Origin of the sequence: Pseudomonas sp. MWU16-30317, from assembly GCF_020515695.1 — a bacterium.
GTDB lineage: Bacteria > Pseudomonadota > Gammaproteobacteria > Pseudomonadales > Pseudomonadaceae > Aquipseudomonas.
This window is the reverse complement of record NZ_JAIWJA010000013.1, coordinates 1-57,671: the sequence shown is the minus strand read 5'-3', so window position 1 is coordinate 57,671 and position 57,671 is coordinate 1. Positions and strand designations below refer to the sequence as shown.

At 61.3% G+C, this 57,671-nt stretch carries 46 protein-coding genes and 2 tRNA genes (1 of these 48 running past the window's edge); 26 read left to right on the top strand and 22 right to left on the bottom strand.

All coding sequences use genetic code 11. From position 1 onward, the window contains the following. The 14 genes from ftsH to pnp form a co-directional block, all read left to right on the top strand. Nucleotides 1-1,692 carry the 3' portion of an ATP-dependent zinc metalloprotease FtsH gene (gene ftsH, locus LIX93_RS26915; RefSeq protein ID WP_226507093.1) on the top strand. The gene continues 219 nt to the left of window position 1, outside the view, so 1,692 of the gene's 1,911 nt are visible here — the last part of the coding sequence; the start codon falls outside the window, past its left edge; it ends in the stop codon at nt 1,690-1,692. A 23-nt stretch (nt 1,693-1,715) separates the two neighbouring features. Further along, nucleotides 1,716-2,567: a dihydropteroate synthase gene (folP, locus tag LIX93_RS26910; RefSeq protein WP_226507092.1), complete on the top strand. Its 852-nt coding sequence runs from the start codon at nt 1,716-1,718 to the stop codon at nt 2,565-2,567. A gap of 53 nt (nt 2,568-2,620) precedes the next feature. Continuing rightward, entirely contained in the window at nt 2,621-3,961 is a 1,341-nt protein-coding gene (gene glmM, locus LIX93_RS26905; RefSeq protein WP_226507091.1) for a phosphoglucosamine mutase, read from the top strand. Between the two features lie 66 nt (nt 3,962-4,027). Next, nucleotides 4,028-4,783 carry a triose-phosphate isomerase gene (tpiA, locus tag LIX93_RS26900; RefSeq protein ID WP_226507090.1) on the top strand — a complete coding sequence of 252 codons (756 nt, stop codon included), beginning with the start codon at nt 4,028-4,030 and terminating at the stop codon, nt 4,781-4,783. A gap of 4 nt (nt 4,784-4,787) precedes the next feature. Beyond that, nucleotides 4,788-5,168: a preprotein translocase subunit SecG gene (secG, locus tag LIX93_RS26895; protein ID WP_226507089.1), complete on the top strand. Its 381-nt coding sequence runs from the start codon at nt 4,788-4,790 to the stop codon at nt 5,166-5,168. Nucleotides 5,169-5,213: 45 nt separating this feature from the next. Continuing rightward, nucleotides 5,214-5,299 (top strand) — tRNA-Leu (locus LIX93_RS26890). A 98-nt stretch (nt 5,300-5,397) separates the two neighbouring features. Then, nucleotides 5,398-5,474, top strand: a tRNA-Met gene (locus LIX93_RS26885). Between the two features lie 139 nt (nt 5,475-5,613). Then, nucleotides 5,614-6,072 (top strand): ribosome maturation factor RimP, encoded by a 459-nt coding sequence (rimP, locus tag LIX93_RS26880; protein ID WP_226507174.1) that lies wholly within the window; start codon nt 5,614-5,616, stop codon nt 6,070-6,072. Between the two features lie 48 nt (nt 6,073-6,120). Then, complete coding sequence (gene nusA / locus LIX93_RS26875; protein ID WP_226507088.1) at nt 6,121-7,602, top strand: transcription termination factor NusA; 1,482 nt, start codon at nt 6,121-6,123, stop codon at nt 7,600-7,602. A gap of 27 nt (nt 7,603-7,629) precedes the next feature. After that, the gene (gene infB / locus LIX93_RS26870; protein WP_226507087.1) at nt 7,630-10,152 is read left to right on the top strand and encodes a translation initiation factor IF-2; all 2,523 of its coding nucleotides are present in this window, start codon (nt 7,630-7,632) and stop codon (nt 10,150-10,152) included. A 110-nt stretch (nt 10,153-10,262) separates the two neighbouring features. Further along, nucleotides 10,263-10,664: a 30S ribosome-binding factor RbfA gene (gene rbfA / locus LIX93_RS26865; RefSeq protein WP_226507086.1), complete on the top strand. Its 402-nt coding sequence runs from the start codon at nt 10,263-10,265 to the stop codon at nt 10,662-10,664. A 3-nt stretch (nt 10,665-10,667) separates the two neighbouring features. Continuing rightward, a complete protein-coding gene (truB, locus tag LIX93_RS26860) occupies nt 10,668-11,585 on the top strand; it encodes a tRNA pseudouridine(55) synthase TruB (protein ID WP_226507085.1) in 918 nt (305 codons plus the stop codon). A 143-nt stretch (nt 11,586-11,728) separates the two neighbouring features. After that, nucleotides 11,729-11,998, top strand: a complete 270-nt coding sequence (rpsO, locus tag LIX93_RS26855) for a 30S ribosomal protein S15 (protein WP_192176367.1) — start codon at nt 11,729-11,731, stop codon at nt 11,996-11,998. A 250-nt stretch (nt 11,999-12,248) separates the two neighbouring features. Next, the gene (pnp, locus tag LIX93_RS26850; RefSeq protein ID WP_226507084.1) at nt 12,249-14,351 is read left to right on the top strand and encodes a polyribonucleotide nucleotidyltransferase; all 2,103 of its coding nucleotides are present in this window, start codon (nt 12,249-12,251) and stop codon (nt 14,349-14,351) included. Between the two features lie 85 nt (nt 14,352-14,436). Here the strand turns inward: pnp and LIX93_RS26845 are convergent, their stop codons facing one another. After that, nucleotides 14,437-19,506 carry a DUF6543 domain-containing protein gene (locus LIX93_RS26845; protein ID WP_226507083.1) on the bottom strand — a complete coding sequence of 1,690 codons (5,070 nt, stop codon included), beginning with the start codon at nt 19,504-19,506 and terminating at the stop codon, nt 14,437-14,439. A gap of 314 nt (nt 19,507-19,820) precedes the next feature. Between LIX93_RS26845 and LIX93_RS26840 the strand changes: the two genes are divergently transcribed. After that, a complete protein-coding gene (locus LIX93_RS26840; protein ID WP_226507082.1) occupies nt 19,821-20,174 on the top strand; it encodes a BON domain-containing protein in 354 nt (117 codons plus the stop codon). A 194-nt stretch (nt 20,175-20,368) separates the two neighbouring features. On the opposite strand, the gene LIX93_RS26835 is transcribed toward LIX93_RS26840, so the two are convergent. The 15 genes from LIX93_RS26835 to dksA form a co-directional block, all read right to left on the bottom strand. Continuing rightward, on the bottom strand, nt 20,369-20,674 hold the full coding sequence (locus LIX93_RS26835) for a DUF2845 domain-containing protein (RefSeq protein WP_226507081.1): 306 nt from the start codon (nt 20,672-20,674) through the stop codon (nt 20,369-20,371). Continuing rightward, nucleotides 20,671-23,607, bottom strand: coding sequence for a DUF748 domain-containing protein (locus tag LIX93_RS26830; RefSeq protein ID WP_226507080.1), 2,937 nt, complete (start codon nt 23,605-23,607; stop codon nt 20,671-20,673). Before LIX93_RS26830 ends, LIX93_RS26835 begins: the two co-directional genes overlap by 4 nt. A 153-nt stretch (nt 23,608-23,760) precedes the next feature. After that, complete coding sequence (locus LIX93_RS26825; RefSeq protein WP_226507079.1) at nt 23,761-24,777, bottom strand: class I SAM-dependent methyltransferase; 1,017 nt, start codon at nt 24,775-24,777, stop codon at nt 23,761-23,763. 206 nt (nt 24,778-24,983) lie between these two features. Continuing rightward, nucleotides 24,984-26,162, bottom strand: coding sequence for an acetyl-CoA C-acetyltransferase (locus tag LIX93_RS26820; protein WP_226507078.1), 1,179 nt, complete (start codon nt 26,160-26,162; stop codon nt 24,984-24,986). A 103-nt stretch (nt 26,163-26,265) separates the two neighbouring features. Then, nucleotides 26,266-28,203, bottom strand: a complete 1,938-nt coding sequence (gene acs / locus LIX93_RS26815) for an acetate--CoA ligase (RefSeq protein ID WP_226507077.1) — start codon at nt 28,201-28,203, stop codon at nt 26,266-26,268. Nucleotides 28,204-28,359: 156 nt separating this feature from the next. Continuing rightward, nucleotides 28,360-30,024 carry a glucose-6-phosphate isomerase gene (pgi, locus tag LIX93_RS26810; protein WP_226507076.1) on the bottom strand — a complete coding sequence of 555 codons (1,665 nt, stop codon included), beginning with the start codon at nt 30,022-30,024 and terminating at the stop codon, nt 28,360-28,362. 374 nt (nt 30,025-30,398) lie between these two features. Then, nucleotides 30,399-31,259 (bottom strand): pantoate--beta-alanine ligase, encoded by an 861-nt coding sequence (gene panC, locus LIX93_RS26805; protein ID WP_226507075.1) that lies wholly within the window; start codon nt 31,257-31,259, stop codon nt 30,399-30,401. Further along, nucleotides 31,256-32,056, bottom strand: a complete 801-nt coding sequence (panB, locus tag LIX93_RS26800) for a 3-methyl-2-oxobutanoate hydroxymethyltransferase (protein ID WP_226507074.1) — start codon at nt 32,054-32,056, stop codon at nt 31,256-31,258. Before panB ends, panC begins: the two co-directional genes overlap by 4 nt. A 326-nt stretch (nt 32,057-32,382) precedes the next feature. Then, nucleotides 32,383-32,859, bottom strand: coding sequence for a 2-amino-4-hydroxy-6-hydroxymethyldihydropteridine diphosphokinase (folK, locus tag LIX93_RS26795; RefSeq protein ID WP_226507073.1), 477 nt, complete (start codon nt 32,857-32,859; stop codon nt 32,383-32,385). A gap of 4 nt (nt 32,860-32,863) precedes the next feature. Continuing rightward, nucleotides 32,864-34,249 (bottom strand): polynucleotide adenylyltransferase PcnB, encoded by a 1,386-nt coding sequence (locus tag LIX93_RS26790; RefSeq protein ID WP_226507072.1) that lies wholly within the window; start codon nt 34,247-34,249, stop codon nt 32,864-32,866. Between the two features lie 738 nt (nt 34,250-34,987). Further along, nucleotides 34,988-36,433, bottom strand: a complete 1,446-nt coding sequence (locus LIX93_RS26785; RefSeq protein ID WP_226507071.1) for a sigma-54 dependent transcriptional regulator — start codon at nt 36,431-36,433, stop codon at nt 34,988-34,990. Nucleotides 36,434-36,455: 22 nt separating this feature from the next. After that, entirely contained in the window at nt 36,456-39,410 is a 2,955-nt protein-coding gene (locus tag LIX93_RS26780) for a sensor histidine kinase (protein WP_226507070.1), read from the bottom strand. After that, nucleotides 39,394-39,570 (bottom strand): hypothetical protein, encoded by a 177-nt coding sequence (locus tag LIX93_RS26775; RefSeq protein WP_226507069.1) that lies wholly within the window; start codon nt 39,568-39,570, stop codon nt 39,394-39,396. Before LIX93_RS26775 ends, LIX93_RS26780 begins: the two co-directional genes overlap by 17 nt. A gap of 204 nt (nt 39,571-39,774) precedes the next feature. Beyond that, nucleotides 39,775-40,662, bottom strand: coding sequence for a tRNA glutamyl-Q(34) synthetase GluQRS (gene gluQRS / locus LIX93_RS26770; RefSeq protein ID WP_226507068.1), 888 nt, complete (start codon nt 40,660-40,662; stop codon nt 39,775-39,777). 90 nt (nt 40,663-40,752) lie between these two features. Then, nucleotides 40,753-41,193: an RNA polymerase-binding protein DksA gene (dksA, locus tag LIX93_RS26765; protein ID WP_226507067.1), complete on the bottom strand. Its 441-nt coding sequence runs from the start codon at nt 41,191-41,193 to the stop codon at nt 40,753-40,755. Nucleotides 41,194-41,390: 197 nt separating this feature from the next. Between dksA and LIX93_RS26760 the strand changes: the two genes are divergently transcribed. Next, complete coding sequence (locus LIX93_RS26760; protein WP_226507066.1) at nt 41,391-42,563, top strand: pyridoxal phosphate-dependent aminotransferase; 1,173 nt, start codon at nt 41,391-41,393, stop codon at nt 42,561-42,563. Beyond that, the gene (sfsA, locus tag LIX93_RS26755; protein ID WP_226507065.1) at nt 42,563-43,276 is read left to right on the top strand and encodes a DNA/RNA nuclease SfsA; all 714 of its coding nucleotides are present in this window, start codon (nt 42,563-42,565) and stop codon (nt 43,274-43,276) included. The genes LIX93_RS26760 and sfsA overlap by 1 nt, the downstream gene beginning before the upstream one ends. On the opposite strand, the gene LIX93_RS26750 is transcribed toward sfsA, so the two are convergent. The 5 genes from LIX93_RS26750 to LIX93_RS26730 form a co-directional block, all read right to left on the bottom strand. Next, nucleotides 43,237-43,596, bottom strand: coding sequence for a Rieske (2Fe-2S) protein (locus LIX93_RS26750; RefSeq protein WP_226507064.1), 360 nt, complete (start codon nt 43,594-43,596; stop codon nt 43,237-43,239). The two genes, sfsA and LIX93_RS26750, sit on opposite strands and share 40 nt — an antisense overlap. Nucleotides 43,597-43,825: 229 nt before the next feature. After that, nucleotides 43,826-44,629, bottom strand: a complete 804-nt coding sequence (locus LIX93_RS26745) for a cyclic nucleotide-binding domain-containing protein (protein ID WP_226507063.1) — start codon at nt 44,627-44,629, stop codon at nt 43,826-43,828. A 58-nt stretch (nt 44,630-44,687) separates the two neighbouring features. After that, a complete protein-coding gene (locus LIX93_RS26740) occupies nt 44,688-44,960 on the bottom strand; it encodes a TfoX/Sxy family protein (protein WP_226507062.1) in 273 nt (90 codons plus the stop codon). A 161-nt stretch (nt 44,961-45,121) separates the two neighbouring features. After that, nucleotides 45,122-45,466 carry a pentapeptide repeat-containing protein gene (locus tag LIX93_RS26735; protein ID WP_226507061.1) on the bottom strand — a complete coding sequence of 115 codons (345 nt, stop codon included), beginning with the start codon at nt 45,464-45,466 and terminating at the stop codon, nt 45,122-45,124. Between the two features lie 100 nt (nt 45,467-45,566). Beyond that, nucleotides 45,567-47,129 carry a bifunctional aminoglycoside phosphotransferase/ATP-binding protein gene (locus LIX93_RS26730; RefSeq protein ID WP_226507060.1) on the bottom strand — a complete coding sequence of 521 codons (1,563 nt, stop codon included), beginning with the start codon at nt 47,127-47,129 and terminating at the stop codon, nt 45,567-45,569. A 118-nt stretch (nt 47,130-47,247) separates the two neighbouring features. Here LIX93_RS26730 and mrcB point away from each other — a divergent pair, with 118 nt between their 5' ends. The 3 genes from mrcB to LIX93_RS26715 are packed head-to-tail and all read left to right on the top strand — an operon-like array spanning nt 47,248 to nt 50,694. After that, nucleotides 47,248-49,572: a penicillin-binding protein 1B gene (gene mrcB / locus LIX93_RS26725; RefSeq protein WP_226507059.1), complete on the top strand. Its 2,325-nt coding sequence runs from the start codon at nt 47,248-47,250 to the stop codon at nt 49,570-49,572. 16 nt (nt 49,573-49,588) lie between these two features. After that, the gene (locus tag LIX93_RS26720) at nt 49,589-50,365 is read left to right on the top strand and encodes a tetratricopeptide repeat protein (protein WP_226507058.1); all 777 of its coding nucleotides are present in this window, start codon (nt 49,589-49,591) and stop codon (nt 50,363-50,365) included. Then, nucleotides 50,365-50,694, top strand: coding sequence for a YqcC family protein (locus tag LIX93_RS26715; RefSeq protein ID WP_226507057.1), 330 nt, complete (start codon nt 50,365-50,367; stop codon nt 50,692-50,694). Before LIX93_RS26720 ends, LIX93_RS26715 begins: the two co-directional genes overlap by 1 nt. A gap of 15 nt (nt 50,695-50,709) precedes the next feature. Here the strand turns inward: LIX93_RS26715 and LIX93_RS26710 are convergent, their stop codons facing one another. Next, the gene (locus LIX93_RS26710; protein ID WP_226507056.1) at nt 50,710-51,144 is read right to left on the bottom strand and encodes a DUF4124 domain-containing protein; all 435 of its coding nucleotides are present in this window, start codon (nt 51,142-51,144) and stop codon (nt 50,710-50,712) included. A 396-nt stretch (nt 51,145-51,540) separates the two neighbouring features. Here LIX93_RS26710 and LIX93_RS26705 point away from each other — a divergent pair, with 396 nt between their 5' ends. From LIX93_RS26705 to msrQ, 6 genes are all read left to right on the top strand, one after another. Continuing rightward, on the top strand, nt 51,541-53,265 hold the full coding sequence (locus LIX93_RS26705; RefSeq protein WP_226507055.1) for an acetolactate synthase 3 large subunit: 1,725 nt from the start codon (nt 51,541-51,543) through the stop codon (nt 53,263-53,265). Between the two features lie 2 nt (nt 53,266-53,267). Continuing rightward, nucleotides 53,268-53,759 (top strand): acetolactate synthase small subunit, encoded by a 492-nt coding sequence (gene ilvN / locus LIX93_RS26700; protein WP_226507054.1) that lies wholly within the window; start codon nt 53,268-53,270, stop codon nt 53,757-53,759. A 45-nt stretch (nt 53,760-53,804) separates the two neighbouring features. Beyond that, nucleotides 53,805-54,821, top strand: coding sequence for a ketol-acid reductoisomerase (gene ilvC / locus LIX93_RS26695; protein ID WP_226507053.1), 1,017 nt, complete (start codon nt 53,805-53,807; stop codon nt 54,819-54,821). A gap of 148 nt (nt 54,822-54,969) precedes the next feature. Beyond that, nucleotides 54,970-55,824: a CDP-diacylglycerol--serine O-phosphatidyltransferase gene (gene pssA, locus LIX93_RS26690; protein ID WP_226507052.1), complete on the top strand. Its 855-nt coding sequence runs from the start codon at nt 54,970-54,972 to the stop codon at nt 55,822-55,824. Nucleotides 55,825-55,887: 63 nt separating this feature from the next. Continuing rightward, a complete protein-coding gene (gene msrP, locus LIX93_RS26685) occupies nt 55,888-56,901 on the top strand; it encodes a protein-methionine-sulfoxide reductase catalytic subunit MsrP (RefSeq protein ID WP_226507051.1) in 1,014 nt (337 codons plus the stop codon). Then, nucleotides 56,901-57,521, top strand: a complete 621-nt coding sequence (gene msrQ / locus LIX93_RS26680; RefSeq protein WP_226507050.1) for a protein-methionine-sulfoxide reductase heme-binding subunit MsrQ — start codon at nt 56,901-56,903, stop codon at nt 57,519-57,521. The genes msrP and msrQ overlap by 1 nt, the downstream gene beginning before the upstream one ends. Nucleotides 57,522-57,671: the final 150 nt, after the last annotated feature.

The following is a 57,671-nucleotide window of genomic DNA, read 5'->3' as shown; positions in this document are numbered from 1 at the left end:
GACAACGGCCTGATCGGTGACCTGGTCGACAACCATGTGGTGGTCGAAGGCAAGCAGCCCGAGCAGCAGAGCATCTGGACCCAACTGCTGGTGGCGAGCTTCCCGATCCTGGTGATCATTGCCGTGTTCATGTTCTTCATGCGCCAGATGCAAGGCGGTGCGGGAGGCAAGGGCGGGCCGATGAGTTTCGGCAAGAGCAAGGCGAGGCTACTCTCCGAGGATCAGGTCAAGACCACCTTGGGTGACGTCGCCGGTTGCGACGAGGCCAAGGAGGAAGTCGGCGAACTGGTCGAGTTCCTGCGCGATCCGGGCAAGTTTCAGCGCCTCGGCGGTCGTATCCCGCGCGGCGTATTGATGGTCGGTCCTCCGGGTACCGGCAAGACCTTGCTGGCCAAGGCCATCGCTGGCGAAGCCAAGGTGCCGTTCTTCACCATCTCCGGTTCCGACTTCGTCGAGATGTTCGTGGGTGTCGGTGCGAGCCGCGTGCGTGACATGTTCGAACAAGCGAAAAAACACGCGCCCTGCATCATCTTCATCGACGAGATCGATGCAGTGGGTCGTCATCGTGGCGGCGGCATGGGCGGCGGTCACGACGAGCGCGAACAGACCCTCAACCAGTTGCTGGTCGAGATGGATGGTTTTGAAATGAATGACGGCATCATCGTCATTGCTGCAACCAACCGTCCGGACGTACTTGACCCAGCACTGCTGCGTCCAGGTCGTTTCGACCGTCAGGTGGTGGTCGGCTTGCCGGACATCCGAGGTCGCGAGCAGATTCTCAAAGTGCACATGAAAAAAGCGCCGCTGGGCGATGACGTCAACCCGGGTGTGATCGCTCGTGGGACGCCAGGCTTCTCCGGTGCCGATCTGGCCAACCTGGTCAACGAGGCGTCGCTGTTCGCTGCCCGCAACGGCAAGCGTATCGTCGAGATGAAAGAGTTCGAGCTGGCCAAAGACAAGATCATGATGGGCGCAGAGCGCAAGACCATGGTCATGTCCGAGAAAGAAAAACGTAACACCGCTTACCATGAGGCGGGTCACGCCATTGTTGGTCGCGTCGTGCCTGAGCATGATCCGGTCTACAAGGTGTCGATCATCCCCCGCGGTCGGGCGTTGGGTGTGACCATGTTCCTGCCTGAAGAGGATCGCTACAGCCTCTCCAAGCGTGCGCTGATCAGCCAGATCTGCTCGCTGTACGGTGGCCGTATCGCCGAAGAGATGACCCTGGGCTTCGACGGTGTCACCACTGGCGCCTCCAACGACATCATGCGTGCCAGTCAGATTGCGCGGAACATGGTGACCAAGTGGGGCCTCTCGGAAAAACTCGGCCCGCTGCTCTATGCCGAGGACGACGACCAGCCGTTCCTGCGTGGCGGTGGTGGTTCGGGCAACGCCAGCGTGTCGGGCGAAACCGCGAAGCTGATCGACTCCGAAGTGCGTTCGATCATCGACAACTGCTACAGCACGGCGCAGCAAATCCTCACGGACAAGCGTGCCCAACTAGATGCGATGGCCGATGCGCTGATGAAGTACGAGACTATCGATGCTGACCAGATCGACGATATCATGGCTGGACGTACCCCTCGCGAGCCGCGCGACTGGTCCGGTGGCGGTTCGGGTTCTGCGGGTACGCCTGTTAAAGAGGGTGAGCTGCCATCCAGTCCGATCGGCGGTCCAGCAGCTCAACACTAAGGTCTCCGGCCCCAAGGTTTGACATGATATCCACGCTACACCCGACCCGGTTGCCTTGTGGCAACCGGGTTCTTGATTTGTCCCGTACCCATGTCATGGGTATCCTCAATATCACTCCCGATTCGTTCTCCGATGGTGGCCGCTTCGCTCAGCGCGACTTGGCCATTCGGCATGCCGTTGCGATGGTCGAAGCCGGCGCGACACTGATCGATGTCGGTGGCGAGTCAACTCGCCCTGGTGCGAAAGTGGTGGGCGTCGCCGAGGAGCTTGACCGTGTGGCGCCGGTGGTCGATGCCATCGCGCGGGAGCTGGACGTCATCATCTCGGTCGACACCTCCACGCCGCAGGTCATCAGCGAAACCGCGCGCCTGGGCGCCGGCTTGATCAACGATGTGCGCTCCCTGCGTCGCCCTGGCGCCTTGCAAGCGGCAGCCGACACTGGCTTGCCCGTGTGTCTGATGCACATGCTCGGCGAACCGGGTGACATGCAGGACTCGCCTCATTACGATGACCTGGTGGGTGAGGTCAGTGCTTTTCTGGATGAGCGCATGCAGGCCTGTGTGGCGGCGGGTATACCAGTCGAGCGTGTCGTCCTGGACCCGGGTTTTGGCTTTGCCAAGACCCATGAGCACAACTTGAGCCTGTTCCGTCACATGGAAGCCCTGCACGCCCTCGGGCGCCCGCTGCTGGTCGGCGTGTCGCGCAAGAGTATGGTGGGACGCGCCTTGAACCGCACGGTCGATCAGCGCCTGAGCGGCAGCCTGGCCTTGGCAGCCATGGCCATGTTCAAGGGTGCGCGCATCTTGCGTGTGCATGACGTGGCTGAAACGGTCGATGTAGTGCGTATGATTGCAGCGGTCGAAGCCGCCGAATAGGCGCCCGAGCACAACGCCGAACGGCGTTGCCGAACAAGACAGGATTGAAATTGATGAGCAGAAAGTATTTTGGCACCGACGGTATTCGTGGGCGTGTTGGCGAGTATCCGATCACTCCCGACTTCATGCTCAAACTGGGCTGGGCGGCTGGCATGGCGTTCCGCAAGATGGGCGCCTGCCGGGTGCTGGTGGGCAAGGACACGCGGATCTCCGGATACATGTTCGAATCCGCCCTGGAGGCCGGTCTTTCTGCCGCGGGTGCCGATGTCATGCTGCTGGGGCCGATGCCGACCCCGGCGATCGCTTATCTGACGCGCACCTTTCATGCCGAGGCGGGCATCGTCATCAGCGCTTCGCATAACCCGCACGACGACAACGGCATCAAGTTTTTCTCGGGGCAGGGCACCAAGCTGCCCGACGAGATCGAATCGATGATCGAAGAGTTGATGGACGCACCGATGACCGTGGCCGAGTCCAGCAAGCTGGGCAAGGTATCGCGGATCAACGACGCGGCGGGCCGTTACATCGAATTCTGCAAGAGCAGCGTGCCCAGCAGCACCGACTTCGCCGGCCTCAAGCTGGTGGTCGACTGTGCTCATGGCGCCACCTACAAAGTTGCCCCCAATGTGTTCCGTGAGCTCGGCGCGAACGTGACCGTGCTGTCCGCAGCGCCTGATGGCCTGAACATCAATGACAATTGCGGTTCGACCCACATGGAGGCCCTCCAGGCCGCTGTACTGATCGGTCACGCCGATCTGGGCATCGCCTTCGACGGCGATGGCGATCGCGTGCTTATGGTCGATCACACGGGCGCTATCGTCGACGGTGACGAGTTGCTGTTCATCATTGCCCGCGACCTGCAAGAGCGCGGCCGTCTCAATGGTGGCGTGGTCGGCACCTTGATGAGCAATCTCGGCCTGGAACTGGCGTTGCAGGATCTGGCGATTCCGTTTGTGCGCGCCAAGGTCGGCGATCGCTACGTGATGGCCGAGCTCAAGGAGCGTGACTGGCAGTTGGGCGGCGAAAATTCCGGCCATGTGGTGTGCTGCCAGCACACCACTACCGGGGATGCGATCATCGCTGCGCTGCAGGTGCTGTTGGCGCTCAGGCGCCGTGACGAGAGCCTTGCTCACGCCCGTCAGGGGGTGCGCAAGTGCCCGCAGGTGTTGGTCAATGTGCGTTTTGCCGGGGGGGATGTCGACCCTTGCGAGCACCCTGCGGTCAAGGAGGCCTGTGAGCGCGTGACCGCTGCAATGGGCGGTCGTGGTCGAGTGCTGCTGCGCAAGTCCGGCACCGAGCCACTGGTGCGTGTCATGGTCGAAGGCGACGATGAAAAGCAGGTTCGTGGCTACGCCGACGAGCTGGCAAAACTGGTAAGTGAAGTTTGCGCCTGAATACGGCTTGCCAGTGATGATCTGGTTGGGTAACATCTGCGCCCACTTTGACCGACGAGGTACAGCATGCGTCGCACGATGGTAGCAGGTAACTGGAAAATGCACGGTACCGGCAACAGCGTCGCTGAGCTGATCAAGGGACTGAGCAATCTGTCTCTGCCGGGTTCGGTCGACGTGGCGGTGTTCCCGCCGGCGTTGTATATCGATCGCGTCGTCGCTGGCCTGCAAGGACAGTCGATTGTGGTCGGTGGGCAGAACAGTGCCCAGCAAGCCGAGCAGGGTGCGTTGACCGGCGAGATCTCGCCGGCGCAGTTGGCGGAAGCCGGTTGCAAGCTGGTGCTGGTAGGGCACTCGGAGCGTCGGCAGATCTTTGCCGAATCCGATGAGCTGCTGGTGCGAAAGTTTGCAGCAGCCCAGGCCAGTGGCTTGACTCCGGTGCTCTGTGTAGGGGAAACCCTGGAAGAGCGCGAGGCGGACAAGACCCTTGCAGTAGTCGGTCGGCAGATCGATAGCGTGATTGATGCCCTGGGTATCGACGCTTTCGTCAACGCGATCATCGCTTATGAGCCTGTATGGGCCATCGGCACGGGCCTCACGGCCTCGCCGCAGCAAGCGCAGGATGTGCACGCAGCCATCCGCGCGCAGCTGGCGGCAAAGAATTCTGAAGTGGCGGGTAATACGCGACTTCTATACGGCGGCAGCGTGAAGGCGGCCAATGCGGCTGAGCTGTTCGGCATGCCGGATATCGATGGGGGGCTCATTGGTGGAGCTTCCCTGAATGCAGATGAGTTCGGTGCGATCATTCGCGCCGCGGGAAACTGAGAAAATGCTGGAAACAGTCGTAGTCGTTTTTCATCTGCTGGGTGCCCTGGGCGTAGTTGCTCTGGTTTTGCTGCAGCAGGGTAAAGGTGCGGACGCTGGCGCGTCGTTCGGAGCAGGTGCATCAAATACTGTCTTCGGAGGCCAAGGTTCCTCTACCTTTCTTAGTAAGTTTACTGCTATACTAGCTGCATGTTTTTTCATAACCAGCCTGGGGTTAGGTTACTTTGCTAAAGAGAAAGCTCACCAGCTGACTCAAGTAGGTCTCCCTCAAGTTCCAGCGGTTGTGGTTCCAAAGCAAAAGCCGGTTTCAGATGATGTTCCGGTGCTTCAAGAGCAAAAGAGTGATGTGAAATCTGACGTCCCTCCTGCTCAAGAGCAAAAGTGATACTCGCAAGGGCATCATGGTTGTACGGGTAGTAAAAGTTGTATTGCCGAGGTGGTGGAATTGGTAGACACGCAACCTTGAGGTGGTTGTGCCCATAGGGTGTAGGGGTTCGAGTCCCCTTCTCGGTACCAATTAATCAGGGGAGCCCGCAGATGCGGGCTTTCTTGTCGGTGAAAGGCTGGATTGACCCCGACAGGGGTTCGGTCTTATACTTTCGCCCCAGCTTTGTCGCGGGATGGAGCAGTCTGGTAGCTCGTCGGGCTCATAACCCGAAGGTCGTTGGTTCAAATCCAGCTCCCGCAACCAGTTTTAGCAGAGCCCCTTTTTAGGGGCTTTTTGTTGGCTGGACAGTCTTTGCGTCGGTATTCAACGGCGTATCCGGGATGGGCGCTTCGCCCATTTTTTATTTGCATTAGCATGCATGAACATGCACGAGGGGGTTCAGGTGTCGAGCAAGCTAGAACAGTTGCAGGCCTTGTTGGCCCCGGTGGTCGTGGCCCTTGGCTATGAATGCTGGGGGATCGAATTTTCCGCTCAAGGTCGCCATTCTTTGTTGCGTGTCTATATCGACAAGGAAGGCGGCGTGCTGGTGGATGACTGTGCAATCGTCAGCCGCCAGATCAGCGGCGTACTGGACGTTGAAGATCCTATCTCCGTCGAGTACACCCTTGAAGTTTCTTCTCCCGGCATGGAGCGCCCGCTGTTCACTCTTGAACAGTTTGCCCAATTTGTCGGCGAACAAGTGAAGATCAAGCTGCGTTCGCCCTTCGAAGGGCGACGCAACTTTCAGGGTTTTCTCCGCGGGGTGGAGGAACAGGATGTGGTAGTCCAGGTAGACGATCACGAGTTCCTGTTGCCGATCGATATGGTCGACAAGGCCAACATTATTCCCAGTTTTGACTGAGACGCGGATCCCGCGGATCCAAATGGCTTGCGAAAGGCGAGGCGTACGATGAGCAAAGAAGTACTGCTGGTTGTTGAGTCGGTATCCAATGAAAAGGGCGTACCGGCGGGCGTTATTTTTGAGGCGCTGGAAATAGCGCTGGCTACGGCCACCAAAAAGCGTTTTGAAGACGAAGTTGACCTGCGTGTGGAAATCAACCGCCACACCGGTGCCTATGAGACGTTCCGTCGCTGGACTGTGGTCGAGGAGGCTGATCTTGACGATCCGGCCATCGAGACCTGGCCAAGCAAGGTGGAAATCTCGCACCCTGGCGCTCAGGTCGGTGAAGTAGTCGAAGAAAAGATCGATTCGATCGAATTCGGCCGTATCGCTGCCCAGACCGCCAAACAGGTCATCGTGCAGAAAGTTCGCGAAGCCGAACGTGCTCAAGTGGTCGATGCCTATCGCGAGCGTCTCGGCGAGATCATCTCCGGGACCGTCAAGAAGGTCACCCGTGACAATGTCATCGTCGACCTGGGCAACAACGCGGAAGCGTTGCTGGCCCGTGAAGACATTATTTCCCGGGAAACTTTCCGGGTGGGCGTGCGCTTGCGTGCACTGCTCAAGGAAATCCGCACCGAGAATCGCGGTCCGCAGCTGATTCTGTCGCGTACTGCGCCAGAAATGCTGATCGAACTGTTCCGCATCGAAGTGCCGGAAATCGCCGAAGGGCTGATCGAAGTCATGGCTGCGTCTCGTGATCCTGGCTCCCGAGCCAAGATCGCCGTACGTTCCAAGGACAAGCGTATCGATCCTCAGGGCGCCTGCATCGGTATGCGCGGTTCCCGCGTACAGGCCGTTTCGGGTGAACTGGGCGGCGAGCGTGTCGACATCGTTCTCTGGGACGATAACCCTGCGCAATTCGTGATCAACGCGATGTCGCCTGCCGAAGTGGCCGCCATCATCGTTGATGAAGATGCCCATGCCATGGACATCGCGGTCGGCGCAGACAACCTGGCTCAAGCGATTGGTCGTGGTGGACAGAACGTCCGCCTGGCCAGCCAACTGACCGGTTGGACCCTGAACGTGATGACCGAATCGGACATCCAGGCCAAGCAGCAAGCAGAAACCGGCGACATCCTGCGCAACTTCATCGACGAGCTGGAAGTCGACGAAGAGCTGGCGCAGGTGCTGGTTGATGAAGGCTTCACCAGCCTGGAAGAGATTGCCTACGTACCGTTGGAAGAAATGCTCAACATCGACGGCTTTGACGAAGATATCGTCAACGAGCTTCGCGCTCGTGCCAAGGATCGTTTGTTGACCAAAGCCATCGCTACAGAGGAAAAGCTGGCAGACGCCCATCCGGCCGAAGACCTGCTCTCGCTTGAGGGTATGGACAAGGATTTGGCGATGGAACTGGCGGTGCGCGGCGTAATTACCCGCGAAGACCTGGCCGAGCAGTCTATTGACGATCTGCTCGACATCGACGGCATTGACCAAGATCGTGCCGGCAAGTTGATCATGGCCGCCCGAGCCCACTGGTTCGAGTAAGTAGGCGCGGCCTGAGGAGAGAAGTGCATGACGCAAGTCACGGTGAATGAACTGGCCAAAGAGGTCGCTGCACCGGTAGAGCGCCTGTTACAGCAGATGCGTGAGGCAGGTCTGCCGCACACCGACGCCGGACAAGTTGTGACCGATAATGAGAAGCAGGCTCTGCTGGCTCATTTGAAAAGCAGCCACAAGGTAAAAGTGGAAGAACCGCGCAAGATCACCTTGCAGCGCAAAACCACGAGCACCCTGCGTGTAGCAGGTAGCAAAAGCATCAGCGTAGAAGTACGCAAGAAGAAAGTTTTCGTTCAGCGCAGCCCGGAAGAAATCCAGGCCGAGCAGAAGCGCGAGCTCGAAGAGCGCCGTGCGGCCGAAGCCGCTGTGCGCCAGAAGGCAGAGGCAGAAGCACGCTCGAAGGCTCCTCAGGAAGCCTCGAACGCGCCGCAAGGCGCCGCCGCTGCTCCAGCAGCCCCGGCACCTGCAGCAGCTCCGGCCGCTGCACCGGCCCCTGTGGCTTCCGACGCTTTCGTCGCACAAGCCCCGGCGCCTGCCCCGGCTGGCGAGCGCAAGCGTGAAGAACCGCCACGTCGCCCGGACAAGGCCAAAGGTGAAGACGACCGCCGTGCCGGCGAGCGCAAGAACCAGCCGCACCGTGCCACCGTCAAGGAGAAGGCGCCGACTCCGCGTGCCGCTCCGCGCACCACCGAAGAAGAAAGCGACAGCTTCCGTCGCGGTGGCCGTGGCAAGGGCAAGCTGAAAAAGCGCAACGCTCATGGTTTCCAGAGCCCGACCGGCCCTGTCGTGCGTGACGTACAGATCGGCGAGACCATCTCGGTCGGCGATCTGGCCGCACAGATGTCGGTGAAAGCTGCCGAAGTCATCAAGTTCATGTTCAAGCTGGGTACTCCAGCCACCATCAACCAGGTACTGGATCAGGAAACTGCCCAACTGGTTGCTGAAGAACTGGGCCACAAAGTGACTCTGGTCAGCGACACCGCCCTGGAAGACTCCCTGGCCGAATCGTTGAAGTTCGAAGGCGAAGCCTTTGCACGTGCGCCGGTGGTGACCGTCATGGGTCACGTCGACCACGGTAAAACGTCGCTGCTCGACTACATCCGTCGTGCCAAGGTTGCCGCTGGCGAAGCCGGTGGTATCACCCAGCACATCGGTGCCTACCACGTCGAAACCGACCGTGGCATGGTCACCTTCCTCGACACCCCGGGTCACGCCGCGTTTACCGCTATGCGTGCCCGTGGTGCCAAGGCGACCGACATCGTCATCCTCGTGGTGGCAGCGGACGACGGCGTGATGCCGCAAACCATCGAAGCCGTTCAGCATGCCAAGGCAGCTGGCGTCCCGTTGGTCGTGGCGGTCAACAAGATCGACAAGCCGGGTGCAGACCTGGATCGCATCCGCAGCGAACTGTCGGTGCACGGCGTGACCTCCGAAGAGTGGGGTGGCGACACTCCATTCGTACCGGTTTCGGCCAAAGCGGGTACTGGCGTCGACGAACTGCTCGAAGCCGTATTGCTGCAAGCCGAAGTGCTGGAACTGACCGCAACCCCTTCGGCCCCTGGCCGTGGTGTGGTGGTCGAGTCCCGTCTGGACAAGGGCCGTGGCCCGGTGGCCACCGTGCTGGTTCAGGACGGTACCCTGCGTCAGGGCGACATGGTCCTGGTCGGTTCGAACTATGGCCGCGTGCGTGCCATGCTCGACGAGAACGGCAAGTCGATCAAGGAAGCTGGTCCATCCATCCCTGTCGAGATCCTCGGCCTGGACGGTACACCGGACGCTGGCGACGAAATGAGCGTTGTGGCTGACGAGAAGAAAGCCCGTGAAGTCGCGCTGTTCCGTCAAGGCAAGTTCCGCGAAGTCAAGCTGGCCCGTGCTCACGCCGGCAAGCTGGAAAACATCTTCGAGAACATGGGCCAGGAAGAGAAGAAGACGCTCAACATCGTCCTCAAATCCGACGTCCGCGGTTCGCTCGAAGCGCTGCAAGGTGCGCTCAACGGCCTGGGCAACGACGAAGTGCAAGTGCGTGTGGTCGGTGGCGGCGTCGGTGGTATCACCGAATCCGATGCCAACCTGGCACTGGCCTCCAATGCAGTAGTGTTCGGCTTCAACGTGCGTGCCGATGCCGGCGCGCGCAAGATCGTCGAGCAGGAAGGTCTGGATATGCGTTACTACAACGTGATCTACGACATCATTGAAGACGTCAAGAAAGCCCTGACCGGCATGCTCGGCAGCGATGTTCGCGAGAACATCCTGGGTGTCGCCGAAGTGCGTGACGTGTTCCGTTCGCCGAAGTTTGGTGCGATCGCGGGTTGCATGGTCATCGAGGGTACGGTTTACCGTAACCGTCCGATCCGTGTACTGCGCGAAGACATCGTTATCTTCGAAGGCGAGCTGGAATCGCTGCGTCGCTTCAAGGACGATGCTTCCGACGTTCGTGCTGGCATGGAGTGCGGTATCGGCGTCAAGAGCTACAACGACGTCAAGCCGGGCGACAAGATCGAAGTCTACGAGAAGGTCCAAGTGGCTCGTACGCTCTAATCCGCGAGCTCATGGAACCGCGCGAATGTTTCGCCCGGTTCTGAACGCAACGCCCGGTCCGGCTTTATGCCTGACCGGGCGTTTGCCGCTCTAGTTACAGGTAGTGAAACATGGCAAAAGAATACAGCCGTACCCAACGGATCGGCGATCAGATGCAGCGCGAGCTGGCACAATTGATTCGTCGTGAAGTCAAGGATCCCCGCGTGGGCCTGGTCACCATCACTGCCGTCGACGTCAGCCGTGACGTGGGCCACGCCAAGGTGTACATCACCGTGATGGGCGAGGACAGCGCCGAAGACATCAAGCAGAGCATCAAGGTGCTCAACTCCGCCGCTGGCTTTCTGCGCATGCAGTTGGCCAAGGAAATGAAGCTGCGCAGCGTGCCGCAATTGCACTTCCATTACGACGAAAGCGTTTCGCGCGGTGCCCACCTGTCGGCGCTGATCGAACGTGCCGTGGCAGAGGACAATCTTCACCCCGAAGACGGTCCGGAAACAGACGCCAAGGAGTAATCGGTGGCTCAGGTCAAACGTATTCGCCGCAACGTCAGCGGCATCATTCTGCTCGACAAGCCGCTGGGGTTCACCTCCAACGCCGCCCTGCAGAAAGTCCGCTGGCTGCTGAACGCCGAGAAGGCCGGGCACACCGGCAGCCTCGACCCGCTGGCCACCGGTGTGCTGCCTTTGTGCTTCGGCGAGGCTACCAAGTTTTCCCAGTACCTGCTCGAGTCCGACAAGGGCTACGAGACGGTGATGCAACTCGGGCAGACCACCACCACGGCGGATGCCGAAGGTGAGGTCCTGCAGACTCGTGAGGTGACCGTCGGTCGCGCCGATATCGAGGCTGCTCTGCCAGCGTTTCGCGGCCCTATCATGCAGATCCCGCCGATGTACTCGGCGCTCAAGCGTGATGGTCAGCCGCTGTACAAGCTCGCCCGTGCAGGGGAAGTAGTGGAGCGGGAAGCGCGTTCTGTTACTATTGGTCGGCTGGAATTGCTCGAACACGAGCAGACCCGCGCCAGACTGTCGGTAGGCTGCACTAAAGGCACCTATATCCGCACGCTGGTCGAAGACATTGGCGAGCAGCTGGGCTGTGGCGCCTACGTCGCGGAACTGCGCCGTACCCACGCCGGGCCGTTCAGCCTGGCCCAGACTGTCACCCTCGAAGAACTCGAGGCGGTACACGCCGAAGGCGGCAACGAGGCGGTGGATCGCTTCCTGATGCCATCGGACAGCGGCTTGCAGGATTGGCCTCTGTTGCAGTTCTCCGAGGCCAGCGCGCACTACTGGTTGCACGGGCAGGCGGTCAGAGCCCCCGATGCACCGCGCTTCGGGATGGTGCGGGTACAGGATCACAATGGTCGCTTCATCGGGATCGGTGAAGTGAGCGAAGACGGGCGCATTGCGCCACGTCGACTGATTCGGTCGGAATGACCGATCCCGGTCGCCGGGGGTTCCCTGGCGGCTGGTCGAGGACGGCTGTCAACAGGCACGGTCGCACCTCTTTTTATTAATACAGGGTATTACCCTGGCCTGTTGGAATCCGCTTGCGGGTTCCCTAGTACTGGAGATGCCTCATGGCTCTTAGCGTTGAAGACAAAGCTCAAATCGTTGCCGACTACCAGCAAGCCGTTGGTGATACTGGTTCGCCAGAAGTGCAAGTTGCACTGCTGACCCACAACATCAACAAGCTGCAAGGTCACTTCAAGGCCAACGGCAAGGATCACCACTCGCGTCGTGGTCTGATCCGTATGGTCAACCAGCGCCGCAAGCTGCTGGACTACCTGAAGGGCAAGGACATCACCCGTTACAGCGCCCTGATCGGTCGTCTGGGTCTGCGTCGCTAATAGCGGCCTGACACGCGGTGACAAGCGTGGCGTGTTGTGTTCGCCGGCCAGGGCTCAAGCTCCGGCCTGCGAGGGCGCCGCGCGCATTCCTGAGGTTGGTTGTCTGTCGTACCCCAGCGGGTTCACCGCCAGGGCGGACAGGCCTCCAGCCTCAAGTTGTATCTGGACGGTCATCGGGGCCGAATCCCCTGCCTGCCCAAGCATTCGCAAGAACCCAGTTCCCCCAGAGCAATCAAGAAGGTAGGAAACCGTGAACCCGGTCATCAAGAAGTTTCAATTCGGTCAGTCGACCGTTACCCTCGAAACGGGCCGCATTGCCCGTCAAGCCTCAGGCGCCGTACTGGTCACCGTCGATAACGACGTCACCGTACTGGTCACCGTGGTCGGTGCCAAGCAAGCGGATCCAGGCAAGGGTTTTTTCCCTCTGTCCGTGCACTACCAGGAAAAGACCTACGCTGCCGGTAAAATTCCTGGCGGTTTCTTCAAGCGTGAAGGCCGTCCTTCCGAGAAAGAAACCCTCACCTCGCGTCTGATCGATCGCCCGATCCGCCCCCTGTTCCCTGAAGGCTTCATGAACGAAGTGCAGGTTGTCTGCACCGTCGTTTCCACCAGCAAGAAAACCGATCCGGACATCGCTGCGATGATCGGTACCTCGGCAGCCCTGGCCATCTCCGGCATTCCATTCGAAGGCCCGATCGGCGCCGCTCGTGTGGCTTTCCACGAAAGCACCGGCTACCTGCTGAACCCGACGTACGAGCAGCAGGCTGCTTCGAGCCTGGACATGGTCGTTGCCGGTACCAAGGACGCCGTGCTGATGGTTGAGTCGGAAGCCAAAGAGCTGACCGAAGACCAGATGCTGGGCGCCGTGCTGTTCGCCCACGATGAATTCCAGTCGGTCATCAAAGCCGTCACCGAGCTGGCTGCCGAAGCTGCCAAGCCGACCTGGAGCTGGACCCCTAAAGCCTGGAACACCGAGCTGCTGGGCGCTATCCGCAGTGAGTTCGGCGATGCCGTTTCTCAGGCCTACACCATCACCGTCAAGGCTGATCGTTACGCCAAGCTGGGTGAACTGCGTGACCAAGTGGTTGCCAAGTTCGCCACTGAAAACGGCCCAAGCACTGGCGAAGTGAAGGAAATCTTCGGCGAGATCGAATACCGCACCGTTCGCGAAAACATCGTCAACGGCAAGCCACGTATCGACGGTCGCGACACCAAGACCGTACGCCCGCTGAACATCGAAGTCGGTGTTCTGCCAAAGACCCACGGTTCTTCGCTGTTCACCCGTGGTGAAACCCAGGCGCTGGTCGTTGCTACGCTGGGTACCGCCCGTGACGCGCAACTGCTGGACACCCTCGAAGGCGAGAAAAAAGACCCGTTCATGCTGCACTACAACTTCCCGCCGTTCTCGGTCGGTGAGTGTGGTCGCATGGGCGGTGCTGGCCGTCGCGAAATCGGTCACGGCCGTCTGGCCCGTCGCAGCATCTCGGCCATGCTGCCGGATGCCAGCGAATTCCCGTACACCATCCGCGTGGTTTCGGAAATCACCGAGTCCAACGGTTCGAGCTCCATGGCGTCGGTCTGCGGTGCTTCTCTGGCACTGATGGACGCCGGTGTGCCAATGAAGGCGCCGGTTGCCGGTATCGCCATGGGCCTGGTGAAAGAAGGCGAGAAGTTCGCCATCCTCACCGACATTCTGGGTGACGAAGATCACCTCGGCGACATGGACTTCAAGGTAGCCGGTACCGCCAAAGGCGTCACCGCGCTGCAGATGGACATCAAGATCAACGGCATCACCGAAGAGATCATGGAAATCGCCCTGGGCCAAGCCCTGGAAGCGCGCCTGAACATCCTCGGCCAGATGAACCAGATCCTCGGCACTTCGCGTACCGAGCTGTCGGCCAACGCGCCGACCATGATCGCCATGAAGATCGACACCGACAAGATCCGTGACGTCATCGGCAAAGGCGGCGCGACCATTCGTGCCATCTGCGAAGAAACCAAGGCTTCGATCGATATCGAAGACGACGGCTCGATCAAGATTTTCGGCGAAAGCAAAGAAGCAGCAGAAGCTGCGCGTCAGCGCGTTCTGAGCATCACCGCCGAAGCCGAGATCGGCAAGATCTACGTCGGCAAGGTCGAGCGTATCGTTGACTTCGGTGCGTTCGTCAACATCCTGCCGGGCAAGGACGGTCTGGTGCACATCTCGATGCTGAGCGATGCTCGCGTAGAGAAAGTCACCGACATCCTCAAGGAAGGCCAGGAAGTCGAAGTGCTGGTACTGGACGTCGACAACCGCGGTCGCATCAAGCTGTCCATCAAGGACGTCGCTGCTGCCAAGGCTTCCGGCGCGTAAGTGCTGTCAGCTTTGTAGCGCAGCGTGATCCGCTGCGCAGTCACACAGGAATGCCCCGTATCTTCGGATACGGGGCATTTTCATTTCAGCCGATAGGGGCGAAACGCGTGCGTCCCAGCTTGGCGATCAGCCAAGACAAGGAGTCAGCGTTGGCCATAATGATATCGGTGCGTATCTGCGGGTTGGTGTAGAAGGCCGCGCGGGCATTCACTAATTTGTCGGTCTTGGTGAGTTTGAGTATCGCGTCGAAGGCACGACCATCGTCGGCGACAATGTCGCGCCACACCATGTTTACCCGGACTTTGAACAGAGTATGGGGTGAGGTGTTCACCGACAGGCCGTTGCGTCGAAAGGCCAGTATTTCGTCACGGACATTGCGCCTGCCGCCGCTATTGCGGCTGAGCTGATCGATAAAGGGGGATGAGGCCTCCACGTAGGCTATGTCCACCGTTCTGAGGATCTGATGAGAGATTTCATGGATCAACGAGACGGCCTGCTGATGCGCGAGCAACTCGGTATCGGAGGCGAGGGCATGCACTGAGACGTCCCATGGCAGGGTAAAGAACCGCTCGGTGAGGAAAATCCGTTTGCCTGGATCTTCGTCATAGACGAAGGCTACGGTGTCTTCATAGCCCGGCATGTTGACGCCAACGACGATGCGCTTCGAGCTGGCGGGCTTCATGGGATCCGAAAGCAAATGCGTCAATATCCGCTTGGTGTAGTCCCGTAGCTGCTCCACCGCCTGCGGGGACGGAACGTGCCCGAACGCATTGCTCAGGATCTTCAAGGTCCTGGGCGACAGCGCGACCTGCGGACTGGGTGCCTCAAGGTTCTCGAGCGCGGTCTCAAGGTAGTGGCGCGCCTTGTCATAGGCCCGCACCAGCATGGCGTGCTTGAGCGGGTGCAGTGCACTGATGTCTTTCATGCCCGACGCCAAGGTGGTGAAGCGCAGCGCGATGTCGAGGTCTGCGGCAGCCGAGTCAAAACAGCTGGGCATGATCCCGCCGCCGAGCAGGCCTTCCTTGAGGTCGATCTGCCACTGGCCATTTACTTCTTTCAGGTCCGGGCCAGCCTTGCCATCCTTGATGATTCTCCAGTGTTCCCCAGGCTTGCCGACTTCATAGACATTCCCCGCCACCGCCGCGAAATAACGATTCGCGGTGGTGTCGACGTACAGGTTCAGCGCGGCGTTCTTGCTCAAATCTTTGAGCTGGATGTCATCACATCGCAAGTTGGCCAGGCTTCCCGAGAATTGAGGCCGCAGGGACTGAGTCGTCCAGGCGGGGTCGATGTCGACCGCTGCTGGTTCTGGCGCGGGGCTCGACGGCACACCTTTCTTGCTCAGTGCGTGATGGGGCATGCGATTGCTGGCCAGGCTCCCCAAGGCGGTGACGAACTCCGCCAGGGACTCGCCCCAGTTGTGCTTGAGCGCCGCTTCGGCCGAGCCCTTGAGCCACTGCGCGCTTTGCAGGGTGGCGATCACCGCCGCCAGTTTGCCCGGCAGGAACAGCGATCCCTGTTCGATCGCCAGGCCCAGCACGTAGCGGAAAACCTGCCAGTAGGCCTCGGCGGTGGTGACCGTACGTGCCTTGGCCAACTCGATAAGAAGGAGCGCGTTCTCGTCATACAGGACGTGGAGGGCATTGCCTTCGATGACTCGGCGGACCAGTTGCACCGGCCCCGGCGTGGTATCGAACACGTAGAGGTCGGACGGGTCCCAGAACAGATGAGGGTGCAGGAAGCCTTGGTGATCGTAGCGGCTGCGCACGCCATCGGGCACACGCGCGAGGATGTCTTGCTGCAAGGCGGTGTCGAGCAGCAAGGCTGCGCGCAGGGCTTCCTGATCCTTGAACTCCATCAGCCGGTGTTCTGGCCGATAGGCGCAGTAGAGCAGCACGGGACCTTGCTTCACATCGTCCGGGCCGATGAGGTACATGCCACGCACGGTGTCGGGAGCAAAGCCCTCGGCGGCGCGCAGTTGCAGGTTGGATATGACGATCTTTTGGCCCATCGCATCATCGCGGGCCAAACCATCCGGTTTGGCCAACACGTGGGACAGGTAGTACATCGCCGCCGCGCTGAGCCTTTTCTCGAGAAACTGCTGATAACCCTCTTCCATCAGGTACGCGGTCGCCGTGTGGCTGTAGCGCTCGCGACGTTTCCCGTAGTCGGCACTGTGGGTGGAGAGTTTGTCGGCCAGCAAGGTGCGATAGGAGCGGCCGACATCCAGCGCATCGACCATGTCGCGGACCTTGCGTGCATCCAGCGGCAACGGCGCCTGATTCGGCCCTGAGACGCTCACCTTGAAGTTGCTGGCGGTATCGACGATGCCACTGTGGGTCAGGGCGAATTCGGTGAGACTCTTGCTGGTGGTGACGATGTCGCCCGCGAGGGGGGACGGCGTCTCCCCGGACAGCACCGGGCTGGGCGTGACGTGGGAATAGGTCACGGTGATCAGCGCCGGATCCGCCGCCAGGGTGGGAAAATCCTTGGCCAGCTGGACACTGAGTTGCTGATGGGCGAAGTCGTCCAGTTTGGGAATATCGAATAGATAGTTGAATTTGCTGTTGGAAACGCTGACGGCGTTCTGCAACAGCAGCGAGTAGGTGCGCAGTTGGTGAGGCGTCGCGTCCTTGAGCCAGATTGGCAGCAAGCTGCGGAAGTACTGGATCTGCAGCGTATCGCGCAGGCGCTTGAGGGGCTTCTGAATGGGCTGGGCGTTCGCTTCGAGGTCGACGAAGCGCTGGAACAGTTTGCCGTCGAGTTCGTTGCGGATCGCGTAACTCAAATAGTGCGTGCGGGTGTTGGCACGATAGCTCGCGGCGCTCTTGCCCAAGTGACCGAGCAGGTCGGCACCTACGCTCGTCAGCACCAGCTCCGGCACGGTGACGCCGGGCAGCACCGAGGGCGTATGCCACTTGATCAGGTCCTCGGCATGTATCAGGTCCATCCATTGCACCAGCTTGGGTTCTTCCTCGAACGCACCATTCATTTGATCGAGCAGACTCTGCTCATCATGGAATTGCGTCAACGGTTCCAGCGGCGACCACAGCAGCAGCGTGCCGGCCTCGGGGGCCGCCCGCTGCAGCACGAAGGCGCTGGTCATGGGCAGTATGTGGGGCTTGCCAGGCATCTTCAGGCTCAGCCCGAGAATACGGAAGCGGGCATTGGCCAGGGTCGGCTGGGGGCTGTCCAGAGAGTGCTGCAGCAAGTCCAGCAGTTCCGCATCGATCAGCTTGTCCTCGCGGGCCATGGCCAGTTCGATACGCAGTAGCGCTTCGGTCAGAACGTGCATGACCCGCGCAGAGAAGGTCACGCCTTTGCCAAAGCGCACCTGCCCCTCATCGTAGGCCTTGTGTTGCTCCAGATAACCGAGCGAGAAGTCGAGCTTCAGATGGCCGATCTGCTGCCAGAGGGCTTCGGCGCTCGGCCAGGCCAGCGACTGCTGATGACGATCCAGCACCTGGAAATCGGCCTTGCTGCCATGGGCGATGCTGCCACTGAGCGTGCCCAGGAAAAAGTCGATCAGAGCGACGGCTTCATCGTTGTGCTTGATCCACAGGTCCTGGGGCTGCAGCGCTCCTTGGCACAGGGCGTTGATCGCGGGCGCGAATTGCCGGATGACTGATGCGCGAATATCGGGCTGGGCACCCTTGAGGCCCTTGAGCAGCGATACCAGTGAACTGGCGTGGATCATGCGTTGAAACAGCGTCACGCTGCGGTTGAGGGGCTCGGGCAGGCTCTTGACCGTGGCGCCGGCGCGGTCTGTTATCCAGCGGCTGGTATCGCCGATATGGGCTAGCCGGCTATCGATGAGCGCGCGGATATCCAAGGCATCCTCAACGGCGGCAGCGGCCGTGCCGGTCTGTGCGCCGGGGAAGCGCAAGGCATGGGCCAGGCGCCGGGCGATCAGGGCGCTCAAGTTGTCCGCAAGCACCAGGAAGGCGCCTTGGTCGATGTCGGTCAGGGTAATGTCGGTGGGGGCTTCATCTTGCAACAGGTTCCAGTGATCCTGTGCGATCGCGATCCAGCGCGGTGCCTGGGAGACCCGCTCGATGCAGTGACGCTTGAGGGCCTCTCGATCAGCGAAATGCAGCAGGCCGCCGCTGGCACTGTACACAAAGAGGCCTTGGCTGGCTTCGGTGCGATGCAGGAGGACCAGGCTGTCGGCAATCGGTACCACGGCCTTGTCGCCTTCCTGCAATGCGGCGAACGCAAGAGTGTGCGCGCTCAGGGTGTCAACGTCCGGGATCAGCAGCTCGCGCAGCCATTCCAGTTGCCCGGCGCTGATCTGTCCGCTGGCCGCTGACTGGATGAGCATCCGCGCATAGTTGTCGGCCAACCCGAGGGCGAGGGCATCGCGCCGGTCGCTGCCGACGTCGTTATCAGCGCCTGCCCAGTACTCGCGCAAGGTGCGGGCGAAGGCTCCCGGGACGGCGATGGTGGCTTCAAGCAGCGCCGCTTCGCAGCTGTCGTGGTAGGCCGGGTCGGGTTCGACGGCGTCACCGCGCAGGTAGCGACGGCGCAGCCCTATGCCCAGAGGCTGGCCGCTGAACAGGTCGAGGGCACTGTCACACAGCGTTTCGGTGCGCAGCACGACATCGTCGGCGGCGACGATCTGCAAGCGATGCCCGGCGATGTCCGTGGTGCCATCGAGCACGCCCGAGAAAGCCTGGGTCACACAGTCGTCCATGACGCTGCGCAAGGTTGGCAGCTTGCTCAGCCCCTCGGCGAAATTGCCGAGCAGGTCGATCTGTTCCTGCAGGAGCTGCTGCGACCACTGTTCGAATACCGGGTAGGCCAGCTCAACGAATTGCAGCGGCTGGGTGGCGACGCCCAGATGTGCCAGTTCGCTTTGCAACGAGCTCTCCAGCTGGCGCAGGTTATCGAAGCCTTGCACGCCGCGCAGAGGGCTATAGAGGTAAACCGCCTTGAGCGCCGGGTTGCGCTGATGGAATACCAGGCAACCGGTAGAGGCCGGTTGGGCATTTTTCAGCGCCTCCACGCGCATGTTTTCGGGGATGGCTGTTTCGTCGGCCAGGCGGCTTAGCCAAGCTGTTTCCTCGATGCTGAGAATATCGCTGGAGGCGGCCTCCAGCGCCGTCTTGAAATGGGCGAAGAGGATACTTGCTTCGAAATAGGGGGTGACGTTCATGATCTTCCCTGCGAGACGGTCCCGGACAATCCGGTTCGGAACCACGACGCTACGCGCGCAGGCCGCAGGGGTAGCGGTAGATAAATCAGAGACTGGCGCGCGCCGGTATTTGGCGAAGATGCAACTTGCACGCGGGCTTAAGGCGCCATCATGCAGTATGCACGACCCAGAGATTTTGCCGATTTTGTAAACTATTGATTTTATTGGAATATTTTTAAATATGAACTTGGCACAACCCCTGCAATCCTATCTAGTAACTCTGCAGCCTTGACCATAAAAGGCGCAGGTTTTTTCGAAAAACAGGAGTGACTCGTATGAAGAAGTTCGCAATTGCTGCCGCTACTGCTGCTACCCTGACCTTGACTCTGGCCAATGCTGCCATGGTCCAGGCTGCCCAGACTTCCCAGCCGATGGTTGTCGCTGCCGGCGAAATGGAAAAAGCCAAAGAGTCCACTTCCGATACCTGGATCACCACCAAAGTCAAATCCGACCTGGTGACCGAGAAAGGCATCCCTGGTACCGACATCAAGGTAGAAACCAACAAAGGCGTGGTTTCCCTGTCGTCGACTGTTGCGATCACCGAAGCGCAGAAAACCACTGCCGTGGCGATCACCAAGAAAATCAAAGGCGTCAAAGCAGTATCGGCTGACGGCCTGAAAGCCGAGTAAGCTGGCGAATATCGCTAACCCTGCAAAGGGTTCATGCGAAGACCGGAAGGATCTGATCGACAAGCCCCGCAGCGTCAATGCTGCGGGGCTTTTTTTGTGGGCTTTCCGGCCCCTCAGCGAGCAAGCCTTGCGCCCATAGTCACTTGTAGGAGCAAGGCTTGCTCGCGAAGGGGCCCGGAAGGCTTACAGCAACCTCAACCGCGTTCGCCGGTGATGTTGGCCAAGCGGTCGCCCTCGAAGCGCAGGTAGTGGTACATCCCGAACGTAGGGCCATACGTCCACTGCTGTACGGGGATTTCCTCGTGTTGCCTGCCGTCCGCGTTTTTCAGATAGCTCACAGGGCCACGGCCGCTGGGTTCGCCGCACTTGCGCAACACCGTGTTCATGTTGTCGTTCACCGATACCAGCGCACTGTCGCAGCGCATCGAGTCGTCGGCGTGCGCGGTGGCGGCGGTGGCGAGCAAGGTAAGGCAGGCGGCCACTGTGTACAAAGTGTTCATTCAGCATCCAGATGCAGGTGAGTGATGACGCTGCCGTCCTTTTCAGCCTGGCCCAGGCTCGCGTCGATGAAGAAGACGCGATCATCGCTCAGCTGTGCTTTTTGCACCATGAAATCCTTGATACTGGCGGCGCGGGCCTGGCCGAGTTCGCGCAGTAGCGGCGTGCTGTCATCCCACGAGTCGATCACTGCGTCGTGCAGCTTGGCCGCCCGCGCCTTGCTGTCCAACTGCTGCCACTCGGCCGGTGGTTGCTGTTTGGCGCGCGTACGGTAGATGGCTTCGAGCATGGCCGGCTTTTCGTCTTCAGGTACGGTGATCTGGCTCGCATCGGCCGGGACCTTGTCGCCACGGCGCTGCAGCATCTTGTAGTAGGTGCTCTGGTACTCCTTCTGCAGGCGGCGTTCAGCGAGGATCGGGCCATCGCTGCTCTGGGCGGCGCTGCCTTCGACTTCCAGGCGCAAGGCAGGGCGCTCCTTGAGTGCTGCAGCGAGTTTCATCAGCGCGGCCTGGGCCTTTGCGTCCAGGCCACTGGTGCCTGGCGCGAAGGCTACGGTGCCGAGGTCGTCGCCACCGCCGCCGGCGATCAACCCGCCGATGAATTTGAACGGCGCTTGCGCTGCGCGCAGCACCAGATTGCGCAGGGTTTGCCAGACGATCGGCATGACGCTGAACTGCGGATTGTTGAGGTCGCCGGTAACCGGCAGCGAGATCGAAATCTTGCCGTCGGTGTCCTTGAGCAGGGCGATGGCGAGCTTGATCGGCAGGCTCACGGCGTCAGGGCTGTCGACTTTCTCGCCCAGTTGCAGCTGTTCGACCACCACATTGTTTTCGGCTTGCAGCTGGCCCTTGGTGATCTGGTAGTGCAGGTCGAGGTTGAGCCTGCCCTTGCGGATGCGGTAACCGGCGAATTTCCCCGAGTAAGGCGTCATGTTGGTGAGTTCGACGCGCTTGAAGCTTGTGGCGATGTCCAGAGCCGACATGGGATCGAATGGGTTCAAGCTGCCGGCGATGGTCACCGGCGCGTAGCGATCCACCTGGCCTTTGATATCGACTTTGGCAGGCACAGGTTTGCGATTGTCGAGAGTGCCGATCTGGCCATTGAGTTGCTCGATGGCGGTGCCGAAGTTGGGGCGCAGGCTGAAGTCGGCGAAGTTGGCCGAGCCGTCATTGATGGCGATGCCGCCAACGTGAATGCCCAGTGGCTTGCTGGCGTTGGCCGTCGTCGCGGTTTTGTTGGCCGGTTTGGCGGCGCTTTCAGCTGGCTGTGGGACCAGCAGGTCATCGACGTTGGTGGTGCGGTCGGGGTTGATCATGAAACGCGCGTAGGGCTTGTCGAAGTTGACCTTGTCGATGCTCAGGCTGTCGCCATGCTCGTAGTCGATACCCTCGACCATCAGGTGTTCCCATTTGACGAAGTCGCGCTGCTTGAGGGTGTCCAGGGTGTGCAGCTGATCGACCTGGGCGCGACCGGTGATGCTCATGGCCAGCGGCGCGGTGCCTTTGAGATTGACCGCCAGGTCGCTGTCGAGCATGCCGCTGCGCAGTTCCAGGCGGATGAACGGGGTGATATAGGCCTGGGCCACGCGCAGATCGATATCGCGGGTCGCTACCTTGAGCCGCGCGCTCACCGGCTGCAGATTGACCTCGCCCTCGGCGCTGATCTTGCCCTGCTTGCCCAGCCCGGTGTCGAGCTTGAGGGTGAAGGGCGAGCCGTTGAGGCTGTCGAAGTTATGCACATCGATATTGAGCGGGGTGATGTCCAGCGCCACGGGCTCCTTCTGCGCCTTGTCGGCAACGTGGACCTTGTAATCACGCAGCTGCACATCCTTGAGCACTATCTGCCACGGTTTGCTGGGTCTTGGGGCCGGGGCGGGCTTGCTGTCGGCGGCGGCGGGCGACTTGGCCTCCACCGGCGTGGGCTTGGCCGGTTGGCTGGCCAGCAGCTTTTGCCAGTCCAGTTGACCGTCGGCTTCGCGCGCAACCCAGGTTTCCAGGCCGTTGCTACGGATCTTGCCAACCTGCACCTGTTGCTTGGCGAGGTCGACGCGGGTGTCGCTGACGTCCAGGCGGGCCAGATTGACCAAGGGGCGGCCATCGGGCGCCTTGATGGCGAACGGCGCGACGCTGAGCGAGGCGTTGCTGAGCAGCAGTTCGGTCTGCTCGGCCAGGTTGAGCTGGTAATCGGTGCTGAGGTTGAGCACGCCCTCCTGCAAGTCGATCGGCACCGCGTCGCGCACGTAGGGCCAGAACACCTTCATGCGCGCATCGCTGACCTTGAGTTTGCCAGTGGAGGCGATTGGCGACAGGCTCAGGTTGCCGGTCCAGTCGATGCGCCCGCCATCCGGGCTGACCGCAGCGAGGGTCATGTCGGCGTTGTCTTCCGGCAGGGTGCTGAGGTTGTTGAGCTCCAGGTTCATCGAGTTGTAGACGAATTCGATCGGCTCGCTGGGGCGTGGGTCGTTGAAGTGCAGGTAGCCTTCGGCAAGCTTGATGCTGTCGATGCGCAGCGGGAACGGCTTGGACGGTGGCGCATCGGCGGGCGCGGGGGCCGAGGGCGGCAACGTGAACAGCTGGGCAAGGTTGAGCCGGCCTTGCTTGTCGAACAGCAGCTCGGTGTGCGGCTTGTCGAGTTCTATGGCGGACAGGTGCAAGGCACCGCTCCACAGGCTGTCGATTTGCAGGTTGGTGTAGAGGCGCTCGAAGCTCACCTGTTCGGCACCCGGTGCACCCAGGTGCAGGCCCCACAACGTCAGCTCCAGGCTGAAGGGGTTGAACTCCAGGCGTTCAAGGTGCGCCGGCACGCTGGCGTATTTGGCCAACTGCTGATTGGCGATGCGCAAGCCGACGCCCGGAAGGACCAGAAAGCCCAGCAGACTGTAAAGGGCCAGGGCGATCAGGGTGGCGCCGAGGGCGCGTTGCAATCCTTTGGGCATGTGCGGCTTCGTCTGTTCGATCGAGGTGCCTTGGAGTATGGCACGGGGATACAGTTCCGATGAACCTCGGTATTTATGTGGGACGGGGCGCTGCCCACGCAGGCAGCTGCGTAGCCAAGACCCCTTCGTGGGCAACGCCCACTCCCACATGAATCAGAAGTGCAGCACCATGATTTTCAAGGGCGGCTGGCCATCGGCAGAGGGGAAGTCAGCACCGGGACCCAGACGCGACCACTGGCGCACCGGGCGGCCGGCTTTTTCGGCGCAGCGCAAGACCTGATCGCGCCAGTCGTCGAAGGCGACCTTCGCCAGATTGTTGCAGCAGATCAGCACGCCATCGTCAGCGGTGGCGAGGATCGCCGGCTTGAGCAGGCTTTGATAATCGCGCAGCAAGTCGACAGTGCCAAAAGCGCTTTTGGCCCAGGCGGGCGGATCGAGGAGCACCAGATCGAACTGGCGTTGCGCCAGGCGCGGGTAGCTCGGCAGTTTTTGCCCGCGGCGCTGGCTGATGGGCAAGCCGGCGAGTTGGCGGATTGCCGGGAAGTAGTCCGATTGCACGAACGACATCTCTGGCAGTCGAGGGTTGAGCAAGCCATTCTCGCGACCGACCGCCAGATTGCCCTCGGCGAAATCCAGGTTGCAGACTTCACTCGCACCACCGGCCACAGCGCTCAGGCCGACGCCGCACGTGTAGGCGAACAGGTTGAGCACGGACTTGCCCTTGGCGTGGTCCTTGACCCAGCCGCGAGCTTCGCGCAGGTCGAGAAACAGCAGCGGGTCCTGCCCGGCATGGCGTCCGCGCACGCGGTAGTCGAGGCCCCACTCGTGGCCGATCATGTCTTCCAGTGCGGCGGGTTCGGCGCTGTAGACCTTGTCGTGGCGGTCGATGCGCGAGTTGCCACCGGAGCGGTCGTTGTACACCAGGTGCAATGGCAGGCCCAGGCGCTGCTGGACCTCGGCGTGCAGGCCGAGCAGGGTGTCACGGTCCACCGGCTGATGGAAGCTCTGTACCAGCAACTGCGGGCCATAGCGGTCCAGCGTGAGGCCGCCGGCGCCTTCCTGGCTGCCGTGGAACAGGCGATAGCAATCAGTGCCCTGGGCGTGCAAGGTGGCTAGCAGATCGGTGCGGGAGTCGAGGGCGGCGCGCAGCGCCTGGGTCAAAACGGACATGCGGAGCGCCTTGGTGAACAGGGGCGCAGTTTACCAGTGTTGCTCTGCAATGCAGCAAGCCGGTGAGGTAATGGGCCGGCTGTACCGGCCTCTTCGCGAGCAAGCTCTGCTCCCACAGTGTTGACCGGGCCTGAGCCTTGCACTTGTGGGAGCACGGCTTGCCCGCGAAGAGGCCGGCCCTGCTGGTCCATCGACTGCCAATGAGCCTACCGCTCGATCGCCAGCGCTACCCCTTGGCCACCGCCAATGCACAGCGTCGCCAAGCCCTTATGCACATCGCGCTTGATCATCTCGTGCAGCAGGGTCACCAGCACTCGGCATCCTGATGCGCCTATGGGATGGCCAAGCGCAATGGCGCCGCCGTTGACGTTGACCTTGCTGGCATCCCATTCCAGCTCCTTGCCCACCGCCAGGGCCTGCGCAGCAAAGGCCTCGTTGGCCTCGATCAGATCCAGTTCGGACAGTGTCCAGCCGGCCTTGTCCAGGCAACGGCGCGTAGCGCTCACCGGGCCGATGCCCATGATCGCCGGATCGACCCCGGCATTGGCGTAGGCCTTGATCCGCGCCAGCACGGGCAGGCCCAACTGCTCGGCTTTGGTCGCGCTCATGAGGATCACCGCAGCGGCGCCATCATTCAGCGATGACGCATTGCCCGCTGTCACGCTGCCATCCTTCTTGAAGGCCGGCTTGAGCTTGGCCAGCGCCTCGGCCGTGGTGCCGGCGCGCGGCTGCTCGTCGATGGCGAAGGACAACGGCTCGCCCTTGCGCTGCGGAATCTGGATGGGGGTGATTTCATCGACAAAGCGCCCGCTCTCGATAGCAGCGCTGGCCTTTTGCTGCGAGGCGGCTGCAAAGGCGTCCTGCTGCTCGCGGCTGATGGCGTATTTGTCCACCAGATTCTCGGCAGTGATGCCCATATGGTAGTCATTGAAAGCATCCCACAGGCCGTCGCTGATCATCGTGTCGATCAAACTGCTGTGGCCCATGCGCAAACCGGTGCGCGCCCCCGGTATCACGTAATTGGCCAAGGACATGTTTTCCTGCCCGCCGGCGATGATCACCTCGGCGTCGCCGCAGCGAATTGCCTGGGTCGCCAGATGCAGGGCCTTGAGGCCCGAGCCGCAGACCTTGTTCAGGGTCATGGCCGGTACCGCGTGGGGCAGCCCGGCCTTGATGGCTGCCTGACGGGCGGGGTTCTGTCCGGCGCCGGCAGTGAGCACCTGGCCAAGGATCACTTCATCGACCAGGGCCGGGTCGAGGCCGGTCTGGGCCAGCAGTTGACGGATCACGGCGGCGCCCAGATCAACGGCCGGGATGTGTGCCAAGGCACCCTGAAAACTGCCGACGGCAGTGCGGGTGGCGGCAACGATGACAACGTCCTGCATGGTTCAGACCTCGATTTATTGGATTTGTCGGGGTGCCGAGGGTATCGACACCCGCCTGGGATCGATCCGCATGGTGACATGGATGGGCTGCGCGCTGCCATCCTCAGCGGTTGAGCCGGTTGGCGATCAGGCCGTCCAGCACGCTGGCGTCGGTCAACGTCGAGGTGTCCCCCAGCTCGTCCAACTGGTTGCTGGCGATGCGTCGCAACAGCCGGCGCATGATTTTGCCCGAGCGGGTCTTGGGTAAGGCCTCGGTGGCTTGCAGCAGCTCTGGCCGGGCGAAGCGGCCGATCTCGTGGCTCACCAGCGCCAGCAACTCTTCGCGCAACGCCCCATCCAAGCACACGCCGGTCATTGGCGTGACGAAGGCGTAGATGCCTTGGCCCTTGAGCGGGTGCGGATAGCCGACCACCGCCGCCTCGGCGATGCTCTCATGCAATACCAGTGCACTCTCGATTTCGGCGGTGCCGATGCGGTGCCCGGAGACATTGATCACATCATCGACACGGCCGGTGATCCACAGGTCGCCATCGGCATCACGACGAGCACCGTCCCCCGTCAGGTAGTAACCCGGGAACGGCGCGAAATAGCTGTCGATCATGCGCTGATGATCGCCCCACACGCTGCGGATCTGCGCTGGCCAGCTGCCCTTCAGCGCCAGCAGCCCGGTGCCGGCGCCTTCGATGGGTTCGCCCTGTTCGCTAAGCAGCACCGGTTGCACGCCAAACAGAGGCTGCATGGCGCTGCCGGGCTTCCTGCCGGGTGTGCCGACCAGCGGCGAAAGCATGATGGCGCCAGTCTCGGTCTGCCACCAGGTATCGACGATGGGACAGCGCTGGCGCCCCACCTCATGGAAGAACCAGTTCCAGGCTTCCGGATTGATCGGCTCGCCGACGCTGCCGAGCACTCGCAGGCTGTCTCTGGCGCTATTGCGCAAATGCTCGTCGCCTTCCTTCATCAAGGCGCGCAAAGAGGTGGGGGCGGTGTAGAACGTGGTCACCTGGTGCTTGTCGATGATGCGCCAACTGCGCGAGGCATCCGGATGATGCGCGACGCCCTCGAACATCAGGGTGGTCGAACCGGCAGCCAGGGGGCCATAGACGATGTAGCTCTGCCCGGTGATCCAGCCGATATCAGCGGTGCACCAGTGGATATCGCCTTCGCGGTAGTCGAATACATCGCGGTAAGTGAGAAGGGTCTGCAGCAGGTAGCCCGCGGTGCTGTGCAACACCCCCTTGGGCTTGCCGGTGCTGCCGGAGGTGTAGAGGATGAACAGCGGGTCTTCGGCCGCCATGGGTTCGGCCGGGCAGTCGGCGCTGGCGCCATGGACGGCCTCGTGATACCACAGGTCGCGGCCCTCGACCCACTGCACCTCGCCTTCGGTGCGCTGTACCACGATCACCGTGCTGACCTGCGGGCAACTGAGCAACGCCTGGTCGACATTGTCCTTGAGGCCCACGTAGACGCCCGCCCTGACGCTCTCATCGGCCGTGATCACAGTATTGGCGCCGGCATCCTCGAGCCTGTCGGCCAGGGCGTCGGCAGAAAACCCCGAGAACACCACCGAGTGGACCGCTCCGATGCGAGCGCAGGCAAGCATGGCATAGGCGGCTTCGGGGGTCATTGGCATGTAGATGCACACGCGATCGCCTTTGCGCACACCGCGGCTCTTGAGCACGTTGGCCAGGCGGCAGACGTGACGATGGAGCTTTTGGTAGGTGACTTCCGCGGATTCGGTCGGGTGGTCGCCCTCCCAGATGATCGCCACCTGTTCGCCCTTGGTGTCGAGGTGGCGGTCGATGCAGTTGTAACTGACATTGAGTTCGCCCCCTTCGAACCAGGCCGCCTGGCCATGGGTGAAGTCGCAGCGCTGGACCTGCTGCCAAGGCTTGAACCAGTGCAGTAACGCGCGCGCCTGATCGCCCCAGAAGGTATCCGGATCGTCGATCGACTGGCGATAGAGTCGTTGGTAATCGGCGTGGCTCAAGCGGGCTGCCTGGCTGACAGCCTCCGCGATGGGGAATGCGCTGAGCTTGGACATGGCAGATCCTCATCCTTTTGATCGGATGAGTATAGAGGCGGCTTCAGGTTCTGCCGTGTAGCGAGGGGGGGCTGTCCCCCGATACGGTCGGTCAGACACATTTGCGTGACTGACACCGCGTATCGGAGGCAAGATTCTCGCTATAGGGTGTTGCGCTTAACCGCGGTGACGACCACGGAAGTAGTTGATCAAGCCCTGGGTCGAGGCGTCTTCGGCTGGCTCTTCGATACCGCCGGTCAGGCGTTGGTACACGCCCTTGCCCAGCTCCTTGCCCAGCTCCACACCCCACTGGTCGAAGGCGTTGGTGCCCCAGATCACGCTCTGCACGAACACCTTGTGCTCATACATGGCCACCAGCGCACCCAAGCGCCGCGGGCTGACGCGCTCGAGCACCAGCGTATTGCTCGGACGGTTGCCCGGGATCACCTTGTGCGGTGCCAGCTTCTGGATATCGGCCTCGGCCATGCCTTTGTCACGCAACTCGGCTTCGGCTTCGTTGCGGGTCTTGCCGAGCATCAGCGCCTGGCTTTGCGACAGGCAGTTGGCGAACAGCCACTGGTGATGGTCGGCGACCGGATTGAAACTGACCACCGGCACGATGAAGTCTGCCGGGATCATCTGCGTGCCTTGGTGCAGCAACTGGTGATAAGCATGCTGACCGTTGCAACCCACACCACCCCAGATTACCGGGCCGGTTTCGACGCTGACCGGGCTGCCGTCCTGGCGCACGCTCTTGCCGTTGGACTCCATGTCCAGTTGCTGCAAGTGCTTGGTGATGTTGCGCAGGTAGTGATCGTACGGCAGGATCGCGTGGCTCTGGGCTTCCCAGAAATTGTTGTACCACACGCCCAGCAGCGCCAGCAGGACCGGGATGTTCTGTTCGAACGGCGCGGTCTGGAAGTGCTGGTCCATGGTGTAGGCACCGGACAGCAGCTCCTTGAAGTTGGCCATGCCGATGGACAGCGCGATCGGCAAACCGATGGCCGACCACAGCGAATAACGTCCGCCGACCCAGTCCCACATCGGGAAGATGTTTTCTTCACGAATACCGAACGCCACGGCCGCGGCGTTGTTGCTCGAGACCGCGATGAAGTGCCGATGCAGCTCGGCTTCGGAGCCGCCCTGTGCCAGGTACCAGGCACGCGAAGCCTGGGCATTCTTGAGGGTTTCGAGGGTATTGAAGGATTTCGACGAGACGATGAACAGCGTGGTCTCGGCGCGCAGCTTGGCCGACAGCTCGTGGAATTCGCTGCCGTCGATGTTCGCCAGGTAGTGGCAACGCACGCCTTTCTGGCTGTAGGGCAACAGCGCCTCGGACACCAGCTCAGGGCCCAGGAACGAGCCGCCGATACCGATATTGACCACATCGGTGATCGGTTTTTCGGTGTAGCCGCGCCACAGGCCGTCGTGGATGCGGGTGACCAGCTCGGTGATCTGGTTCAGCACCTTGTGCACGTCCGGCATGATGTTGGTGCCGTTGACGCTGAGCTTGTCGCCGACCGGGCGACGCAGCGCGGTGTGCAGCGCCGGGCGGCCTTCGGAGGCGTTGAGGATCTCGCCTGCGAACATTGCCTTGATTGCCGTATTGAGGTCGACCTCGGCGGCGAGCTTGACCAGCAGGTCGCGGGTCTCGCTGGTGATCAGGTTTTTCGAGTAGTCGAGGAACAGCCCACAACCGCTCAGGGAGAATTGATTGAAGCGCTGTGGATCGGCCTGGAATGCCTCGCGCATGCTGAAATCTTGCATGGCGGTACGGTGCTGGCTGAGCGCCTTCCATGCGGGCAACTGGGTAACGTCGTGAGGAGTGCGGTAGTACGCCATCGCTGCGGGTTTCCTTTTACTGGTACTGCCTCGTGGACACTGACTGATCCGGCCAGGTTGCGTAGCGGTTCAAGCCACACTGCAGGTCTTGCCGCACTGCTGGCGACGACGCCTGGACACAGATCAAGCTGAACTGTGATTACAGTAAACATCCTTTGCGCGTCTGTCTGCGCCTGGATTGCCTTTTGACTGATACTTTTCACAATCGTTGGCAGATGAAGCTGATTTTCATGAACGCGGCAGAGTCGGCTGCGCTGCAGATGGCCTCTTCGCGAGCAAGCTCTGCTCCCACAGTGGAAACAGTTCCAGAGTCGAACACCTGTGGGAGCAGAGCTTGCTCGCGAAGAGGCCGGCATGGCTAGAGCAAATCTTGCTCAAACCGCTGCATGCAGATCCAGATGCAGATTGTCGATCAACCGCGTGGTGCCCAGATAGGCCGCCACCAGAATGACCAGATCGTGATCCAGCGCGGTGGCCGGGCGCAGGTGCACGGCGTGGCGGATTTCCAGATAGTCGAGGGTGAACCCCGAGGCGCTGATGATCTTGCGTTGGCGCTCCAGCAGCCCGGCATAGTCGCGGTCGCCTTGGGCAATGGCCTCGGCCATTTCGCTGAGGCTGCGGTACAGCACTGGCGCCTTGGCCCGTTGCGCGGCATCCAGATAACCGTTGCGCGAAGACAGCGCCAGGCCGTCTTCGGCGCGCACGGTCGGCTGGCCGACGATCTCGATAGGCATGTTGAGGTCGCGGACCATGGCGCGGATCACCGCCAGTTGCTGGTAATCCTTCTGGCCGAAGATGGCGACGTCCGGCTGCACCATGTTGAGCAACTTGCTGACCACCGTGGCCACTCCCTCGAAGTGCCCCGGGCGGCTGGCACCGCACAGGCCCTGGGACAGTTCCGGCACGCTGACGCGGGTCTGCACGGCGGTGCCTTCGGGGTACATTTGCGCCACGCTGGGGGCGAACAGCAGGTCGCAACCGGCCTCGACCAGGCGCTGCTGATCGGCGTCCAGGGTACGCGGGTAGGTATCGAGATCTTCGCTGGGGCCGAATTGCAACGGATTGACGAAAATGCTCGCCACCACGAAGTCGCTCAGCGCTCGGGCGTGAGTCACCAGCGCGGCGTGACCGCTGTGCAGATTACCCATGGTCGGGGCGAAGCCGATGCGTTTGCCGGCGCGGCGTGCCAAGGCAATCGCGGCGCGCAGTTCAGCGATGGTGGTGACTGTGTTCATGCGTTGAATCCGTGTTCGGGGGCAGGAAAGCTGTGGTCTTTGACGGCGCTGACATAAGCGCGCAGGGCGCTGTGGATGTCAGGTTGGCCAGCCATGAAGTTCTTCACGAAACGCGGTACATGGCCGCTGAGCGAGAGCCCGAGCATGTCGTGCAGCACCAGGACCTGGCCGTCAGCAGCATTGCCGGCACCGATGCCGATCACGGGCACCTTGGCCCTTTTGGTAATTTGTTCTGCCAGTTCACTGGGCACGCATTCGAGCAGAATCATCGCCGCGCCGGCTTGTTCGAGGCTGATCGCATCCGCTCGCAACTGCTGGGCCTGCGCCTCAAGGCGGCCTTGCACCTTGTAGCCGCCGAGGACGTTGACCGTCTGCGGCGTCAGCCCGAGGTGCACGCACACAGGCACGCCACGTTCAGCCAGCAGGCGCACGGTATCGGCCAGCCAGGCAGCGCCTTCGATCTTGACCATATGAGCCCCGGCCTGCATGAGTTGCGCGCTGTTGGCGAACGACTGCTCGAGGGTCGCGCAAGCCATGAAGGGCAGGTCGGCGAGGATCAGTGCCTCGCGGTTGCCACGTTTGACGCTGGCCACGTGATACGCCATGTCGGCATTGGTCACTGGCAAGGTGCTGTCGTGGCCTTGCAGGACCATGCCCAGGGAATCGCCGACCAACAGGATCTCGACGCCGGATTCGCTGGCGGCACGGGCGAATGTGGCGTCATAGCAGGTCAACATTGTTATTTTCTCACCCTTGAGCTTCAGGCTCTGCAGGGTGGACAGGGAGATCTGGGGCATGCAAGGGCTTCCTCGGTCGGGCGCGGGCGCTCGACGCTGTGATTCATCGATCGGAGCAGCACATCATCTGGCGTGGTGTTTTCAAAGAGCTGCCCTGGGGTGTTTCACCGCTCGGTCAGAGAGATGACCGCGGGACGCCTATAGTCGTGAGGAGGGGGGGCGAAGTCAAATATTCGCGGCTGATCGGTAAGGGTGCCGGCTTGCTTGATTTATCCGGCATCTGCGGTGGCTCCGGGGGCCTCTTGACCGCCGAACGCGCAGGCCCGACCCCACAGGTTGAACGCAACCCATCGGTGGGAGCGGGCTCTCTGCTCGCGAAGGCGTGATCAAAGCCGTTGCAGGCCTTCAAACGGACACTCATCCAGCAGCCCCTGCAACGCTCGGCCATCGGCGAGTACAAAGTCGGCTGGAACCAGCTCGGCGAGGGGATAAAGGACGAACGCCCGTGCCTGCATATGATAATGCGGCACCTTGAGGCGGGGTTCACCAATGACCCGCTCGCCGAACAGCAGGATGTCCAGGTCCAGCGTACGCGGGCCCCAGCGCTCCAGGCGTTCACGGCCCTGGTCATTTTCGATGGCCTGCAGTGCGTCGAGCAGCGCCAGTGGGGCGAGGTCGGTGGCCAGAGCCGCCACGGCATTGGTGTAGCGCGGCTGGCCGGGCAGCAAGGATTCGCTGCTGTACAGCGCCGACGCTCCTATCCAGTGGCTGTCCGGCAGGGTGGCCAGCGCCGCCAGCGCCTGGCGCAATTGTTGCTCGGGTGCCGCCAGGTTGCTGCCCAGGCCGATGTACACGGTTTCCATGGGCTTACTCGCCGTCGGCGCCTTTGCGTTTGCTGCTACTGCGGCGGCGCTTGCGGGGCGCAGCGCCAGCGGTTTCGTCCTTGCCACCCAGATCGCGGATCATGTCGCGACGGCCACTGTCGTTGGCGTCCTGGTAATCGGTCCACCACTCGCCCAGGCCTTCGGTCTGCTCACCGGCGGATTCGCGCAGCAGCAAGAAGTCATAGCCGGCTCGGAAGCGCGGATTGTCGAGCAGCAGGTCGGCACGTTTGCCGCTGCGCCGTGGCAGGCGCTCCTGCATGTCCCAGATCTCGCGGATCGGCAGGGTGAAGCGTTTCGGGATGGCAATACGTTGGCATTGCTCGGCGATCAGCTCGTGAGCGCCTTCCTGCATCGCCGGGATCGGCGGCATGCCCTTGGCCTGCAGGCGTAGCACCCGATGTGGCAGCGCCGGCCACAGCAAGGCGGCGAACAGGAACGCCGGGGTCACCGGTTTGCCCTGCTTGACCCGCAGGTCGGTGTTGATCAAGGCATTGCTGATCAGCGTGTGGGTATAGGTGGGCTCATGCTCCAGGGCATCGCTGCTGGCCGGGAACAGTTGGTCGAACAATTGCAGGTCCACCAGCATCTCGAAGGTATCCGACGCATTGCCCGAGAGGAACAGCTTGAGCACCTCCTCGAACAGCCGCGCCGAAGGGATCTCGCGCAGCATCGGCGCCATGGGTTTGATCGGAGCGGCGGTGTGCTTTTCGATACCGAAATCGAGCTTGGCGGCAAAGCGCACCGCACGCAGCATGCGCACCGGGTCTTCCTGGTAGCGCTGCTGCGGATCGCCGATCAGGCGGATCAGGCGATTGCGGATGTCGTGCACGCCGTTGGCGTAGTCGAGAATCCGCTCGCTGACCGGGTCGTAATACAGCGCGTTGATGGTCAGGTCACGACGCTGGGCGTCTTCTTCCAGGGTGCCATAAACGTTGTCGCGCAGGATGCGACCGCTTTCGTTGCGCGAAGAAGTGTTGGTGTTCTCTTCTTCTTCACCCTCTTCAGGATGATTGGCGCGGAAGGTTGCGACTTCGATGATCTCGCGGCCGAAATGCACGTGGACCAGCTTGAAGCGGCGGCCGATCACTCGCGCGTTGCGAAACTCGGCACGGACCTGCTCCGGCGTGGCGCTGGTGGCGACGTCGAAATCCTTGGGGGTGATATTGAGCAGCAGGTCGCGCACGCAGCCGCCTACCAGATAGGCCTGGTATCCGGCGTTTTGCAGACGTTCGACGATGCCCACGGCATGCCGGCTGAACTGGCCACGCTGCAGCGAATGCTGGCCGCTATTGAGCACTTCAGGCGTGGTACGCAAATGTTGCACAACCCTCGCAGGAGGGCGGAAAGACTGGAACAGCTTCTTCAGCATGGGATGCACTGTTTGAAGGAATGGTCAGCCAGAAACAGGAATGGCTGCATGATGGCGGGGGATTCTAGCATTTAGTCGGCGAATGGTGTAGGACGCTGAAACAAGTGAGCGGAACAGGGGGGCGTGAGCGGGGGAGGGGTCGTGCCTGAAAGCCAGACAGCACAAGGGGAGCCGAAGCTCCCCAAGTAATAGTTGCATGCTCGTTTTTATTGTTATGACGGGCTTCTTGTTTTTGTTGAATGCCCTACCCTCAAGGCATCATCGCCTGAGGGCCATCTCCCTAACCGGGAGCCAAGAGCAAACGGATTGCTTTGGTCGCTGCGTTGCAATGATCTGATGATCCAACCAGTTCGGGCCCCTGCTTGAGTGCAGTTTTTTATTGTTCTCGGCCTGGCTGCGGGGCAAGCCCCAAATACAACTCCTCTCCAAAAGAATCAGTTAGCTGCGCCTCCGCCGTCTTGTTTTTATTATGCGTGAGTCGATTCGTCTTATTTTTATTATGGGGTTGTGCGTTGCTTGTTGTTGTTCTTGTACCAGAGATATAGCAGGTCCTGTGCCAACTTTTGCAAATGCCCGAAAATCAAGGGGTTGGCGGGATTACGTCGGTGGATGATCGGCCGCGCCAGACAAATTTCGTTACCGTAGGAATCGCATTTTGTTACGCATGCAAACCTGCGGTAACACCTTGTATTTATGTAGTTTTATTACGAACATTTCGCCGGTAACAGCTGAAACGAATCAGCTCTCGCTCGCCACGCTCGACTTGCGTCTTGGGATGCCCAGCCGCTGGCGACGTTCCCATAGGCACTTGCGGCTCACACCCAATTTGCGCGCCAGCTCGGTCTCAGTCATATGGTCCTGATGTTCCAGGACGAAGTGCTGGAAGTAATCTTCCAGAGACAGATCTTCGGTGGGGTCATGGCTGACATTGTTATTGCCGCCCTGTTGCGGAGGCAGGCCGATGAATTCGTCGTCTTCGAGGTCGCTCAACTCGATATCGATGCCCAGCAGGTCGGCGGAGATTTCTGCGTTGTCGCTGAGGATCACCGAGCGTTCGACCGCGTTTTCCAGCTCCCGCACGTTGCCAGGCCAGGAATACTGGCGGATCGCTTGCTCGGCATCGGCGCCGAAGCGCAGGTCCGTGCGGCCGATACGGGCGCTTTGGCGTTTGAGGAACACGTGGGCAATTTCGCTCACGTCCGGGCCACGCTCGCGCAGCGGCGGCAGCTTGAGCGCAATCACGTGCAGGCGATAGAACAAGTCTTCGCGGAACTGGCCGATCTTGGCCAGGCTCTTGAGGTCGCGGTGGGTCGCGGCGATCAGCCGTACGTCGACCTTCTGCGATTGTACCGAGCCGACCCGACGAATCTCGCCTTCCTGCAGCACGCGCAGCAAGCGCGCCTGGGCCTCAAGGGGCAATTCGCCGATCTCGTCGAGGAACAGCGTGCCGCCGTCCGCCGCTTCGACCAGCCCCGCACGCCCGGCGCTGGCACCCGTGAACGCCCCCTTTTCGTGGCCGAACAGCTCGGATTCGATGAGGGTTTCCGGGATGGCCGCGCAGTTGACCGAAATCATCGGTGCCTTGGCCCGGCGCGACAGGTTGTGCAAGGCGCGCGCGACCAGTTCCTTGCCGGTACCGGATTCACCTTGAATCAATACGTTGGAGTCGGTAGGCGCGACCTTGCGGATCTTGCTGTACAGGTCCTGCATGGGCGGGCAGGAGCCGATGATGCCGATCTCGCCGTTGGCATTTTCGCCTCCAGCGACACCGCGCTCGGCGACGGGCGCAGCTTTGCCGTTGCCGCGTTCGGCGGGCGCTGGTGCTGGCTGCGTCTGGCGATCACGCAGGATGCGCGCGGCGGCCTGGAGCATTTCGTCGTGGTCGAAGGGCTTGGCGATGTAATCCACCGCACCCATTTTCATCGAGTCCACAGCCGAGCGCAGGCTGGCGTAGCTGGTCATGATCAGCACGGGGGTGCCCTGGCCAAGCTTGATCAGCTCGGTTCCCGGAGCGCCAGGCAGGCGTAGATCGCTGACGATCAAGTCGAACGAGGGAATGGAGAAGCGTTCCTGTGCCTCTTGCACGGAACCGGCTTCGCTGACCTGATACTGATTCCGTTCAAGCAGGCGGCGTAGGGCAGAACGAATGATCGTTTCGTCTTCGACAATCAGAATATGCGGCATTGAGTCGGTTCTCTCGACGGTCTCAGTTCACAGCGGACGTCGCAACGACATGACGGGGCAGGGTGACGCGGATTCGGGTGCCGCGCTGGTTTTTTTCATCTGCCGGGCTGTCTATGGTGATCTGTCCATAATGCTCTTCAACGATGGAATAGACCAGAGCGAGCCCCAGTCCTGTTCCTTCACCCGGATCCTTGGTGGTGAAGAACGGTTCGAACAGCCGGTCCATGATGTTCTTGGGAATGCCGGTGCCTTCGTCTTCGACGATCAGATCCACCGTGTGCTCGCTGACCTCGCTCTTGACCCGCACCGCGCTGCCTGGGGGCGATGCGTCGCGGGCGTTGGACAGCAGGTTGATGAGCACCTGGGCCAGGCGCTGCGGATCGCCGTCGACCCAATGATCCGGGTCGCACAGATTGTAGAACTGTACCTCGAAGTTTCGCCGGTTCAACGCCAGCAGGCCGATGGCGTCCTGGGCCACGTCGGCGAGGCTCACGGGCTCGTCGCTGCGTTGGTGGCTGCCGGCATGGGCAAAGCTCATCAGCGACTGCACGATGCGTGACACGCGTTTGGTCTGCTCGATGATCTGGCTGCTCAGCTCGGTGATCTCGCCGTCTTCTTCGCGCTCTTCGCGCAGGTTCTGTGCAAGGCAGGCGATACCCGTGATTGGGTTGCCGATCTCGTGGGCGACGCCGGCGGCCAGGCGACCGATGCTGGCCAGACGCTCGGAGTGCACCAGCTTGTCTTCGAGCATCTGCGTGTCGGTCAGGTCCTCGACCAGCAGTACCAGGCCGCTGTTGCCGGGGGCCAGGGGCTCGTCGATGGCCGCTTTGTGCAGGTTGAGCCAGCGGGTCTGGCCATCGAGGCCCAGACGCTGCTTGTGCAAATGCTCGTCGGGAATATGGATGAAACCCATCAGCAGCGCGCGCCAAGGCTCGCTGATGGTCGCCAGGCGCGAACCCACCACGCGCTGCGCCGGTATCCCGGTGAGCTCTTCCATGGCCTTGTTCCACATCAGGATCTCTTGATCCTTGGCCAGCGAACAGACGCCCATCGGTAGTTCTTGCAGGGTTTGCCGGTGATAGCGGCGCAGGGCATCGAGTTCGGCGGCAAGGCCGGTGAGCCGCGAGTGGTAATCCTCAAGGCGGCTTTCGATGAAGTGGATGTCTTCGGTCACGTAGTTTTCGCTGCCGGATTTATACGGCAGGAAGGTCTCGACCATGTCCTGGGCGACGCTGGGGCCCATGAGCCCGGACAGATTGGCCTCGATACGGTCGCGCAGGCGGCGCAGGGCATAGGGGCGGCGCTCGTCGAACGGCAGGTAGAGATCGCGCAGGGCTTGCTCGACCTCTTTCTGCGCCGCCTTGGCACCTAGCGGCTTGGCCAGTTGCGTGGCGAATTCCTGGGGGGAGGCGGCGTGCAGTTCGCGACGTTGCGGGCGGCGCACGTTGTCCACCGCACAGGCCTCGGCGGCGCTGGCCTCTTCGGTGCTGATGCTCGTGAACAGCGATACCAGGGTGAACAGCAACACGTTGGCGGCCAGGGAGGCGATGGCCGCCATGTGCCAGCTGGTATCGTCGAGCACATAGATCATGTTCAACAGCGGGATGTAGAACCCCTGCAGGTCGCCGATCAGTGGTAGCAGCATGGTCGCCGCCCACACCAGCATGCCCGCCAGCAGACCGGCGATGAAGCCGCGGCGGTTGGCGGTCGGCCAGTACAGTACCGACAGCACGCCAGGCAGGAATTGCAAAGTGGCGACAAAGGCGACGATGCCCAGATGCGCCAGATCCTGCCGCGCGCCCAGCAGCAGGTAAAAGCAGTAACCGGCCATGATGATGGCGACGATCAGCGCGCGGCGGGTCCACTTCAGCCAACGGTAGATATTGCCCTCCGCCGGGGGCTGATACAGCGGCAGTACCAAGTGGTTGAGCGCCATGCCCGACAGCGCCAAGGTGGTGACGATGATCAACCCGCTGGATGCCGACAGCCCGCCGACATAGGCCAGCAGTGTCAGGGCTGTGCTGTTGGCGGCGATGCCTATCCCCAGGGTGAAATATTCCGGGCTGGTCGTGGCGCCCAGGCGCAGGCCGGCCCAGAGGATCAACGGCACGGCGAGGCTCATCAGCAGTAATAGCAGGGGCAGGCCCCAGCTGGCACTGACCAGGGCGCGCGGATTGAGGTTTTCGGTAAAGGCCATGTGGTACATGTGCGGCATGACGATGGCCGAGGCGAAGAACACCAGCAGCAAGGTTCGCCAAGGGCCTTCCTGCAACGGCGCGTGCAAGGAGGCCAGGGCACTCTGATTTTGCATCAGCCACTGCTCGAGGTCGTGTGGGCCGTCGAACACGCCATACAGCGCGTAGATACCGATGCCGCCCAAGGCGATCAGCTTGATCACCGATTCGAAGGCGATGGCGAATACCAGGCCTTCGTGTTTTTCACGGGTGGCAATATGCCGAGAGCCGAAGAAAATCGTGAACAGGGTGATCAGCGCGCAGAAACTCAACGCCACGCGGGCCTTGATCGGCTCGTGGGTGAGGATGCCGATGGTGTCCGCTACCGCCTGTATCTGCAGGGCGAGCAGCGGCAGTACGCCGATCAGCATGAACAAGGTGGTCATGGCGCCAGCCCAGGTGCTGCGAAAACGGAAGGCGAACAGGTCGGCCAGCGATGACAGCTGATAGGTGCGGGTGATCTTGAGGATCGGGTACAGCAACACCGGGGCCAGCAGGAACGCCCCCGACACCCCCATGTAACAGGCCAGAAAGCCGTAACCGTACTGATACGCCAGGCCGACAGTGCCATAGAAGGCCCAGGCACTGGCATAGACGCCCAGCGACAGCGTGTAGGTGAGCGGGTGACGGGTGATCGAGCGCGGGATCATGCCGCGCTCGCTGATCCAGGCCACGCAGAACAGCACCAGCAGGTAGGCGGCGCTGATCAGGATCATCTGGGTCAGGCTAAAGCTCATCGGCATCTCGTTGGCTCTGCAGGATAAAGGTCACCACGATCAGAATCAGCCACAACAGGTAAGGCCTGTACCAGGCGCCCGAGGGCTCGATCCACCAATCCATGATGGCGGGCGAAAACAGGTAGATGCCGACTACCAGCAGCAGGACCAAACGGTAGATATACATGCTGGCCTCGTGGGATGGATCAGCGGGGAGGGAGAAGTGCCAGTATCAGTGTAATGGGTGCGGCAAAAAGAAGCGGGATGGTACGCGAAACCCAGGCCTCGTGCCCAACCTGGCACCTATATGTAGCGAGGGGCTTGGCCCGGAAACAGGTTCCGCCATTGGGTGCTCTACAGGGTCGTGGATTTTCGTGGGCAGGCTCCCTCGCTACCGGAGTTCGGTTTCGGGGAGGGTGGCGGTCCTGGGAATTGTTGTGGCATCCCAGTGTGCCGTGGCCCATGCGAGTATCTCCCTCGGGGCTGCGCCGACCAGTTCCTGCGGCGGTTGCTGGCCCAGTGCACGCAAGGCCCGCAGCAGCAACGGTCCGGCATCATCGCCTTGCAGCGGCGGTGAGCGGTAGCTTTTGCCCAGCTTGTGGCCGTCCGGCTGAATGATCAGCGGTACGTGCAGGTAGCGCGGTTGCGGCACGCCCAGCAACTCCTGCAGATACAGATGGCGCGGCGTCGAGTCGAGCAGGTCGGCGCCGCGCACGATATCGGTGATGCCCTGCCAGGCATCGTCCAGCACTACCGCCAGTTGATAGGCATACAAGCCATCGCGGCGCTGAATCACGAAATCGCCGGATTCACGCCCCAGGTGCTGCTGGAAATCGCCCTGCACGCGGTCTTCGAAGCGGTAATTCAATTGCGGAACGCGCAGGCGAATGGCGGCATCTTCCGGCCCATGGCCGGCATTGCCACACAGGCCCGGATAGATACCGCCGTAACCTTGCAGCTGTTTGCGTGAGCAAGTGCACGCGTACGCCAGCCCTTGGCTGAACCAGCGCTGCACCACCTCGCGGTAGGCTTCGTGACGCTGGCTTTGGTACACCACCTCGCCGTCCCATTCCAGGCCGTACTGTTCGAGCGTTTGCAGGATAGCGGCCTGGGCGCCGGGTACTTCGCGCGGCGGATCGAGGTCTTCCATGCGCAGCAGCCAGCGACCATTCACGGCGCGGGCGTCCAGATACGAAGCGAGGGCGGCGACCAGCGAACCGAAGTGCAGGTAACCACTGGGCGTCGGCGCGAAACGGCCGGTATAGGAGGGCTTGGTCATGGCGGGAATATTACAGCAAGCCGGTTGCGGCCGGGTGGACCCCGGCGGCAGGGCGGTGGTGGAGCGTGAGCACGCTCCACCTCGCACAGGTCATTTGCCGACCTGTTTTTCCTTGATTTCAGCCAAGGTCTTGCAGTCGACGCACATGTCGGCAGTCGGGCGGGCTTCCAGGCGGCGTACGCCGATCTCGATGCCGCACGACTCGCACCAGCCGTATTCTTCGTCTTCGATCAACTGCAGGGTCTTGTCGATCTTCTTGATCAACTTGCGTTCGCGGTCGCGCGCGCGCAGTTCGAGGCTGAACTCTTCTTCCTGACTGGCGCGATCGGCCGGGTCGGGGAAGTTGGCTGCTTCGTCTTTCATGTGGTCTACAGTACGGTCGACTTCCTGCATCAAGTCCTGTTTCCATTTCTGGAGGATCTTGGTGAAGTGAAGGCGCATCTTATCGCTCATGTACTCCTCGCCCTTCGTCTCTACGTAGGGTTCAAAGCCACTGATAGTGCTGTTCTGCTGCTTTTCATTGGTGGACATGAATAAACCGCCTCTCGCTCTTCAACCGTTGCGCAGGATAATGATCCATCTCCGACACCTGCCGGCCCTGCGACTGCAAGCCGGCGAACTTACCAGATCAAATCGGGGCGCGCTACTCCCGGTTGTCGAGCCTGACAAAGCCTTTGTTCGAGCGCTTAGGTAGAATCCCCTGTTTACACCTATTCGGGGAACGCCACATGTCCCAAGCCTACAGTGCGCGCAGCCGCGCGATCGAACCTTTCCATGTCATGGCGCTGCTGGCGCGGGCCAATGAATTGCAGGCTGCCGGCCACGATGTGATCCACCTCGAAATCGGCGAGCCGGACTTCACCACCGCCGAGCCGATCGTCAAAGCCGGGCAGGCCGCACTGGCCGCAGGCGCAACCCGCTATACCGCCGCGCGCGGATTGCCAGCGCTGCGCGAGGCCATCGCGGGTTTCTATGCGCAGCGCTACGGCGTGCAGATCGATCCTGGGCGCATTCTGGTGACGCCCGGTGGCTCCGGGGCCTTGCTGCTGGCCAGCAGTTTGCTGGTCGACCCCGGCAAGCACTGGCTGCTGGCCGATCCGGGCTACCCGTGCAACCGGCACTTCCTGCGCCTGGTCGAAGCCAGTGCGCAATTGGTGCCGGTCGGGCCAGCCGAACGCTACCAACTGACAGCCGAGCAGGTTGCCGCGCATTGGAATGCCGACACAGTGGGCGCACTGGTGGCATCGCCTGCCAACCCCACCGGCACTCTGCTGAGTCGCGACGAGCTCGCGGGCCTGAGCGCGGCGATCAAGGCGCGCCGCGGACATCTGGTGGTCGACGAGATTTATCATGGTCTCACCTATGGCTGTGATGCCAGCAGCGTGCTGGAGGTCGATAACGACGCCTTCGTGCTCAACAGTTTTTCCAAATACTTCGGCATGACCGGCTGGCGCCTGGGCTGGCTGGTGGCGCCCGAGGCCGCTGTGCCGCATCTCGAGCGGCTGGCGCAGAACCTCTACATCAGCGCCCCGAGCATGGCCCAGCATGCCGCGCTGGCCTGCTTCGAGCCGGATACCCTGGCGATCTTCGAAGCGCGGCGTGCCGAATTCGCCAAACGGCGCGACTATCTGCTGCCGGCGCTGCGCGAGCTGGGCTTCTCGATTGCGGTAGAGCCCGAAGGGGCGTTCTATCTGTATGCCGATATCAGCGCCTTTGGCGGTGATGCGTTCAGCTTCTGCCGACACTTCCTCGAGACCGAGCATGTGGCCATTACCCCGGGGCTGGACTTCGGGCGTCATCTGGCCGGCCATCACGTGCGCTTCGCCTATACCCAGAGTCTGCCGCGCCTGCAGCAGGCGGTAGAGCGAATCGCCCATGGACTGCGGAGCTGGCAAGGCTGATGGAATTCTCTCCTGCGTTGCAACAAGGGTGGCTGATCCGCCGTTACAAGCGTTTCCTCGCCGACATCGAGCTGGCCAGTGGCGAGGTGATCACCATTCACTGCCCCAATACCGGTTCGATGCTCAACTGCATGCTGGAAGGCGGCGGGGTGTGGTTCAGTCGCTCCGACGACCCCAAGCGCAAGCTGCCAGGCACTTGGGAAATTGCCGAAACGCCTCAAGGCCGCCTGGCCTGCGTCAATACCGGGCGCGCCAATACCCTGGTGGAGGAGGCGTTGCGTGGCGGGCGAATCGAGGAGCTGGCGGGCTTCACCGAGCTGCGTCGCGAGGTGCCCTATGGCGAGGAGCGCAGCCGCATCGATTTTCGTCTGCAATTCGCTCAAGGCCCGGCCTATGTCGAGGTCAAGAGCGTGACCCTGGGGTTCGATGGCACTGCGACTGCGGCGTTTCCGGATGCGGTCACCCAGCGTGGTGCCAAGCATCTGCGTGAGTTGGCCAGCCTGCGCCGCCAAGGGATTCGCGCAGTGCAGCTGTATTGCGTCAATCTGAGCGGGGTCGAGGCGGTCAGGCCGGCCGAGGAGATCGATCCGCGCTACGCCGAAGCCCTGCGCGCCGCGGTGTTCGAGGGGGTGGAAGTGCTGGCCTATGGCGTGCACATCGACACCGGCCAGATCTACATCGATCGGCGCCTGCCGGTGCTGCTCGGCGGCTGAGGCGAATGCAGCAGCCAGATACCCTGTGCGTCCTCACGGCAGGGCAGGGCTTGCAGTGATTCTCCGGCGCAGGGCCCCGCCACGCACTCGCCGCTTTCAATCAAGAACAGTGCGCCGTGGCGTGCACACTGGATCAGGCTGGCGCTGCTGTCGAGGAACTGGTCCGGTTGCCATTCCAGGCGAATGCCGCGATGCGGGCATTGATTGCGGTAGGCGTACACCTGCCCGTCGCGGCGGGCGGCCAGCAGGGCGACGCCGTTGACTTCGAAGCCGCGGCTTTGGGCTTCGGGGAGGTCGCTCCCGTGGCAGAGCAGATGCATGGTTGTGCTTCCCGATGGCGAAGAGGCTGTCCGGTCCGGCGACAATTCCAAGTGGCGCGCATTATGACAGGCAAAAAAAGACCCCGCAAAAATGCGGGGTCAAAAACCGTGATTAGCCTGATGAGGAGATATCTGAAAGTCCGAACCAAGGGCCTTCCAGTTATCGGCTGATCTCGCGACCAGTTGTGATAATCATAACGATTCTCATTTCTAAGTCAACGGTTCTTTTTCATTTCTTTTCGAGGGTGCTGGAATTCGAGGCCGTCAGTTGCTTGTTCAGGGAGTCGATACGCCGCGCCATGCTCTCGATCAGGCTGTGGGCAATGCGCGGATTGCTCTGGGCCAGGTTGAGGAACTGGTCCTTGGGGATCATCATCAGGGTGCAGGGCTCGCTGGCGATGACCGTGGCGCTGCGCTTCTCGCCGGTGAACACTGCCATGGCGCCGAAAATCTCGTCCTTGAGCACATCGCCGACCTTCTGGCCGTCGACGAACGCCTCGGCTTTGCCGTCGATGATGATGAATACGTGATCCGCCTCGTCACCCTGCTGGAGCAGCGTGTCGCCGGCGGCCACATGCTTGAAGCCGTTGGCGCTGCGAAACTCGGGTTGTTTGAGACGGGTGATAGCGTCGCACAGCAGGGTGGACTGGCCGGTCAGGTACTCGATCAGCAGCGCCTGGCCATCGCTGCTGGCCTGCAGGTGCGCGAAGACTTCGCTGCGCCGGTACGGCGTCAAAGTCAGCGGGCCATCGCTGGCATAGCCGCACTGCAGTGTTTGGGCGTCCTGGCGCAAGCCGATGAGGTCGCCTTCCTGCAGGTAGAACAGCTTGCGCTCGTTAAACTGCACGTGCAGCAGGCCATCGTCGATCAGGTAGAGGTTGGCGGTGTCGAGGAACGGGCCCAGGTCGGCGACCTGCTCGAACGTCAAAGACGTGCCCGCAGGTGCCAGACCCTTCAATAGCTCGGGTGGAATGGTCTGAAGACGATTGACCCATGCGTCGGCATAGGCCGGTTGCTCCCCAAGTAGATACATGTTCACGAATCTCTATGACTGCGGGTGCCAGAGAACGAACGACGAATGCGTGCGAATCTCAGTTCTTCTGGCGTGACGATATAGCTTCCAGCTGTTTATTCAAGGCCTCTTTGCGTTCGCTGGGGATGTCATTCCAGTGCAGGTCCATGAGCGCCCCTTCGATGGCATAGAGCAGCACCTTGGAGGCGCGAAAACCGCGCACTTTGACCGCGCGATAAGCGTCCACCGCACCACGGCGACGCAGATCCGTTGCATTGTGAATGCCGACGGCGTGCAGCCATTGCGCCGAGGTCTTGCCAAGATTGCGTAAATGTTGGAGCTCGTCGTTCATCCAGCCTCCTTGCAGTGCCTGAACCCTTGTCAGGGTTCGCTGACTCGGTCAATTCTGAAGGGGAGTGTAGCGCCAGTTGCGACATTCGCAGGTTCCGGCACACGACGATGAGCCGCAGGGCTCACCTTTCAAATGGCCGTCAACGCAAGTCAGGTGCCTATTCAGCGGGTGCGATAGCGCAGGCGAGTACCAAAATTGACCGACATGAGGATCTCGTCGGCACTCAACTCTGCTGGAAAGTACGCCCCGGATATTTGCGCGTGGGACAGGCTGGCGCCTTCAAGGCCGGCGTTGCGCAGGTCGAGGCCGCGCAGGTCGGCGGCGCGAAAGTAAGCGTCGGTAAAATCGATGCCTTCGGCGTCCAGCTCGCGCAGATCGAGGCCGCGGAAGTCACCGCCAGTGAAGTCGATGTGATCGTGCTTGAGTTTTTCCTGGTTGAAGCCCTGGATATTCTCGTGGTGCACCAGGGCATACAGGGGTGAGTCGAGCTGCTTGGGCTTGGACATGACTGCGCTCCTTCACTACGGCGGTGTTGGTATTATGGCGCCAGTATACTGCCATCATGCGGCGCCGTGAAACATTCTGTATCACGACGCTCATGAGGGGTCAGAGGCCGGGCAAACGGTCGCGAATCTGCCGCACCAACTTGTCGAGACTGTCGCTCTCATTGGTTTCGACCCGTTTACTGAGCAGAGTTTCCTCGGCGCTCAGCGGTTCGCGATTGGCCAACTGCGCCTGGATCACTTCAAGGGTGGCGTCGGAGGGGTCGTTGTTCTCGCTTTGACGCTGTTGCAGCCAGCTGGCGATGACTGCCTCTGGCGCATTGCAGTCGAGGATCAGGTAGGGAACACCGCGGGTTTCGGCGATGTTGGCGGCCGCCTGACGCTGTGCGTGCTTGAGATAGGTGGCATCGATGGTCACCGGGAAACCCGCGGCCAGGATGCTATCGGCCAACTGATGCAGGCGCGCGTAGGTGGCCGCGCTGGCCTCGGCATTGTAAATACCGCTCTGCAGGACCTTGTCGGCTTCTGGCTGTTGTTCACCGAACAGGCGCTTGCGTTCGACATCCGAGCGCAGGCGCACGGCGCCCAGGGCTTCGACCGTGCGCATGGCGACGTGGCTCTTGCCGACGGCCGAGACGCCGCTGGTGATGGCCAGGAAGCGCGACGGAATGGCGCTGTAGCTTTCGGCCAGGTCGGCATAGCGACGGTATTGGCGCAAGCCATTGGCGCGAGCCAGGCCTTCGGCGCCCTGGGGCATGCTGAACAGGGCGATCTTGGCGCGGACCATGGCGCGGTAGGCCTTGTAGAAATTCAGCACGTGCAGGCCTTCGTAGTCGCCGGTCAGCTCCAGGTACTGGCTGACGAAGCGCCGCGCCAGGCTTTTGAGGCCGCGATCCTCGAGGTCCATGGCCAGGAAACCGGTATCGCCCCAGACATCGGTGAAGCGAAACGGCTCGTTGAATTCGATGCAGTCGAAGATCACCACTTTACCGTCGATGACGGTGGCATTGCCCAGGTGGATGTCACCGTGGCATTCGCGAATGAAACCTTGCGCCTTGCGCTCGGCCAGCAGCGGCTTGAGCCGATCGAAGCTGGTGCGCGCCCAGTCCTGCAGGGCATCGAGTTGCTGCAGGTCGGCCTTGTCGGTGAGGAAGGGGCGGATCTGGTCGAAGTTCTGCTGCACCGGTTCCATCACGGCTTCTGGAGTCCCTTGATGGTGTTCCTGCGGCACGTGCGGGGCATTCAGGTGAAAATGCGCGATTTGCGTGGCCAGCGCATCGATATGCTCTTGATGCAGTTCGCCATTGGCTTGCAGGGTGCTGAGCAAGCCATCCTGAGGGAATTGGCGCATTTTCAGGGCGTATTCGATCACCGGGCCGTCGCCATTGAGTTGGGGCGCTTCGGCGCTGCCGGTAATCGGCAGGACTTCCAGGTACAGGCCTTCGGTCAGGCGCTCGTTGAGACGCAACTCTTCACCGCAGAAATGCTTGCGCTTGGCCAGGTCAGTGAAGTCCAGGAAGCCGAAATTCATCGGCTTCTTGATCTTGTAGGCATACTCGCCGGTCAGCAGCACCCAGGAAATATGGGTCTCGATCAGCTGGATATCCTTGACCGCATGAGGGTAAAGGGCAGGATTTTGCAGGGCGGTGATAAGCGCTTGGGTCACGGATGATCCTTCTCGGGGCAAGTGATTCTTGGGGTCCATTATGGCGGCTTGCGGCGATGCTGCAAACCGCTGGCAGGCGCCTGTTGATGCGCCTGCAAAGTGCGTATAATCCGCCGCCATGACTCGTACCCGATCCCCTCGCTCCCGCTCCAAAAAACCCTCTGGTGGCCTGCGTCCCTGGCTTGGCTGGGCTATCAAGCTCGGGCTCGTCGGCCTCGTGGTGCTGGCAGGCTTTGCCGTCTACCTCGATGCGATCGTCCAGGAGAAGTTCTCCGGCAAGCGCTGGACCATCCCGGCCAAGGTCTACGCCCGGCCGCTGGAGCTGTTCGTGGGGCAGAAGCTCACCGAAAAAGACTTCCTCACCGAGCTCGATGCATTGGGCTATCGGCGCCAGCCGACGGTCACTGGGCCGGGCGAGGCCGCGGTCAATGGCACGACCGTGGCGCTGAACACCCGCGGATTTCAGTTCTATGAAGGCCTGGAGCAGGCGCGCCCGGTACGTGTGCGCTTCAGTGGCGATTATGTCGCCGAACTCAGCGGCAATGGCGGCGACAAACTCCCGGTGGTGCGCCTCGAGCCCCTACTGATCGGTGGCCTGTACCCGAAAAACCTCGAAGACCGCATCCTCATCAAGCTCGATCAGGCGCCGCCTTATCTGCTCGATACCCTGACCACGGTCGAGGATCGCGACTTCTATCACCACTTCGGTATCTCGCCGAAGGGCATCGTGCGGGCGATGTGGATCAACACCTCATCCGGGTCGATGCGCCAGGGTGGCAGTACCCTGACCCAGCAGTTGGTCAAGAACTTCTTCCTGACCAACGAACGCAGCCTGACCCGCAAGCTCGAAGAAGCGATGATGTCTGTGTTGCTGGAGGTTCACTACAGCAAGCGCGAGATCCTCGAGGCCTATCTCAACGAGGTATTCGTCGGCCAGGATGGGCAGCGGGCAGTGCATGGCTTCGGCCTGGCCAGCCAGTTCTTCTTCAGCCAACCGCTGTCGGAGCTCAAGTTGCATCAAGTGGCGTTGCTGGTGGGCATGGTCAAGGGACCGTCCTATTACAACCCGCGGCGCTATCCTGATCGCGCCCTGGAGCGGCGCAACCTGGTGCTCGACCTGTTGCAACAGCAAGGCGTCGCCACCCCTGAAGCCGTCGCTGCCGCCAAGGCCATGCCACTGGGCGTGACCAACCGCGGCAGCCTGGCGGACAGCTCGTTCCCGGCATTCCTCGACCTGGTCAAACGCCAGCTGCGTGAAGACTACCGCGACGAAGACTTGACCGAAGAAGGCTTGCGCATTTTCACCAGTTTCGACCCGATCCTGCAGATGAAGGCTGAAGCCTCGGTGACCGATACCTTCAAGCGCCTGGGTGCACGTAAAGGCTCGGACGCTATGGAAACCAGCATGGTGGTCACCAACCCGGAAAGCGGTGAAGTGCAGGCCCTGGTGGGCAGTCGTGTGCCCGGTTTCGCCGGCTTCAACCGCGCGCTGGACGCCGTGCGCCCGATCGGCTCGTTGGTCAAGCCGTCGATCTACCTGACCGCACTGGAGAAACCCAGCCAGTACACCCTGACCACCTGGATCAAGGACGAGCCGTTCCAGGTCAAGGGCGCCGACGGGCAGATCTGGAAGCCGCAGAACTACGAGAAAACCGCCAACGGCACGATTTTTCTGTATCAGGGCCTGGCGCATTCTCTCAACCTGTCGAGTGCCCGCCTGGGCCTCGATCTGGGTGTGCCGAACGTGTTCAAGACCATCAGCAAGCTGGGCGTCGATGTCGATTGGCCGGCCTATCCGTCGATGCTGCTGGGCGCGGGCGGTATGTCGCCGATGCAGGTCGCGACCATGTACCAGACCATCGCCAACGGCGGCTTCAATACGCCGATGCGCGGCATTCGCAGTGTGCTTACTGCCGAAGGGCAACCGCTCAAGCGTTACCCGTTCAAGATCGAGCAGCGTTTCGATGCCGGCTCCATCTACCTGATCCAGACGGCGATGCAGCGGGTCATGCGTGAAGGTACCGGGCGTTCGGTGTACAACGTGCTGCCCAAGAACCTCACGCTGGCGGGCAAGACCGGTACCAGTAACGATTCCCGTGATGCCTGGTTCGCCGGTTTCAGTCAGGATCTGCTCGCGGTGGTCTGGATGGGCCGCGACGACAACGGCAAGACACCGTTCACCGGTGCCACCGGGCCGTTGCAGGTGTGGACCAGTTTCATGAGCAAGGCCGATCCGTTGCCGCTGGACACGCCGGTACCCGATAACGTGGTACAGGCCTGGATCAACGCGCAGACCGGCCAGGGCTCGGCCGAAGGCTGCCCTGGCGCCGTACAGATGCCGTATATTCGCGGCAGTGAACCCGCTCCAGGCACCGCCTGTGGCGCCAGCCCTGACAATCCCGCCGGTTCGGTGATGGATTGGGTCAAGGGCTGGCTGAATTAAGTGACGAGGAGCTAACGTGAACAAGTGGTGGTTTCCTGCTGTAACGGCGCTGGCCTTGCTCAATGGTTGCGCCAGCGTGCAGCGTGGCTCGATCCCGGTGGTGGACTCCGGGTCTGCCGTGTCGAACAACGAGCGCGTCTCGGCCAATCGCCAGACCACCTACCGGGCATCGGTCGCACAGACGCAGCCCCAGGCCGCGCCGCAGGATTCCGGAGTGGTGGTGATGGTGCCGGGGGCCAGCGGCTCTGGCAGCTTCGCCGCGCCGACCAGCGCGCCGATCACCCCTGGGGCCTATAACGCGCCGATCACCCCCGGGCCGTCGAGTGCGCCTATCACGCCTGGCGCCTACGTGGCACCGAGCGCGGCGCCGAGCACCAACTATGCGAGCGCGCCCTCTACCAGCTACTCGATGCCCACGGCGCCTACCGGCATCCCGAAAAGCACCGGCGGGCTGTCTGCCGACGAGCAGCTCGACGGCCCGGTGCTGTCGTTGCTGACCACTGCCCAGCAACAGCAAGGCAGCGGCGACCTCAACGGCGCCTCGTCGAGCCTTGAGCGTGCCCAGCGGATTGCCCCGCGCGAGCCGCAAGTGCTGTATCGCCTGGCCCAGGTGCGCCTGGCACAAGGCGAGCCAGCGCAGGCCGAAGAATTCGCCCGCCGCGCGCTGACTTATTCCAATGGTCGCCCCGATCTGCAGAGCGGTCTGTGGAGCGTGATCGCTCAGGCCAAGGATCGTCAGGGTGACAGCGCCGGCGCTGCATTGGCTCGCCAGAAAGCAAGCGGAGGGGCGTGATGGATGCTCGCTTGCCGGCCTTGGCCGAACACCTGCTGCTCATCGAGCGTGAGCTACGTCTGCAAGGCTGGTGGGCGCAGGAGCCTCCCAGTGCCGAAGCGCTGGCCAGTCAGGAGCCGTTCTGTGTCGACAGCATGGAGTTCGAACAATGGCTGCAATGGATTTTCCTGCCGCGCATGAAGCAGATCATCGAGCAGGAGCTGCCGTTGCCCAATGCCTCGGGGATCCTGGCGATGTCGGAAATGGTCTATGCCAGCCGCGCAGAGCAAAGCCGGGGCTTGAATGTATTGTTGGCGGAGTTTGACGAGCTGATTACCCAGGCGCGCTGAGCAGGGGGTAGGGCGTTACTGGCAGGTGTCGGCGATGCTCGCCTTGGTTTCGGTGATCTTGGCCTGTCGTTCCTCCTCCGTGAGGCGGCGCAGTTCACCGTCCACGTCCTGGCGCACCCGTGGATTGTTGGTGAGCTGCGCCAGATTGGTCCGAGCCTGGTCACAGAATTCATCGGTGCGTTGCTGGGCGTCGGTCACTTCCTGCTTGACCTTGGCGTCGGCGGCTTTCTGTTTGTCGTCGGTGCCGGTCGGCGCGCTGCCTTTGGGAGCGGTGGCTGGGGCGGGCGCGGGCGGTGTCCTGGTTTCGATCGGCGTGGAGTTCTGCCCCGCCGGTGGCTGCGCATCGAAGTGCGTCACGCCCTGGGCATCGACCCACTTGTAGATCTGCCCCGCGAATGCCGATGTGCTCAGCAACAACAACAGGCTGACCTTGATGATCATCGCGCGCATGGTGACTCCTCGAAAAAACGATATTGATGAAAATTACCACAGCTTCGGGCTTTTTTACTGAATTCTTGTGGCCGTCCATACGATTGCCAGCAAGAAATCTCACAGATTACTTGACTTGGGCTGGATGAATCCGAACAATCCCAAGTCCGCTGTGACGGGACTGCCAGAAGCAGGCCCGCCCGGCAGATCATGAGGCGCACACCCGCGCCGACCCGTAACACCCGCAACGCGTTACCTCGCGCTGGGTGGGAAAGCCCCGCAACATCTGGGGCACCCAATACTTGCTCAGTCAGTGCTGACGTAGTCGGCGACCACCGTCGCTCATGCTCTGCTAGGCAGTAAACCTATCAAGACCCGCTCTGCCTGAGCGGTATTCTGGCGTTTAGAGGTGACAACGTGGAGCTTTTATCTGGCGGTGAGATGATCGTCCGCTTTTTGCGTGACGAAGGGGTCAAGCACATCTACGGGTACCCTGGTGGTGCTCTCCTGCACGTATACGATGCCTTGTTCAAAGAGTCGGAAGTGGCCCACATCCTGGTTCGTCACGAACAGGCAGCCACCCATATGGCTGACGGCTATGCCCGTGCGACCGGCAAGGCCGGCGTGGTGCTGGTGACTTCCGGCCCAGGCGCGACCAACGCAATTACCGGTATTGCCACGGCCTACATGGACTCCATTCCGATGGTGATCCTGTCTGGCCAGGTGGCCAGCACCCTCGTGGGCACCGATGCCTTCCAGGAAACCGACATGATCGGTATTTCCCGGCCGATCGTGAAACACAGCTTCATGATCAAGCACGCGTCGGAAATCCCTGAAGTCCTGAAAAAAGCCTTCTACCTGGCGCAATCCGGCCGTCCGGGCCCGGTGGTGGTCGATATTCCGAAAGACATGACCAATCCGGTCGACAAGTACGAATATATCTTCCCGAAAAAGGCCAAGCTGCGCTCCTACACGCCTGCGGTCCGTGGCCACTCGGGCCAGATCCGCAAGGCTGCGGAAATGCTCGTTGCCGCCAAGCGCCCGGTGATCTATGCCGGCGGTGGCGTAATCCTGGGCAACGGTTCCGAGTCACTGACCGAACTGGCCCAATGGCTCAACGCCCCGGTGACCAATACCCTGATGGGCCTGGGTGCCTATCCGGGCATGGATCGCCAGTTCGTCGGTATGCTCGGCATGCACGGCAGCTACACGGCCAACCTGGCCATGCACCACGCCGATGTGATCCTGGCCGTGGGCGCGCGCTTCGATGACCGCGTCATCAATGGCGCCGCCAAGTTCTGCCCGAACGCCAAGATCATCCATATCGATATCGACCCGGCGTCCATCTCCAAGACCATCAAGGCCGACGTGCCGATCGTTGGCCCGGTGGACAGCGTCCTCAGCGAAATGGTCGCGACCTTGAAGGAAATCGGCGAGAAGCCGAACAAGGAAGCGGTCGCCGCCTGGTGGAAGCAGGTCGAAGAGTGGCGCCCGGACGGCACCCTGTTCCCTTACAACAAGGGCGACGGCAGCAAGATCAAGCCTCAGCAGGTAATCGAGACCCTGTGCGAAGTGACCAAGGGCGACGCTTACGTCAGTTCCGACGTCGGCCAGCACCAGATGTTCGCGGCGCAGTACTACCGGTTCAACAAGCCTAACCGCTGGATCAACTCCGGCGGCCTGGGCACCATGGGCTTCGGTTTCCCGGCGGCCATGGGCGTCAAGCTGAACTTCCCGGATGCCGACGTCGCCTGTGTGACCGGCGAAGGCAGCATCCAGATGAACATCCAGGAGTTGTCGACCTGCCTGCAGTACGACCTGCCGGTCAAGATCATCCTGCTCAACAACGGCGTGCTGGGCATGGTCCGTCAGTGGCAGGACATGAGCTATGGCGCTCGTCACTCCCACTCCTATATGGAATCGCTGCCTGACTTCGTCAAGCTGGTCGAGGCGTACGGGCATGTCGGCATGCGCATCACCGACTTGAAAGACCTCAAGCCGAAGATGGAAGAAGCCTTCGCCATGAAGGATCGCCTGGTGTTCATCGACATTCAGGTAGACGTCGCCGAGCACGTCTATCCGATGCAGATCAAGGACGGCTCCATGCGCGACATGTGGCTCAGCAAGACGGAGCGGACTTAATCATGCGTCATATCATTTCGCTTTTGCTGGAGAACGAACCGGGCGCGCTGTCGCGTGTGATCGGGCTGTTTTCCCAACGCAACTACAACATCGAAAGCCTGACGGTAGCACCGACCGAAGACCCGACCTTGTCGCGCCTGACGTTGACTACCGTGGGGCATGATGAAGTGATCGAACAGATCACGAAAAACCTCAACAAATTGATCGAGGTGGTCAAACTGGTCGACCTGTCGGAAAGCGCCCATATCGAGCGCGAGCTGATGCTGGTCAAGGTGAAGGCTACTGGCGCCCAACGCGCCGAGATCAAACGCACCACCGATATCTATCGGGGGCAGATCGTTGACGTCAGCGCTAGCGTTTACACCGTTCAGCTGACAGGTACCAGCGACAAGCTGGACAGCTTCATTCAGGCTATCGGCACAGCGGCGATCCTCGAGACCGTGCGCAGTGGCGTCACCGGCATTGCCCGTGGCGACAAAGTACTCAGCATCTAAACCAATTCAGTGAATGGCCTGCGGGCCAGATAACAGGGGACCACCATGAAAGTTTTCTACGACAAAGACTGCGACCTTTCCATCATCCAGGGCAAGAAAGTCGCCATCATCGGTTACGGTTCGCAAGGTCACGCTCAAGCGTGCAACCTCAAAGACTCCGGTGTCGACGTTACCGTCGGTCTGCGTAAAGGTTCGGCCACCGTTGCCAAGGCAGAAGCCCACGGTCTGAAAGTCACCGACGTGGCGACCGCCGTTGCCGCAGCCGACCTGGTCATGATCCTGACTCCGGACGAGTTCCAGTCCCAGCTGTACAAGAACGAAATCGAGCCGAACATCAAGAAGGGCGCTACCCTGGCCTTCTCCCATGGCTTCGCTATCCACTACAACCAGGTCGTGCCTCGCGCTGACCTGGACGTGATCATGATCGCGCCAAAGGCGCCAGGTCACACCGTGCGTACCGAGTTCGTCAAAGGCGGCGGTATCCCTGACCTGATCGCTATCTACCAGGATGCTTCGGGCAACGCCAAGAACGTCGCACTGTCCTACGCTTCGGGCGTGGGCGGCGGCCGTACCGGCATCATCGAAACCACCTTCAAGGACGAGACCGAAACCGACCTGTTCGGCGAACAGGCCGTTCTGTGCGGCGGTACCGTCGAACTGGTCAAGGCCGGTTTCGAAACGCTGGTCGAAGCGGGCTACGCACCAGAAATGGCCTACTTCGAGTGCCTGCACGAACTGAAGCTGATCGTTGACCTCATGTACGAAGGCGGTATCGCCAACATGAACTACTCGATCTCCAACAACGCCGAGTACGGCGAGTACGTGACCGGCCCTGAAGTCATCAACGCCGAATCCCGTCAGGCCATGCGTAACGCTCTGAAGCGCATCCAGGACGGCGAATACGCCAAGATGTTCATCGCTGAAGGCGCTGCCAACTATCCGTCGATGACTGCCAAGCGTCGTAACAACGCCGCTCACGGTATCGAAATCATCGGCGAGCAGCTGCGCTCGATGATGCCTTGGATCGGTGCCAACAAGATCGTCGACAAAGCCAAGAACTGATACACCTTTGTCATGATGAAAACGCGGCCTCGGCCGCGTTTTTTCGTTATGGTGCTCAGCTTCTGGTATAAAGCGGCATCGTTTGCAAGCGAACCCTCGTGGCAGACGTCTGTCGAAACTTTTCACACCGTTGCAAGGTATTCTGTCCATGAGCGAACGTCCCGAAGAGCCGAACAAGGCCTCCGACGCCGAAAGTCTTCTACCGATCGACGAGCATGTCGAGGAGGGTCATGATGCCGAGGGACGCAAAGTCCGGCACCGTGGCATCTACCTGCTGCCCAATCTGTTCACTACCGCGAATCTGTTCGCCGGGTTCTACTCGATCATCAACTCCATCAGTGCACAGAGTGCAGTGAGCGCGGGCAATCCCGTGGAGGCCGCCAAGTACTTCTCCTTTGCGGCGATCGCCATTTTCGTTGCCATGCTGTTGGATGGCCTGGATGGCCGCGTCGCGCGCATGACCAACACCCAGAGTGCGTTTGGCGCCGAGTATGATTCGCTGGCCGACATGGTCGCTTTCGGCCTTGCGCCGGCGATTCTGGCCTTCGGCTGGGCGCTGGCGGACATGGGCAAGGTCGGCTGGATGGTCGCCTTCATCTATGTCGCCGGCGCTGCGTTGCGTCTGGCACGTTTCAACACGCAGGTGGGCAAGGCCGACAAGCGTTTCTTCATCGGCCTGGCGAGTCCGGCGGCGGCGGGTGTGGTCGCCGGCACGGTATGGGCGTTCAGCGACTTCGATATTCCGGGTGCGAAGATGTCGTTCCTGGTAGCGCTGCTGGTGGCGGCGGCAGGGATGCTGATGGTCAGCAACATCAAGTACAACAGCTTCAAGGAGCTGGACCTCAAGGGGCGCGTGCCCTTCGTGGCCATCCTGGCCGTGGTGCTGGTGTTCGCCGTAGTCTTCAGCGATCCGCCGCGGGTACTGTTGTTGATCTTCCTGGCATACGCGGCTTCTGGCCCGGTTCAATTTCTGTTACGTAAAAGCCGTCACAAAAAGGCCTGATGTAGTCCGATACCGCTCATAATCCGTAGTCTGTTGGTGATCCCAAAAGACTACGGAGTTTCTATGCTCATCAAGCTCGCCAAGGCCAGCGACTGTCACGAGTCGCAGGTCACTCCCGAATCCTTCTATCTCTCGCGCCGCACCTTGTTGGGCAGCTCCGTCGCCGGCTTGGCGATGGCTGGCCTGCCGCGTTGGGCGAGCGCCGCCGATCCCTCTCTTTATCCCGATGCAGATGCGAGCAAGGCGCCCGCCTGGCTGGCCGAACAGATAGGGCGCACGCAATGGCAGGCGGTGACGGTGGCGGGGGAGGCCATCACGCCTTTCAAAGATGCCACCCACTACAACAACTTCTATGAGTTCGGCACCGACAAGGGTGATCCGGCGAACAATGCCGGCTCCTTGAAAACCGAGCCCTGGTCGGTGGTCATCGACGGCGAGGTGGGCAAGCCCGGGCGCTATGCGCTGGAGGACTTCGTCAAGCCTTATCAACTGCAGGAGCGGATCTACCGGCTGCGCTGTGTAGAGGCCTGGTCGATGGTCATTCCCTGGATCGGTTTTCCTATCGCCGATCTGCTCAAGCAGGTCGAGCCCACCAGCAAGGCCAAATACATACGCTTCGAAACCCTGAAGGACCCGCAGAGCATGCCGGGTCAGCGCTCCAGTTTCGCGCTGATCGACTGGCCCTATGTAGAAGGCTTGCGCCTGGATGAGGCGATGAATCCGCTGGCGATTCTGGCGGTCGGCATGTACGGACGCGAACTGGCCAACCAGAATGGCGCGCCGTTACGTCTGGTGGTGCCGTGGAAGTACGGCTTCAAGAGCGTGAAGTCGATCGTGCGTATCAGCCTGGTGGCCGAGCAGCCGGCCACCACCTGGCAGGGCCTGGCCCCTACCGAATATGGCTTCTATGCCAACGTCAACCCCACGGTGGACCACCCGCGGTGGACTCAGGCGCGGGAGCGTCGCCTGCCTAGCGGTCTGTTCAGTCCTAATGTGCGCACGACTCAGATGTTCAATGGATATGAAGAGCAGGTGGCGTCGTTATACGCCGGTATGGATCTGAGGAAGAATTACTGATGCGATATCTGTGGTGGCGCGTGAGCGTATTTATCGTCATTGCGGTGTGGCCGCCCTATTGGATATATCAGGCTCAGCTGTTGGCGCTGGGGCCTGATCCGGGCAAGGTGTTGCTCAACCGATTCGGCCTGGGCGTGTTGGTGCTGTTGTTGGTGACGCTGTCCTTGACGCCTTTGCAGCGAATGACGGCGTGGCCGGGGTGGTTTCTGGTACGCAGGCAATTGGGATTGTGGAGCCTGGCCTATGCCTTGCTGCACCTGACGATGTATCTGGTGTTTGTTCTGGGCCTGGATTGGGGGCAGCTAGGTGTCGAGCTCGTCGACCGCCCTTACATTATCGTCGGCGCGATCGCGTTGCTGGGATTGTTGACCCTGTCACTGACGTCCAATCGTTTCAGTCAGCGGCGGCTTGGGGCGAAGTGGAAGCAGCTGCATCGTCTGGTGTATGTGATCCTCGGTCTGGGACTGTTGCACTTTCTGTGGGTTGTGCGTTCGGACCTCAAGGAATGGGCGATCTACGCTGCCATAGGGGCATTGCTGCTAGCGTTGCGCATACCTGCAGTGACCCGGCGGATACCCCGTTTTGTGGGTCACAAGCGTAATTCTGCAACAAAGGTGTAAATCAGGGGTTGACGCCCCTCTGGATCTGTCTATAATTCGCCCCACTTCCGGCGCAGTCGGAACTTGAAACTCCTTGTTAATCAACGAGTTATAGGTTCAAGATGGCGAGGTAAGGTTTCGATCGGTTCTTAAATGAACGATTCGAAAGCG

Bases quoted from the DNA above. Each gene is read 5' to 3' on its own strand.
- LIX93_RS26830 (WP_226507080.1), bottom strand. From the start codon at position 23,607: ATGCCCAAAGGATTGCAACGCGCCCTCGGCGCCACCCTGATCGCCCTG.
- acs (WP_226507077.1), bottom strand. From the start codon at position 28,203: ATGTCCAAGCTCAGCGCATTCCCCATCGCGGAGGCTGTCAGCCAGGCA.
- panC (WP_226507075.1), bottom strand. From the start codon at position 31,259: ATGAACACAGTCACCACCATCGCTGAACTGCGCGCCGCGATTGCCTTG.
- LIX93_RS26760 (WP_226507066.1), top strand. From the start codon at position 41,391: ATGTCCCAAGCCTACAGTGCGCGCAGCCGCGCGATCGAACCTTTCCAT.
- LIX93_RS26835 (WP_226507081.1), bottom strand. From the start codon at position 20,674: ATGAACACTTTGTACACAGTGGCCGCCTGCCTTACCTTGCTCGCCACC.
- rpsO (WP_192176367.1), top strand. From the start codon at position 11,729: ATGGCTCTTAGCGTTGAAGACAAAGCTCAAATCGTTGCCGACTACCAG.
- nusA (WP_226507088.1), top strand. From the start codon at position 6,121: ATGAGCAAAGAAGTACTGCTGGTTGTTGAGTCGGTATCCAATGAAAAG.
- LIX93_RS26780 (WP_226507070.1), bottom strand. From the start codon at position 39,410: ATGCCGATGAGCTTTAGCCTGACCCAGATGATCCTGATCAGCGCCGCC.
- LIX93_RS26845 (WP_226507083.1), bottom strand. From the start codon at position 19,506: ATGAACGTCACCCCCTATTTCGAAGCAAGTATCCTCTTCGCCCATTTC.
- dksA (WP_226507067.1), bottom strand. From the start codon at position 41,193: ATGTCCACCAATGAAAAGCAGCAGAACAGCACTATCAGTGGCTTTGAA.
- LIX93_RS26710 (WP_226507056.1), bottom strand. From the start codon at position 51,144: ATGCGCGCGATGATCATCAAGGTCAGCCTGTTGTTGTTGCTGAGCACA.
- ilvC (WP_226507053.1), top strand. From the start codon at position 53,805: ATGAAAGTTTTCTACGACAAAGACTGCGACCTTTCCATCATCCAGGGC.
- sfsA (WP_226507065.1), top strand. From the start codon at position 42,563: ATGGAATTCTCTCCTGCGTTGCAACAAGGGTGGCTGATCCGCCGTTAC.
- infB (WP_226507087.1), top strand. From the start codon at position 7,630: ATGACGCAAGTCACGGTGAATGAACTGGCCAAAGAGGTCGCTGCACCG.
- msrQ (WP_226507050.1), top strand. From the start codon at position 56,901: ATGCGATATCTGTGGTGGCGCGTGAGCGTATTTATCGTCATTGCGGTG.
- msrP (WP_226507051.1), top strand. From the start codon at position 55,888: ATGCTCATCAAGCTCGCCAAGGCCAGCGACTGTCACGAGTCGCAGGTC.
- rbfA (WP_226507086.1), top strand. From the start codon at position 10,263: ATGGCAAAAGAATACAGCCGTACCCAACGGATCGGCGATCAGATGCAG.
- LIX93_RS26790 (WP_226507072.1), bottom strand. From the start codon at position 34,249: ATGCTGAAGAAGCTGTTCCAGTCTTTCCGCCCTCCTGCGAGGGTTGTG.
- mrcB (WP_226507059.1), top strand. From the start codon at position 47,248: ATGACTCGTACCCGATCCCCTCGCTCCCGCTCCAAAAAACCCTCTGGT.
- LIX93_RS26785 (WP_226507071.1), bottom strand. From the start codon at position 36,433: ATGCCGCATATTCTGATTGTCGAAGACGAAACGATCATTCGTTCTGCC.
- gluQRS (WP_226507068.1), bottom strand. From the start codon at position 40,662: ATGACCAAGCCCTCCTATACCGGCCGTTTCGCGCCGACGCCCAGTGGT.
- LIX93_RS26775 (WP_226507069.1), bottom strand. From the start codon at position 39,570: ATGTATATCTACCGTTTGGTCCTGCTGCTGGTAGTCGGCATCTACCTG.
- tpiA (WP_226507090.1), top strand. From the start codon at position 4,028: ATGCGTCGCACGATGGTAGCAGGTAACTGGAAAATGCACGGTACCGGC.
- LIX93_RS26715 (WP_226507057.1), top strand. From the start codon at position 50,365: ATGGATGCTCGCTTGCCGGCCTTGGCCGAACACCTGCTGCTCATCGAG.
- LIX93_RS26825 (WP_226507079.1), bottom strand. From the start codon at position 24,777: ATGTCCGTTTTGACCCAGGCGCTGCGCGCCGCCCTCGACTCCCGCACC.
- LIX93_RS26840 (WP_226507082.1), top strand. From the start codon at position 19,821: ATGAAGAAGTTCGCAATTGCTGCCGCTACTGCTGCTACCCTGACCTTG.
- LIX93_RS26820 (WP_226507078.1), bottom strand. From the start codon at position 26,162: ATGCAGGACGTTGTCATCGTTGCCGCCACCCGCACTGCCGTCGGCAGT.
- LIX93_RS26735 (WP_226507061.1), bottom strand. From the start codon at position 45,466: ATGTCCAAGCCCAAGCAGCTCGACTCACCCCTGTATGCCCTGGTGCAC.
- secG (WP_226507089.1), top strand. From the start codon at position 4,788: ATGCTGGAAACAGTCGTAGTCGTTTTTCATCTGCTGGGTGCCCTGGGC.
- pssA (WP_226507052.1), top strand. From the start codon at position 54,970: ATGAGCGAACGTCCCGAAGAGCCGAACAAGGCCTCCGACGCCGAAAGT.
- folK (WP_226507073.1), bottom strand. From the start codon at position 32,859: ATGGAAACCGTGTACATCGGCCTGGGCAGCAACCTGGCGGCACCCGAG.
- glmM (WP_226507091.1), top strand. From the start codon at position 2,621: ATGAGCAGAAAGTATTTTGGCACCGACGGTATTCGTGGGCGTGTTGGC.
- LIX93_RS26740 (WP_226507062.1), bottom strand. From the start codon at position 44,960: ATGAACGACGAGCTCCAACATTTACGCAATCTTGGCAAGACCTCGGCG.
- folP (WP_226507092.1), top strand. From the start codon at position 1,716: ATGATATCCACGCTACACCCGACCCGGTTGCCTTGTGGCAACCGGGTT.
- pgi (WP_226507076.1), bottom strand. From the start codon at position 30,024: ATGGCGTACTACCGCACTCCTCACGACGTTACCCAGTTGCCCGCATGG.
- panB (WP_226507074.1), bottom strand. From the start codon at position 32,056: ATGCCCCAGATCTCCCTGTCCACCCTGCAGAGCCTGAAGCTCAAGGGT.
- ilvN (WP_226507054.1), top strand. From the start codon at position 53,268: ATGCGTCATATCATTTCGCTTTTGCTGGAGAACGAACCGGGCGCGCTG.
- LIX93_RS26745 (WP_226507063.1), bottom strand. From the start codon at position 44,629: ATGTATCTACTTGGGGAGCAACCGGCCTATGCCGACGCATGGGTCAAT.
- LIX93_RS26750 (WP_226507064.1), bottom strand. From the start codon at position 43,596: ATGCATCTGCTCTGCCACGGGAGCGACCTCCCCGAAGCCCAAAGCCGC.